This window comes from Streptomyces sp. NPDC088124 (genome assembly GCF_040685895.1).
GTDB lineage: Bacteria > Actinomycetota > Actinomycetes > Streptomycetales > Streptomycetaceae > Streptomyces.
Genome location: NZ_JBFBJB010000064.1, coordinates 1 through 55,721, shown reverse-complemented (window position 1 = coordinate 55,721; position 55,721 = coordinate 1). Strand labels below are relative to the sequence as shown.

48 protein-coding genes and 5 pseudogenes are annotated in these 55,721 nt (G+C 68.1%); 25 read left to right on the top strand and 28 right to left on the bottom strand.

Annotation, left to right across the window (positions count from 1 at the left end; all coding sequences use genetic code 11):
- Positions 1 to 91: 91 nt before the first annotated feature.
- The 3 genes from AB0P17_RS36150 to AB0P17_RS36140 form a co-directional block, all read right to left on the bottom strand.
- Positions 92 to 682: a TetR/AcrR family transcriptional regulator gene (locus tag AB0P17_RS36150; RefSeq protein ID WP_365817954.1), complete on the bottom strand. Its 591-nt coding sequence runs from the start codon at positions 680 to 682 to the stop codon at positions 92 to 94.
- Positions 683 to 837: 155 nt separating this feature from the next.
- Positions 838 to 1,794 carry a zinc-binding dehydrogenase gene (locus AB0P17_RS36145; protein ID WP_365817952.1) on the bottom strand — a complete coding sequence of 319 codons (957 nt, stop codon included), beginning with the start codon at positions 1,792 to 1,794 and terminating at the stop codon, positions 838 to 840.
- A 153-nt stretch (positions 1,795 to 1,947) separates the two neighbouring features.
- On the bottom strand, positions 1,948 to 2,295 hold the full coding sequence (locus AB0P17_RS36140) for a tetratricopeptide repeat protein (RefSeq protein WP_365817950.1): 348 nt from the start codon (positions 2,293 to 2,295) through the stop codon (positions 1,948 to 1,950).
- A 591-nt stretch (positions 2,296 to 2,886) separates the two neighbouring features.
- Here AB0P17_RS36140 and AB0P17_RS36135 point away from each other — a divergent pair.
- On the top strand, positions 2,887 to 3,207 hold the full coding sequence (locus AB0P17_RS36135) for a hypothetical protein (protein WP_365817948.1): 321 nt from the start codon (positions 2,887 to 2,889) through the stop codon (positions 3,205 to 3,207).
- 23 nt (positions 3,208 to 3,230) lie between these two features.
- Positions 3,231 to 3,986 carry a hypothetical protein gene (locus tag AB0P17_RS36130; RefSeq protein WP_365817946.1) on the top strand — a complete coding sequence of 252 codons (756 nt, stop codon included), beginning with the start codon at positions 3,231 to 3,233 and terminating at the stop codon, positions 3,984 to 3,986.
- 390 nt (positions 3,987 to 4,376) lie between these two features.
- On the opposite strand, the gene AB0P17_RS36125 is transcribed toward AB0P17_RS36130, so the two are convergent.
- Complete coding sequence (locus AB0P17_RS36125) at positions 4,377 to 5,321, bottom strand: transposase family protein (protein ID WP_365817962.1); 945 nt, start codon at positions 5,319 to 5,321, stop codon at positions 4,377 to 4,379.
- 59 nt (positions 5,322 to 5,380) lie between these two features.
- A pseudogene (locus tag AB0P17_RS36120) lies at positions 5,381 to 5,825 on the bottom strand (HDIG domain-containing metalloprotein); the annotation flags it as partial.
- A gap of 89 nt (positions 5,826 to 5,914) precedes the next feature.
- On the opposite strand from AB0P17_RS36120, the pseudogene AB0P17_RS36115 reads away from it, so the two are divergent.
- Positions 5,915 to 6,064: pseudogene (locus AB0P17_RS36115) on the top strand (IS110 family transposase); the annotation flags it as partial.
- Between the two features lie 175 nt (positions 6,065 to 6,239).
- On the opposite strand, the gene AB0P17_RS36110 reads toward AB0P17_RS36115, so the two are convergent.
- Both AB0P17_RS36110 and AB0P17_RS36105 read right to left on the bottom strand, forming a co-directional pair.
- A complete protein-coding gene (locus AB0P17_RS36110) occupies positions 6,240 to 7,283 on the bottom strand; it encodes an IS630 family transposase (protein WP_365817944.1) in 1,044 nt (347 codons plus the stop codon).
- Between the two features lie 92 nt (positions 7,284 to 7,375).
- Positions 7,376 to 8,584: an amidohydrolase family protein gene (locus tag AB0P17_RS36105; protein WP_365817942.1), complete on the bottom strand. Its 1,209-nt coding sequence runs from the start codon at positions 8,582 to 8,584 to the stop codon at positions 7,376 to 7,378.
- 108 nt (positions 8,585 to 8,692) lie between these two features.
- On the opposite strand from AB0P17_RS36105, the gene AB0P17_RS36100 reads away from it, so the two are divergent.
- Positions 8,693 to 9,307 (top strand): TetR/AcrR family transcriptional regulator, encoded by a 615-nt coding sequence (locus AB0P17_RS36100; RefSeq protein ID WP_365817940.1) that lies wholly within the window; start codon positions 8,693 to 8,695, stop codon positions 9,305 to 9,307.
- A 189-nt stretch (positions 9,308 to 9,496) separates the two neighbouring features.
- On the opposite strand, the gene AB0P17_RS36095 is transcribed toward AB0P17_RS36100, so the two are convergent.
- Entirely contained in the window at positions 9,497 to 9,946 is a 450-nt protein-coding gene (locus tag AB0P17_RS36095) for a peptidase inhibitor family I36 protein (RefSeq protein ID WP_365817938.1), read from the bottom strand.
- Between the two features lie 1,905 nt (positions 9,947 to 11,851).
- On the opposite strand from AB0P17_RS36095, the gene AB0P17_RS36090 reads away from it, so the two are divergent.
- From AB0P17_RS36090 to AB0P17_RS36080, 3 genes are all read left to right on the top strand, one after another.
- Complete coding sequence (locus AB0P17_RS36090) at positions 11,852 to 12,190, top strand: hypothetical protein (protein WP_365817936.1); 339 nt, start codon at positions 11,852 to 11,854, stop codon at positions 12,188 to 12,190.
- Positions 12,191 to 12,258: 68 nt separating this feature from the next.
- Positions 12,259 to 12,465, top strand: coding sequence for a hypothetical protein (locus AB0P17_RS36085; RefSeq protein WP_365817934.1), 207 nt, complete (start codon positions 12,259 to 12,261; stop codon positions 12,463 to 12,465).
- 634 nt (positions 12,466 to 13,099) lie between these two features.
- Positions 13,100 to 14,170, top strand: coding sequence for a helix-turn-helix domain-containing protein (locus AB0P17_RS36080; RefSeq protein WP_365817932.1), 1,071 nt, complete (start codon positions 13,100 to 13,102; stop codon positions 14,168 to 14,170).
- Between the two features lie 265 nt (positions 14,171 to 14,435).
- Here AB0P17_RS36080 and AB0P17_RS36075 read toward each other — a convergent pair whose 3' ends face one another.
- Complete coding sequence (locus tag AB0P17_RS36075) at positions 14,436 to 14,780, bottom strand: hypothetical protein (RefSeq protein WP_365817930.1); 345 nt, start codon at positions 14,778 to 14,780, stop codon at positions 14,436 to 14,438.
- 18 nt (positions 14,781 to 14,798) lie between these two features.
- On the opposite strand from AB0P17_RS36075, the gene AB0P17_RS36070 reads away from it, so the two are divergent.
- The 3 genes from AB0P17_RS36070 to AB0P17_RS36060 all read left to right on the top strand — a co-directional run bounded on the left by AB0P17_RS36070 (position 14,799) and on the right by AB0P17_RS36060 (position 16,877).
- Positions 14,799 to 14,969: a hypothetical protein gene (locus AB0P17_RS36070; protein WP_365817928.1), complete on the top strand. Its 171-nt coding sequence runs from the start codon at positions 14,799 to 14,801 to the stop codon at positions 14,967 to 14,969.
- Positions 14,970 to 15,370: 401 nt separating this feature from the next.
- A complete protein-coding gene (locus AB0P17_RS36065; RefSeq protein WP_365817926.1) occupies positions 15,371 to 16,126 on the top strand; it encodes an SDR family oxidoreductase in 756 nt (251 codons plus the stop codon).
- Positions 16,127 to 16,166: 40 nt separating this feature from the next.
- Positions 16,167 to 16,877 carry a TetR/AcrR family transcriptional regulator gene (locus tag AB0P17_RS36060; protein WP_365817924.1) on the top strand — a complete coding sequence of 237 codons (711 nt, stop codon included), beginning with the start codon at positions 16,167 to 16,169 and terminating at the stop codon, positions 16,875 to 16,877.
- A 166-nt stretch (positions 16,878 to 17,043) separates the two neighbouring features.
- Here the strand turns inward: AB0P17_RS36060 and AB0P17_RS36055 are convergent.
- From AB0P17_RS36055 to AB0P17_RS36040, 4 genes and pseudogenes are all read right to left on the bottom strand, one after another.
- Positions 17,044 to 17,264: pseudogene (locus AB0P17_RS36055) on the bottom strand (alpha/beta hydrolase fold domain-containing protein); the annotation flags it as partial.
- Between the two features lie 192 nt (positions 17,265 to 17,456).
- A pseudogene (locus AB0P17_RS36050) lies at positions 17,457 to 19,346 on the bottom strand (AMP-binding protein).
- A gap of 180 nt (positions 19,347 to 19,526) precedes the next feature.
- The gene (locus tag AB0P17_RS36045; protein WP_365817922.1) at positions 19,527 to 20,438 is read right to left on the bottom strand and encodes an alpha/beta hydrolase; all 912 of its coding nucleotides are present in this window, start codon (positions 20,436 to 20,438) and stop codon (positions 19,527 to 19,529) included.
- Positions 20,439 to 20,581: 143 nt separating this feature from the next.
- On the bottom strand, positions 20,582 to 20,836 hold the full coding sequence (locus tag AB0P17_RS36040; protein WP_365817960.1) for a hypothetical protein: 255 nt from the start codon (positions 20,834 to 20,836) through the stop codon (positions 20,582 to 20,584).
- A 184-nt stretch (positions 20,837 to 21,020) separates the two neighbouring features.
- Between AB0P17_RS36040 and AB0P17_RS36035 the strand changes: the two genes are divergently transcribed.
- On the top strand, positions 21,021 to 22,031 hold the full coding sequence (locus AB0P17_RS36035) for an enoyl-CoA hydratase/isomerase family protein (RefSeq protein WP_365817920.1): 1,011 nt from the start codon (positions 21,021 to 21,023) through the stop codon (positions 22,029 to 22,031).
- A gap of 431 nt (positions 22,032 to 22,462) precedes the next feature.
- On the opposite strand, the gene AB0P17_RS36030 is transcribed toward AB0P17_RS36035, so the two are convergent.
- Positions 22,463 to 23,476 (bottom strand): NADP-dependent oxidoreductase, encoded by a 1,014-nt coding sequence (locus AB0P17_RS36030; protein ID WP_365817918.1) that lies wholly within the window; start codon positions 23,474 to 23,476, stop codon positions 22,463 to 22,465.
- A gap of 159 nt (positions 23,477 to 23,635) precedes the next feature.
- Between AB0P17_RS36030 and AB0P17_RS36025 the strand changes: the two genes are divergently transcribed.
- Positions 23,636 to 24,145, top strand: a complete 510-nt coding sequence (locus AB0P17_RS36025; protein ID WP_365817916.1) for a helix-turn-helix domain-containing protein — start codon at positions 23,636 to 23,638, stop codon at positions 24,143 to 24,145.
- Between the two features lie 250 nt (positions 24,146 to 24,395).
- Positions 24,396 to 25,253, top strand: coding sequence for an alpha/beta hydrolase (locus AB0P17_RS36020; protein ID WP_365817914.1), 858 nt, complete (start codon positions 24,396 to 24,398; stop codon positions 25,251 to 25,253).
- A 401-nt stretch (positions 25,254 to 25,654) separates the two neighbouring features.
- Here AB0P17_RS36020 and AB0P17_RS36015 read toward each other — a convergent pair whose 3' ends face one another.
- The gene (locus tag AB0P17_RS36015; RefSeq protein ID WP_365817912.1) at positions 25,655 to 26,287 is read right to left on the bottom strand and encodes a helix-turn-helix domain-containing protein; all 633 of its coding nucleotides are present in this window, start codon (positions 26,285 to 26,287) and stop codon (positions 25,655 to 25,657) included.
- Between the two features lie 92 nt (positions 26,288 to 26,379).
- On the opposite strand from AB0P17_RS36015, the gene AB0P17_RS36010 reads away from it, so the two are divergent.
- Together AB0P17_RS36010 and lpdA are read left to right on the top strand one after the other, a co-directional pair.
- Positions 26,380 to 27,558 (top strand): saccharopine dehydrogenase NADP-binding domain-containing protein, encoded by a 1,179-nt coding sequence (locus tag AB0P17_RS36010; protein ID WP_365817910.1) that lies wholly within the window; start codon positions 26,380 to 26,382, stop codon positions 27,556 to 27,558.
- A gap of 212 nt (positions 27,559 to 27,770) precedes the next feature.
- Entirely contained in the window at positions 27,771 to 29,183 is a 1,413-nt protein-coding gene (gene lpdA / locus AB0P17_RS36005) for a dihydrolipoyl dehydrogenase (RefSeq protein WP_365817908.1), read from the top strand.
- 461 nt (positions 29,184 to 29,644) lie between these two features.
- Here the strand turns inward: lpdA and AB0P17_RS36000 are convergent, their stop codons facing one another.
- The 3 genes from AB0P17_RS36000 to AB0P17_RS35990 all read right to left on the bottom strand — a co-directional run bounded on the left by AB0P17_RS36000 (position 29,645) and on the right by AB0P17_RS35990 (position 32,487).
- The gene (locus AB0P17_RS36000; protein ID WP_365817907.1) at positions 29,645 to 30,043 is read right to left on the bottom strand and encodes an amidase family protein; all 399 of its coding nucleotides are present in this window, start codon (positions 30,041 to 30,043) and stop codon (positions 29,645 to 29,647) included.
- A 563-nt stretch (positions 30,044 to 30,606) separates the two neighbouring features.
- Entirely contained in the window at positions 30,607 to 31,005 is a 399-nt protein-coding gene (locus AB0P17_RS35995) for a hypothetical protein (protein WP_365817905.1), read from the bottom strand.
- 198 nt (positions 31,006 to 31,203) lie between these two features.
- Positions 31,204 to 32,487, bottom strand: coding sequence for a hypothetical protein (locus tag AB0P17_RS35990; RefSeq protein WP_365817903.1), 1,284 nt, complete (start codon positions 32,485 to 32,487; stop codon positions 31,204 to 31,206).
- Here AB0P17_RS35990 and AB0P17_RS35985 point away from each other — a divergent pair.
- Together AB0P17_RS35985 and AB0P17_RS35980 are read left to right on the top strand one after the other, a co-directional pair.
- Positions 32,486 to 32,851, top strand: coding sequence for a DUF6193 family natural product biosynthesis protein (locus tag AB0P17_RS35985; protein ID WP_365817901.1), 366 nt, complete (start codon positions 32,486 to 32,488; stop codon positions 32,849 to 32,851). The genes AB0P17_RS35990 and AB0P17_RS35985 overlap by 2 nt on opposite strands.
- A gap of 120 nt (positions 32,852 to 32,971) precedes the next feature.
- The gene (locus AB0P17_RS35980) at positions 32,972 to 33,679 is read left to right on the top strand and encodes a hypothetical protein (protein ID WP_365817899.1); all 708 of its coding nucleotides are present in this window, start codon (positions 32,972 to 32,974) and stop codon (positions 33,677 to 33,679) included.
- A 119-nt stretch (positions 33,680 to 33,798) separates the two neighbouring features.
- Here the strand turns inward: AB0P17_RS35980 and AB0P17_RS35975 are convergent, their stop codons facing one another.
- The 4 genes from AB0P17_RS35975 to AB0P17_RS35960 form a co-directional block, all read right to left on the bottom strand.
- On the bottom strand, positions 33,799 to 34,461 hold the full coding sequence (locus tag AB0P17_RS35975; protein ID WP_365817897.1) for a hypothetical protein: 663 nt from the start codon (positions 34,459 to 34,461) through the stop codon (positions 33,799 to 33,801).
- Positions 34,461 to 34,925 carry a DUF2199 domain-containing protein gene (locus tag AB0P17_RS35970; RefSeq protein ID WP_365817958.1) on the bottom strand — a complete coding sequence of 155 codons (465 nt, stop codon included), beginning with the start codon at positions 34,923 to 34,925 and terminating at the stop codon, positions 34,461 to 34,463. The genes AB0P17_RS35975 and AB0P17_RS35970 overlap by 1 nt, the downstream gene beginning before the upstream one ends.
- Before the next feature lie 257 nt (positions 34,926 to 35,182).
- On the bottom strand, positions 35,183 to 35,740 hold the full coding sequence (locus AB0P17_RS35965; protein WP_365817895.1) for an XRE family transcriptional regulator: 558 nt from the start codon (positions 35,738 to 35,740) through the stop codon (positions 35,183 to 35,185).
- A 15-nt stretch (positions 35,741 to 35,755) separates the two neighbouring features.
- Positions 35,756 to 38,005 (bottom strand): helix-turn-helix transcriptional regulator, encoded by a 2,250-nt coding sequence (locus AB0P17_RS35960; protein ID WP_365817893.1) that lies wholly within the window; start codon positions 38,003 to 38,005, stop codon positions 35,756 to 35,758.
- Between the two features lie 166 nt (positions 38,006 to 38,171).
- Between AB0P17_RS35960 and AB0P17_RS35955 the strand changes: the two genes are divergently transcribed.
- From AB0P17_RS35955 to AB0P17_RS35940, 4 genes are all read left to right on the top strand, one after another.
- Positions 38,172 to 40,613 carry a Helicase associated domain protein gene (locus AB0P17_RS35955; RefSeq protein WP_365817891.1) on the top strand — a complete coding sequence of 814 codons (2,442 nt, stop codon included), beginning with the start codon at positions 38,172 to 38,174 and terminating at the stop codon, positions 40,611 to 40,613.
- A gap of 353 nt (positions 40,614 to 40,966) precedes the next feature.
- Positions 40,967 to 41,368 carry a hypothetical protein gene (locus AB0P17_RS35950; RefSeq protein ID WP_365817889.1) on the top strand — a complete coding sequence of 134 codons (402 nt, stop codon included), beginning with the start codon at positions 40,967 to 40,969 and terminating at the stop codon, positions 41,366 to 41,368.
- Positions 41,344 to 41,994, top strand: coding sequence for a hypothetical protein (locus AB0P17_RS35945; protein ID WP_365817887.1), 651 nt, complete (start codon positions 41,344 to 41,346; stop codon positions 41,992 to 41,994). Before AB0P17_RS35950 ends, AB0P17_RS35945 begins: the two co-directional genes overlap by 25 nt.
- A gap of 311 nt (positions 41,995 to 42,305) precedes the next feature.
- Complete coding sequence (locus AB0P17_RS35940) at positions 42,306 to 43,604, top strand: pyroglutamyl peptidase (RefSeq protein WP_365817885.1); 1,299 nt, start codon at positions 42,306 to 42,308, stop codon at positions 43,602 to 43,604.
- A 196-nt stretch (positions 43,605 to 43,800) separates the two neighbouring features.
- On the opposite strand, the gene AB0P17_RS35935 is transcribed toward AB0P17_RS35940, so the two are convergent.
- Together AB0P17_RS35935 and AB0P17_RS35930 are read right to left on the bottom strand one after the other, a co-directional pair.
- A protein-coding gene (locus AB0P17_RS35935) for an IS5 family transposase (RefSeq protein WP_365817956.1) occupies positions 43,801 to 44,591 on the bottom strand; the annotation gives its coding sequence in 2 pieces (ribosomal slippage) (positions 43,801 to 44,253 and positions 44,256 to 44,591; 789 coding nt in all).
- Positions 44,592 to 44,961: 370 nt separating this feature from the next.
- Positions 44,962 to 45,516, bottom strand: a complete 555-nt coding sequence (locus AB0P17_RS35930; protein ID WP_365817883.1) for a hypothetical protein — start codon at positions 45,514 to 45,516, stop codon at positions 44,962 to 44,964.
- A 98-nt stretch (positions 45,517 to 45,614) separates the two neighbouring features.
- Between AB0P17_RS35930 and AB0P17_RS35925 the strand changes: the two genes are divergently transcribed.
- Positions 45,615 to 45,989: a transposase family protein gene (locus AB0P17_RS35925; RefSeq protein ID WP_365817881.1), complete on the top strand. Its 375-nt coding sequence runs from the start codon at positions 45,615 to 45,617 to the stop codon at positions 45,987 to 45,989.
- 46 nt (positions 45,990 to 46,035) lie between these two features.
- On the opposite strand, the gene AB0P17_RS35920 is transcribed toward AB0P17_RS35925, so the two are convergent.
- Both AB0P17_RS35920 and AB0P17_RS35915 read right to left on the bottom strand, forming a co-directional pair.
- Complete coding sequence (locus AB0P17_RS35920; RefSeq protein ID WP_365817879.1) at positions 46,036 to 47,232, bottom strand: serine/threonine-protein kinase; 1,197 nt, start codon at positions 47,230 to 47,232, stop codon at positions 46,036 to 46,038.
- Positions 47,229 to 49,043 carry a hypothetical protein gene (locus AB0P17_RS35915; protein WP_365817877.1) on the bottom strand — a complete coding sequence of 605 codons (1,815 nt, stop codon included), beginning with the start codon at positions 49,041 to 49,043 and terminating at the stop codon, positions 47,229 to 47,231. Before AB0P17_RS35915 ends, AB0P17_RS35920 begins: the two co-directional genes overlap by 4 nt.
- Positions 49,044 to 49,182: 139 nt before the next feature.
- Between AB0P17_RS35915 and AB0P17_RS35910 the strand changes: the two genes are divergently transcribed.
- The 3 genes from AB0P17_RS35910 (at position 49,183) to AB0P17_RS35900 (ending at position 53,854) form a co-directional block, all read left to right on the top strand.
- A complete protein-coding gene (locus tag AB0P17_RS35910; protein WP_365817875.1) occupies positions 49,183 to 51,135 on the top strand; it encodes a hypothetical protein in 1,953 nt (650 codons plus the stop codon).
- 49 nt (positions 51,136 to 51,184) lie between these two features.
- Positions 51,185 to 51,529: a reverse transcriptase domain-containing protein gene (locus AB0P17_RS35905; RefSeq protein ID WP_365817873.1), complete on the top strand. Its 345-nt coding sequence runs from the start codon at positions 51,185 to 51,187 to the stop codon at positions 51,527 to 51,529.
- Positions 51,530 to 51,802: 273 nt separating this feature from the next.
- Entirely contained in the window at positions 51,803 to 53,854 is a 2,052-nt protein-coding gene (locus tag AB0P17_RS35900) for an NPCBM/NEW2 domain-containing protein (RefSeq protein WP_365817871.1), read from the top strand.
- A 426-nt stretch (positions 53,855 to 54,280) separates the two neighbouring features.
- On the opposite strand, the pseudogene AB0P17_RS35895 reads toward AB0P17_RS35900, so the two are convergent.
- A pseudogene (locus AB0P17_RS35895) lies at positions 54,281 to 55,086 on the bottom strand (HAD family acid phosphatase).
- Positions 55,087 to 55,361: 275 nt separating this feature from the next.
- A partial coding sequence (locus tag AB0P17_RS35890; protein WP_365817869.1) for a tetratricopeptide repeat-containing protein occupies positions 55,362 to 55,721 on the bottom strand: 360 nt, incomplete at its 5' end.

Sequence of the window (55,721 nt, the reverse complement as noted above, 5' to 3'; positions counted from 1 at the left end):
CCAACCACTGCTCATCAGAAAGATCCCCACGCCCCACACGGTGATCATCACAGCGCGAGGCGTGAACAAGAAACCCGACCTAAAACACGGCCTAGGTGCGGTCGTCCGGCTCGCGGTACCCGTGGGCGATGAGCGAGCGCAGCCGGTCGACCGATTCCGTGGTGGCGCCGGCGCCCTTGATCCAGGCGACCGAGCAGGCCGTGAGGAACAGGTCGTAGCCCGTTGCCGACGGGCGCACGTGCCCTGCGCGCTGCGCGGCTCGCACGTGCTCGTCGGTCGTGGCGATGAGCTCGTCGCAAGGTACGGTGAGCGGATTGTCCGGGTCCTGTGCCCGGGTCGCCGCCATGAGTGGTTCCGGCAGTCCGCTGTAGGCGCTGAGGTAGTCCTCCATCGCCCGCAGCCACTGCGTCAGCGCCGTGCCGGCGTCGTCGATGCCGGCGATGTCCTCACGGCGGGCCTCCAGTTCCGCGGTGCGGGACTGAAGTACGGCCGCCAGCAGAGCCTCGCGGGTGGGGAAGTGCCGGTACAGCGTTCCCGGCCCGACGCCCGCCTCCTTGGCGACCGCCTCCAGTGACGTGCCGACCCCGTCCCGCAGGAAGTGGCGCTGGGCGGCCTCCAGGAGGGCTGCGCGATTGCGCTGGACGTCGGCGCGGGGCTTGCGCCCCTGTTCTTTGGCGTTCATTCGCCCTCCTGCACTCTTCCGGTACGGTGGCCCGAGTGAAAACGGAGGCTATCTCCGCACTGTCTCCACGGTAAATCGGAGGCACCCTCCGGTCAAATCGGGCGCCGCTGACCCGCTGGTGGAGCACAGTGGGCGCTCTCGCGGCGCCCGCCGTCTCAGTCTTCGTACAGGGCGATGATGCGGCCCGTGACCTCGCCCTTGCGCAGTCGGTCCAGTCCCTCCGGGATGTCCTCCGGCGTGATCCGGTTGATCGGCGGGTTGAGGTGTCCGCCGCGCATGAGCTCGTAGAGCTCGGTGAGGTCCTGTTTCGAGCCCGACAGTGAGCCGAGGATCTGCAGCTGCTTCATCACGATCGTGAAGGTGTTCACGGTCGACTCGGTGCGGCCCAGGCCCACCTGCACCAGCGTCCCGGACTGGCCGAGTGCCTCCACCGCCTGGGCGGTGGTGGTGCCGAACCCGGCGTAGTCCACGATCAGTTCCAGGTCCCTGTCCGCGAACTCGGTGATGGACTCCGCCGCACCGGCCAGCCCGATCTCGGCGGCCCGCGCGCGGGTTTCCGGGTTCAGCTCGGCGGCGTAGACCTCGGCCCCCTTGAGCACGGCGATGCGTGCGCCGATGTAGCCGAGACCGCCGAGGCCGATGACCCCGACCCGCATGTCCTTCTTCGCTCCGCCGCGCGCGACCATCGCGTGGTAGGAGGTCAGGCCCGCGTCGGTCGCCATCGCCCCCATCGCGAAGGAGATTTCGTCCGGCAGTCGCACCAGGTTCGCGTCGGTGGCGCGTACCTTGGGGCCGTAGCCGCCGTCCCAGGCGCCGTAGCCGATGGCGTCGGCGTCGGGCATCGCCGGTGCCAGCCCCACCCGGTCGCCCACCTTCCAGTGGTCCATTCCGGGGCCGACCTCGCTGATCACGCCGGCGTTCTCGTGGCCGAGCGTCATCGGCAGGCGCGGGAACGACGTCATCCATCCCGGGTCGTCGAGCGCGCTCACGTCCGAGTGGCACAGGCCGGCGGCCTTGACGTCGACGACGGCCTCGCCCTCACCGGCGTGCGGCGGGTCCACCTCATCCAGTGTCAAAGGCTTGCCGGTTCCGTGGAATCGCCAGGATTTCATGGGTCTCGCATGTCCTTTCCCATGGCGCCGGCGACTGCTCGCCGGCCCGTGTAACCCCCCCTGTTGTGTGACGGATCTTTCCTGCCCCTCCCGGTGGCCGGAGGATCCGCCGAAGCGGCCACCGGCTCACCGGGGGAGGGAGGGGAGGAGTGCTCAGGCTCCGCCGAAGTCACCTGCGAGCGCAGCTGCCATCCGCAGCTGCGGTGCCGCTTCGGCGCCGCGGTTCTGCCGCTCCAGCGTGCGGCCCAGCATCAGCCGGGCGTACTGCTCGACGGGGTCGAGCTCGATGACCTTGCGCAGCTCCGCCTCCGCGCGCCGCAGCTGTGCCGAGTGGTAGTAGGCGCGGGCGAGCAGCAGACGCGGGGCCACCTGCTGCGGCGCCTCGTCGGCCAGCGGGGCGAGAATCTGCGCCGCTGCGGCGTACTCCTTGACGTCGAAGAACTGCTGCGCGCGCTCCCAGCGCTCCGCTGCGGTCCCGTGGCTGTAGTAGGCCGTCTCCACGGTCTCTACCTCCTTCTCGCCCCCGAGCCGATAAAACGGAGAACCCCTCCGCTCCTCTCTGAGAGTAAAGCGGAGGCACCATCCGGTCAAGTGGTGCCAGCCCCCGCGCCGCCGGGCCGGACGGCCGGGGATCCTCCTGGCGGGATTCCCGCGAACCCCGGCCGTCACCGGGGGATGGCGCCTGCGCGGTGGGGGTGGGCGGTGTGCACGTACTTCATCGCCGTCGATATGGAGATGCCGAAGACGCGGACGAGGCGGACGGGGTCGGCAGTGTCGCGAGCCTCGTCGAGGATGTGGCCGATGAGGGCGAGCGGGTCGTGGTGCGGGCACGGACTCCGAAGGGGCCGAGTTCTGTTTCCGCATGCGTCATGCTGGTGACCTCCGGAGTGGTGCTGGCCTCGCCGGCGCAGGCTTATTCGCATCTCTGCGGGAAATTCTGGGGCGTAGGCGAGGGGGGTGCGATTTCGTATCGCTACTACAGCATTACATCGACGTATCAGACCGCCTTCTTGTAATGCTCAGGGGCGATGGGATGCTACGAATCCCAATTCTCCCGGCCACTTCAGCAAGCAGCAGAGCAACGGTGATCCGATGGTGGAGGTCCGTGACGGTAACTACAGTTGGGGCGACTGGGCCCGAATGACGAGTCAGGGATGCCTGGCATCCAATTGGCTCTACAACGAAACCTGCATCGGTTTCAATTACCGGACCGTGTCCGGGTTGAGTGCCCGTCAGAAGAAGATCGTCGCTACGCACGAAGCAGGCCACGCGTACGGTCTGGGGCATACGAGTCTCGGTGGTGGCGGTTCGGGGCCCTCGATCATGCGGCGGGGAGAAGTGAAATTCTCGTGCGGCAGTGATGGTCCCTGGCCAGACGACATCAAAGGCGTTCGCGCCAAGTACACGCCATGAGGCTACTGGGAGGTGAGGGGCCGATGAAGAAGATTCCAGCCCTTGTGGTAGGAGCTGTGACTTGTTTCGCCGCGGTTGCCTGCACGTCGGAACAATCGAGTGGCAAGCATCAAATCGATGCCGATTACGCGACATACGCGTCGGTCGAAGAGCTGACGGAGGGCTCGGCGGGAGCATTCTCGGTCAAGATCGATAAGATTGTGAGCCGTGAGTGCGACGACGGCGGCGATGCCGAGGGGCACGGCGGCGAACCCACGAACTCCTCCGAAGAGGATACCGAGACCGATACGGAACCGAGTCCGAACAACCCGGGAACCCCTCCGGAAGGGATCGAGGGAGGAGATTCCCCTTACGCCGACTGCTTGCCCATGCGTTTCTATGAGGCGACGGTCGAGGCGGTCATTCTCCAGCCGGAGGCTCCTGTAACCCGGGGGCCCGATCCAGTACCTCTCGGCAAGCTGATCGTCGGCAACGTCGACACGGAGGCTGTCGACATGGAGGGCGCCTCTCCCCTGACCATCGGATCTCACATGGTCGTTTACGCGGAGAAACTTGCTGAGGCAGACCACCCCGGGATCGATTCCGTCAAGGGCGATCTGTGGATGCCGCTCGGAGGGGAACAGGGGCTCTTCGACGTTGACGGGAACACCGCCACGGCAAGGTCCTCCGTCGTCACGAGCCTGTACGCGGGTGGATCCGAAAGCGATCCCGCGAAGAGAGACGGCAAGTTCACAACTGATCTCGAAGCACTCAAGCAGGTGGCACAGAACCGGTCGTGACTGAACCGGAGAAGCAGTGTCGGTGACGGGTAAATCGTGACTCTCTGACTGCGGATCAAAACAGACCTGTCTCGTGCTCTTTTGACCGATCCCGATCTGGATCGAAGGTCAGGAGAATTAGGCGATTTCAGAGATCTATAGACTACACTGGGCCGAGCAGGACGATTTCCCGGCACCTGGGCATCCCGAAGAAAAGCGCGCGCGGGCCCGTTCCGGCCTCCCCGCAGAGGCACGCCGGAGTGGCCTGGCTGTGGCTAGACGGATGCGCGAGAGCGACCCTGGCATCCTGTTCTGCGACGGCGCCCGGTGCCGCAACGTCACCCTGACCGGCTGACGAGCTCGTGCATGATTGCTGGTGGCGCGTCGAAGGCCGCGGAATCACCGCCGTGTTCACATTCGCGCATCGCGGTACATCGTGGCGGTCTGCTGGTGAGAGAGCAGCCCGGCGACGGCTTGGACGATGTCGCTCATGTGCTCGCGTCGGCCGTGGTGGCGTGCGAGAGCCCGCCAGTTCTTGAGGTGGCCGATGCCGTGCTCGACCCGAATGCGGCGTGAAGAGTGGGCCTTGCGCTGGTGCTCGTGCATTTCCTCGTACCACTCGGGCGGGTTTTTCTTGAACTTCCGGTGCGGCGGTGTCACCACGCGCCCGCCCGTCTGGGCGCCCAGACCTTGGTAGCCGGCGTCGGCGAGGATCTCCACGGCTGGTCCGTCGGCCAGCAGTTTGACCAGGCCCAACTTCCGGGCGTGAGTGATGGCCGCGCAGCTCGCGGGCTCGGCCGGGCTGCAGAACAGCAGGCGTCCCTTGGAGTCCGTGACCACCATCGACTTCACCGCGTTCTGCTTGTTCTTGCCGGAGATGAACTTCTCCCGGTCCTTGCGTCCGGCGGCCGGCCGTCGCACCCGAACCTCGGTTCCGTCGATGATCCCGGTCAGCCCGTCGGCACCAAGGTGGTCGATGACTTCGGTGAGCGTGCGTAGCCGGAGGCCCGGCGCGACGGTGCAGCCCCGCTCTGCCAGCAAGGGCCGCACTTCACCGATCGCACGCGTAATGGTGGAGCGGTCGACGCCGAACCAGCAGGCCAGCACATTGTGCGTCGCACCGTGGCGGAGGCTGACCAGCGTGGCCAACAGCCGGTCCACGAAGACCAGTCTGTGTTTCGCCCCAGCACCCACGGCCCGGCGACGCGGCCGCGAGGCCAGTCCTGCCTGGTGCCGTTCATGCCACAATGGCCCGACTTCAGCGACGAGTTCAGCGTTCACCTCGGACGTCAGTCCGGTGATTCGCTGGCTTCGGATGATTGCCGCACGCGCTCGGTTCCCCGCCACACAGAGCATGATCAACGCTCAAGGTCCTGACGCGCCACCAGCAATCATGCACGAGCTCGTTAGGTAGGGGGTGTGGTCTTACTGTGGAACTTGTCCGCGGACATGACCAGTTGCTCTTCGATGGTCTCGGCCAGATAGTCGGCCTCGGGTACGGCGAGCTTCTGTTCGCGGATGTCGTGCCGGGTAAGACCAACTCCCGTGTGGCAGGAGCAGAAGCGGCGCAGGCGCTCCGGGAAGCCCTCCCCTTGGAGGATCTCGTGGCCGAGGACGCCATGGCGGATGTAGTTGCGGTGATCGAGCCGACCGGCCTGGTCGTATAGCCGGTAGACGCCGATGTCGTGGAGCAGGGCGCCAACACGGACGAGGTCGGTGTCGAGGGGGAGGTCTGTCTGTGCCACAAGCTGTTCGGCGATGCCGCAGACGATTTCGCAGTGGGTGAAGACGAAGTCCAGCGCCTCATGGCGCGTACCGCTCATGCAGCGCGTGTACCTCATTGGCCGTCGGAAGGATCACTCCGGCAGCGTACCTTCCCACCCGCAAGCGATCTGCTGCCCGCACAGCCAGCCGGGCGCCACGCAGGGCGTACCCCCCCCGGCGGTGACCGTAGCTACTACGACCGCTGCCGGGCCCGCGGCAAGACCCACACACAGGCCCTCCTCCGCCGGGCCCGGCAACGCGTCAGCGTCCTGTTCGCCATGCTCCGCGACGGAACCTTCTACGAGCCACACCGTCCTGGGACGATCGCTGCATGAGCAGGTCGCGCTTGACGAAAGACGTAGGCGTACCCTCTCGGCGAACGGATCACAGAGAGGGCGGGCCCTTTGCTGTTGCTCGGCCAGCTTTTCGGGTGCTTCGGTGCCGGCACCGGCGGGGCGATCAGTAGTCTGCGCGCGATGCCGTGCTTATTGATCCGAAACTCAATCGGTTCTATTCGAGGGTGTAGCGGACGTGGGATCCGCCGAAGTATCCGCGGACGATGTGTGGCTGCCGTTGGCGGCGGTGGAAGAACCGGCGGGTTTCGGCTGCGAGTTGGGCCTGGTCGCGGGCCCTGCTGTGCATGGGCAGGCTCCGTTTGAGGTCGGCGTTGACCAGTTCGTCGGGGTTCAGCTCCGGCGAGTACGACGGCAGGAAGTGCAGCTTGATGCGGTCCGGGTGATCGGCCAGCCAGGCGCGGACCTTTCGGGAGCGGTGCGCGGAGTGGCCGTCCACGACGAGGTGCACCTTGCGGTCGAAGTGGCCTGCGAGCCGGTCCAGGAAGCGGCACATGACGTCGGCGTCGAAGGTCTCGGTGAAGACCATGAAGTGCATACGGCCCTTGGTGCTGATCGCGGACATCGCGTTGACCGAGAACCGGTTGCCCGTGCGGCGCACGATCGGGGTGCGTCCCTTGGCGCCCCAGGTGCGGCCGGTGACCTGGTCGGAACGGATGCCGACCTGGTCGGCGAAGAGGACCTCCCCGTCTTCGGCCTTCGCGCTGGCCCGAATCGCCGGCCAGGTCTCCTCCCGCCAGACACGCACCGCTTCCGCGTCCTGCTCGACGGCCCGCTTGTCCGGGCGCTGGAAGGACAGGCCCCACCGGCGCAGGTACTTGCCCACCCCCTGGTCGGTCAGCCGTACCCGGTACAGCTTCGCGATCAGATCCCTGACTGCGGCGCGCGTCCACAGCTGCCCCGCCAGACCCAGGTCGCAGGGACGGTGATCCAGCACGGCCTGCCGGACCGCCTGCTGCTCGACCGCGTCGAGCAGCTGATGCTCGCCGACCCGGCGCCCGCGCGGCTGGGCCACCAGCGCTTCGCGCCCGCCGGCCCGCCACTTCGCCCACCACTTGTCCACCGCCTTGAGCGAGACCTGGAACACCGCCGAGACATCCTCGCGAGTCCGGCCCGCCACCAACGCGGCTACCGCCCGCAGCCGAAGGGCCTCCTGCGCCGACGGCGACAACTGCCGTGCGTCCCCCACCAGTTCACTCACGCAGGGATCAACGAACCAGAATACCTACCGTTTCAGATCAATAGATGTAGTGCGAGGTGGTGAATCGGGCGTGGACGTCAACCAGCGAGCGCTCAGGCATCATGCTCTCCCGTCACGCCGGCCGGTGCCAGGCGGTGCCCCCGACGCCACACCGCGCGGGTGTTGAGCGTCGCGGAGATCTGCGAGGTCGGGTCACCGTCCACGAGCACCAGGTCCGCCGAGGCGCCGGGCTCGATTCGCCCGCGGTCGGTAAGGCCGAACCGGTCAGCGGTACGCCGTGTCGCCGCAGTGAGCGCCTCGACCGGACTCAGCCCGCCGGCCTCGAGCAGGCGTAGCTCGTCGTGCAGGCTGGCGCCGTGAGCGAGGCCCGGGGCACCGAGGTGGGCCGCATCGGTACCGGCCAGGACCTCGACGCCGGCGGCGTGGAGCAGCCCGACCGAGCGCAGGGCGTTGGGCAAGTGGGCGTTCCAGGCGAACTCGCGCCCCAGGTTGTCGCGCCATGCCGCGTTCAGGCGGGATGCCACACGCAGGTCGGCGGCCAGGCGTGGGCCAGCGCCGTCGGAGGCGCCGGAGGCAGTGACGGCCAGGGTGGTGATGACGAACATGCCCTGTTCGCGCATCCGGAGGATCAGGTCGTCGCTGATGACCTCGTCATAGTGCAGGTGGGTCACGCCGTCCGCGCCCGCCTCGACAGCCACCCGTGTAGCCGTGGCGCTGAGGGCGTGGACCAGGGCCATCGCCCCGCGCTCGTGAGCCGCCTCGACAGCCGCGGCGACGACCTCGGGCGGCACCACGGGCAGCGACGTGCCGAACGCGGTGCCGTCCTCGACCATGATCTTGATGTAGTCCGCGCCCTCGGACAGGCGTCCCTCAACGAAGGCAGGCGCCTGGCTCGGGACGGTGGCGGTGGGCCACACCGGGTCGTCCAGGTCGCGCCGCAGTTGGTGAGGATGTCCGTCGGGGTGGGCGAGGCCCCACGAGGCGGTGCGGACATCGGCCAGATCGAACTCGGTCTGCACCTTCTTCCGTACCGGGTTCATCACGTCCGGTACCGACATCATGTCCAGCTCGGTTGTCACGCCGAAGCGCAGGGCCGTGCGCAGACCGTCCTCGTCTGTATGGGTGTGGGCGTCGATCAGACCCGGCAGCAGGGTCCCGCCCCCGCCGTCGAGCTCTTCCACACCCTCGGGGACCTCGTGGCCGACAGCGGCGATCGTCCCGTCCTCGACGACGACCACCGAGGCATCGGCTATGTGCGTCCCGGTGAAAACTCGTGTGTTCGTAACCGCGAACCGACTCACAGCTCCTCCTCGCAGACTGTATTGCTCAGTACAGAGCGGCCTGCGTCAGACTGTATCGGAAAGTACAAAGTCTCTGTACCGTGAGGCACAGAACACGGAGGAGGGGGCATGGGACACACACCGACCACCGCGCGGGGTCGCGCGACCCGAGAGCGCATCCTCGATTCGGCAGCAGACCTCATCCAGCAGCGCGGCGTCGCGGCGGTCACGCTGGACGATGTCGAACGCGCCGCGGGGGTCGGCCGCAGCCAGCTCTACCACTACTTCGACGACCGGGACGATCTCATCCGCTCCGTGGTTCATTCCACCGTGGACATGGTGCTGGCCGCACAGGAACCGCTGCTCCTGGACGTCGACTCACTGGCTGGCATCGACCGCTGGTTCGACGCGATCGTGGCCAACGGGACGCGGCAGGACGCGGTGGACGGCTGCGCGATCGGCTCGTTGGCCAGCCAGCTCAGCGGCCGGGACGACCTCACCCGACAAGCGTTCGTGGACGCCTTCGCACGCTGGGAAGCACCCCTCATCGCGGGCCTGCGCCGTATGCAGGAGTCGGGCGAGCTACGCCCGGACGCGGACGTGACGGAGCTGGCCGACCTCACCATGGCCGCAATCCAGGGCGGCCTCCTGCTGGCCCAGATCCGCCGTACACCGGACCAGCTCCGTCTCGCCCTGCGCGGCGCGCGGGCGGCGCTGGAGGACGCACTCACCCCGCTGCCCTGAACGCGGTCCACCTCCCGCTCAACGCGGGCGACGCACCACACCGTCCCGGGTCTCAGCGGTCGGCGCCGACCCCGCCCAAGCCTCCTCGACGATTCGGGTCACGGCCCCGAGGTCGACGGGACGCGGATTCGCGTACGGCGCGGCACACACCTCCGTTACGCCCTGAACGAGAACCCCATGAGTTTCTGATCAATACTGGACTCGGATGATGTAGTCCAGCTTGTTGTTCCATGTTCCGCCGTCGGAACATGCGAATTCCGTCATGACCCTGGCGTATCCCCCCTGGCCAACGGCCAGATATCCGTCACACTCGTTCGCGTAGAGGTGGTAGCGCTTGGTGTTGCTGTTGTTGAAGAAGCTGGAGACCTTGCCCCGGATATTGGCCGGGACGGGCCACCGTTCGCCGACGGGCAGGTCCACTGCCGAGGAGGCCGCGCCCGTGAACTGCTCCCACTCCCAGAAACAGGCCCAGCCCGCGTCGCAGTCCGAGAGGTCCTGAGGGCCCGGTGTGGTGACCGGGGCGGCACTGGCGGTGCCGACCGTGAGCGTTCCGGCTGTCAGGAGCGCGCTTGCGAAGAGCAGAAGCGTACGGCGTGGGCGCCATGCGGTCGATATGGACGGGACTCTTTTCTTTCGCACAGTGCTGGACCTCCCATGAGTCGTTCCGGCGGATGTCGACGTGCAGTTTCCAGAATTCTTCGCGCCCGCACGACACGACTGATCAGCCTTGAACAGGCCAACGCAATCACTCATCGGTTTTGCGGACCTTTACCATGTTGGGCCGTAGAGCACCGTGCTGTCATTGACCCTGGGCGGCGCCCTTTTGACGATGCGTCGCATATGGCGTGACGGCGCAGAGAGCTGCCCGACGGTGGCCCCGACTGCGAACTGGGAAGACGTGCACGACTGAGGCGAAATGGCTGCCCACCGTTCGCGCAGCGTCGCGCCGGCTGCCGGGAGCTCCCACGCGTGCTTGGTGATCAGCGCTGCGCGGAGTGCTCGCCGTACCGGGCGATGGGGGGCGTGGACGATTTGGTGGTCGTGCGCGGCGCGGGTGCGCCAGTCCAGCACCTGCCCGCGGGGCAGGCCCCTGAAGACCAACTCCTGGTCGTCGGCAGGCTCCGGGGCCGGGGGCGTCGTCCTCGGGCTGCGCGTCTTCGGCACAGGCATGAGCTGCGGCGGTCCGCCTCGCCCGGTACTGGTCCTACTCGGCCGGTCAGGTGGGACGGGCAGGGCGATCGCAACCGCCCCAATACGGTCCCGATGACCGGCTCCCCGAGCACAATGAAAGGGCATTGGGCGACCTCCGCCTCTGGGAGCGGTGGGTATCCAGGCCGGTCGAGTACGACGCCACCGTCCGCTTCAAGCGCCAGGGCGGCTTCGTCCGTACGCGGGGTGCGGTGGCGACGTCCAGGCAGTCGGTGCTCGCGCCGAAGCCCCGGCCTGGAACGCACGGTCGAGTGCGAAAAGGCAACGCCTTCTTCCCGTCTGCATAAGCCCTGCCCACGGAGGGATCGGCGCCTATCTCTCTGGTGATCAGTCCACCTTGATGGTGTGCTGGTGGAATCCGGCGCTGGAGGGGGAGAGGGATGCTTGAGACGGTGTTCCATACCGACGATGTACCAGAGGGCATGAGAGCCGACGCGTTCGTGGAGCGAGTGGCCACGTCGCATGCGCCGCTAGGCTGTTCAGCGGGCCGGACGAGGAGTTCCGTGCGCACCAGCGGTCGTTCGAAGTGGGCGCGGTGTCCGTGTACACCTCGGGGTCGGATCCGCTGACGATACGCAGGACGCCGAGGCTGATCCGGCAGTCGGACCCGGCCGCGCCTTCCGCGCCGCCTACGGCCTCCCACCCCGCGACTACCGACACCAGGCTTTAATCTCCCAGCCATAGAGGGCACTCCGCCTCACCGGAACGGATGAACTCTGTGAGAACGGCCATCGCGGGCTGCCGCCACGACGTCGTTACAACCGCCCCTGCCGAGCCCGCCGGGCGGGTGTCCGCGACCTGCGGGCATCAAGCCACCGCCTGTGCCCGCCGACGGTCCGCCCGGGCCCGGTGCAGCGTCGATGTGTGGCTGATGTCGGCCCGGCGGCGGTGCTCGGCGTGGTGCCCTTGATCGGGGTCGGAGGACTGTCCGGGACGGTTCACTCAGGGCCTTCTGCGCCGCTCACGGAAGCCAGGCCGAAAGCGTCACCGACGGGAACGGAAGCCCTGTGGGCGGGGCCGCGCGCGAGAGGTGAGCCGTCATCTTCCCGCGGACGCCGAACGGCGCACGGTCGGCCGGCGTGCGCATCGCCCTCCTCTGGAGGCCCGGGCCGCGAGCACTCCCGCACCCCCTCGGCTGACGGATCTCACTGACCTGCTGGGCGCGCGGCGGGTAGCGCCCGGCGCCGATACTCCCGACGTGACCCGCTTGAGTCGACGGGGCACCCGCGACGGAAAACTGACAAGGATCACCCAAATGGTGAGTCTTCGCCGCTTCCGCCTCATTGCATCCATGTGCTGTCGAATGATGACGGTCCAGCCGCACCCAGGGGGACCATGCACACCCGCACCGCCATGGTCGCTGTCGTCGGTGCCGTACTGCTCGCCGGAATCGTCGGCTGCACCCCTGAGGGCGCCGAAACCGTCTCGAAGCCAGCCATCGACACACCCGCGTACAAGATCGACAGACGGGACGGCAGTGGCAGCGGCCGGACCATCGAAATCGAGGTCGACAGCACCGAGGAGCTACGTGCGGTCTTCCACGCCCTTTCCAAGGTCATCGGCGACGCCGCGTACTTCGTCACGATCAACCGCTCCAGCGGCGGTACCCCGACCATGGACAACCACGTCGCGGACGGCCGCTACGCCCGAGGCACCGCAGCCAGACCTGCCTGAGCATGGGTCTTTCACCGACGGCGAGCAGTGCGTTCCTGCGTCCCACTCCGGAGCAGGGGAAGGCTCTCGTGGAAGAGCTGACGGCCATCGATCCGGCCCTCACGGTCATGGCGAGCCGCGCGATCAGCCGCTCGGTATCCGTCTGTGACGACATCCGCAAAGGTGAGGACAAGGGGCTCGTGATCAAGAACGCCGCGTACCGGTACCGCGACATCACCCCGGTCGACGGGCCGGAGGCCGCAAAGATCGTAGCCGTCATCAAGGACACGTACTGAACCTCCTGACCACCCGGAGGCTCCAGGCCCGGTACAGCACGCCCGCGGCCAAGAGGCGTTCGACGGCTTCCCTTCCGCCGACGGAATCGGAGTCGCGGCTGAAGCCTCGGCGGCCAGCAGGGCCCGGCGACCCACGCAGCCCGATCCGGCGATGGCCGACGGGCTGTCCAAGCACACAGGGCGCCGCCTCCCCTCACCGATTACGCCGGGGCGGCGGCGACGCCGGGACCTTGAAGCGGCACCGAACTTCTCCTTGATACAGACGATATTCTCGATCATTCGTTCGGCATCGTGTCGTTCCCGGCCATAGCCCCCCGAGGTTGCCGTGCACGTCGCCGCCGTGTCGTACGACCGGACTCCGGCCGGCTCACCGTGTGCCCGGAGTCGTCGGGCTGGGCGACGAATGCCTGCCTGAAGCAGACCGGTACCCGGTCATCGAGGCCGCCAAGCGGCGGATCAGCAGTTCGGCGCGGATCAGCGCGGCAATGGTTGTGCAGAGCTCTCACGGACGACACGTCGACGTCGAGCGTCCTGCCTTGGAGGTCGCAGGAGCCACCATTGCTGCCGCGTAGGCTTCCCCGTCATACAACACGGCCTTTGCTCTTTCTTGGGTGTCCCCTCAAGATGTACATGGATGACAGCCGGACGGCATGACCTGCCGCCCCTGATGCGCGACAGGGGAAACCAAGTGATCGAAACTGTGTGCCGCACAGAGGATTTACCGTCTTCCGACCGCTTCGACGCGTGGCGCAAGGGGGCAGCCCAGAGCCATGCGCCTATGGAGATGGGCAGTGTCCACTCCGCTGACTATCGCGGCGTGCACCAGGCGGTACAGCTGAATACCGTGTTGGCTTACGCGTCGCAGTGGCAGCCCGTGATCCTGCGCAGGACGCCGAGGCTGATCCGGCAGTGTGACCCCGAGCGGTACCACCTCTCGTTCATTCAAAGCGGCACTGTCGGATTCACTCTCAACGGCCAGGAAACCGCGTACGGCCCGTGCGACCTGCGCAGCCACATCTCCTCAGTCCCCTTTGACCTGCACATGGGCACCCGCGAGGACAATGTCAGAGCCGTCAGTGTCGAAGTGCCGCGCACGGTGCTGCCGCTGTCTGCGGCACAGGCCGACCGGATGCTCGGCCGCCGCATGAACGGACGGGACGGCATCGGCGCCCTGCTTGCCTCATTCCTCACCACGCTCACTGCCGGTGCGGGCTCCTACACCACCGCCGATGCCGCCCGGTTGGAGACGGTCCTGCTGGACTTGGTCGCTGCGGTATTCGCCCACGAGCTTGACGCCCTGAACCATCTGCCACCGGAAACCCACCGGCGCACCCTGATCTTGCGCATCCGTGCGTTCATCCGGCGGCACCTGCATGACCCCGGCCTGGCACCGGCCGTGATTGCTGCCGCGCACCACATATCGGTCGGCCATCTGCACCGTCTGTTCCAGCCCGAGCAGGACACCGTCGCGACGTACATCCGGCAGCAGCGGCTGGAGCACATCCGCCGCGACCTGGCTGACCCCGCCCAGCACACGGTGCCGGTCTATCGCGTCGCCGCCCGCTGGGGTTTTACCCACCACGCCACGTTCACGCGGATGTTCGGCGCGACGTACGGCACGACACCCAGAGACTACCGCGAGCACAGTCTGCGTGCCCACCGGCACAGGACCGCCGGATGGCAGTCAGGTGCAGGCGGCGGTTGAGCAGCGTGTGACCGGCCCCGAGCCCTCTGCCAGCGTCGCTGGTGGCGCACTTCTCCATCTCGCTCGGGTCCTTCTTCATCAGGGCGTCGCGGCGGTACTGCGTGTCGTCCTGTCAATCGCGGAGGAGGTGGAACGGCAGACCTGTGCCCGGCTTCACCGCGGGTTTCGTGACCGTCCCTCCCAGGTCCTCTCACCAGGCGGGGCGGCGGGGCGGGGACGGCCTCGAAGACTGAGGCGGAACCTTGTGGTTCAGCGGGTGCCGTGCTCAGAATTGGTCGTAGTTCCAGTACTTGTCGAACTGTGGGGTCCAAACCTGGGGCCCTGGGGTTGTGGTGCTGCCGCAGGTGCCCAGTACGGCCTGGGAGCGCCGTCCGGTGTCCGGGGTGCACTGCCCGGTGCTCGTCTCCACGATTTCCCAGTGGTTCGGTTGTTCCGGGGTGCCGCGGTGGTTCCAGGTGAAGGTGGAGCAGCCCGAGCCGGTGGTCAGGATGACCGGGGCGCCGGGTGTGGGGCTGCCGCCCTGCGGGCCGAGGCAGTAGCCAACTCGCTGTGGCCGCGAACCCTGATCGACACCGCCGCCGTACGCAACGTGGTCGGCGGCGCCGGACAAGCCCGTAGTCCGCAGATCATGGCTGACGCCGCGTACGCCGTCCTCACGCGTGACGCGCGCACGTGCACCGCCAACCTGTTCATCGACGACGGGGTCCTGCTTGACGAAGGCGTCACCGACCTGTCCGTCTGCAGCCCTGCCGGATTCGAGGGTGATCTCGCGCTCGACATATTCGTCGACGCTGCCTGATCCCGCTCGGTTTCGAGGCGGGGCGGGCCTCACCCCGCTCGCACAGCGACGATCCATGCCGCCGGTGCGCAAGGCATTGCGCAACTCGAATGCCAGTCGCGGCCGTCGGTGGGGAGTCCGGAGATGGTGGTCTTTACGACCCGGGCGGCCCCGCACAAATCTCGCGGCGCTCATCGGGCTCTGGGCATACCGGCGGGGCGCTAAAACAGCGTCCCGCGGCGTGGATCTCAGGAGCTTCGGTCGCCGGAAGCGGCCCGCTCGCTCGCCACCTTCCCGGCTCAGCAGAACCACCCCAGGCCGCCGATGGTAAGTGGATCGACTTGCCTTAAGCGTGGCGCGGGAGCTACCTTCAAGTGGTGAGTCGATCGACTTACCTTACTTCTCGGTGAGGAACAGCGAACATGAATCGTCTTGCGGGCAAGCGCGCCCTCATCACCGGCGGCACGAGCGGCATCGGCCTGGAGACCGCGCAGCGTTTTATCGCGGAGGGCGCCGACGTGCTGGTCACGGGCGTCACCCCGGCCAGCATCGACAGGGCCCGGCAGATCCTCGGGGACAAGGTGCCGGTGGTGCGGGCCGATGCGCGCGATCTCGATGCGCAGCGCGCCCTGGCCAAGCAGGTGGGTGAGCACTTCGGGAAGCTCGACGTGGTGTTCCTGAACGCCGGCGTCTCGGACTGGCGGCCGTTCGAGGACCACACGGAGGACAGTTTCGACCGGCTCTTCGACATCAACGTCAAGAGCGTCTTCTTCCTCACCCAGGCCCTGGTGCCGGTGCTGGCCAACCCGTCCTCGGTCATCCTCAACGCGTCCGCCAGCGCGCACGGCGGCTACGGGCATTCGAACGCCTACGCCGCGACGAAGGCGGCTCTCGGCTCCCTGATGCGGTCGTGGAACGCGGACCTGCTCAGGTCGCACGGCATCCGGTTCAACGCGGTCAGCCCCGGCCCGGTGGACACCCCGCTGTACGCCAAGCTCGGGATCGAGGACCCCGCGGTGCAGGCGGCGGTCCTGGAGGGGATCAGCGCCGGCATCCCGCTGGGCCGCATGGGTCTGCCGGAGGAGGTCGCGGAGGCCGTCGTGTACCTGGCCTCCGACGCCTCCGCCTTCGCGGTGGGCCAGGACCTTATCCTGGACGGCGGCCAGACCGTCCTCTGACAGCGGGGACGCGGCCGGGAGATTGGCGAGGGGCGTGGGTATGCCGGTGACGGACCGAGCGGAGACCGGTGGCGATATGTGCCGGGCCGGGGATGACGCGCAGACCAGAGCCGGCTATCACGCGCAGATCAAAGAGGAGAACCGCGCGCGCATCATCCGCGCCGCCCGCGACCTCTTCCTCGCCCGGGGATACGACAAGACCTCCTTGGTCCAGATCGCCAAGGAGGCCGGCGTCTCCACCGGCACCCTCTTCAAGCGCTACCCCTCCAAGGCCGCGCTGTTCGCGGCCGTCACCTCCGAACAGTGGCAGCTGGACGTGGAGTACGCCGAACCGCCCCCGCCCGGCGACCCCCGGTACGGTCTGGACCACATCGGCCGTGACTACGCCTGCCTGGTCGCGCGGCCGGGCACGGCGGCGCTGTGCCGCCTCATCATCACCGAGCTGCCCCAGATGCCGGAACTCGCCGACATCGTCGGCACCGGCTTCGCCATCGATCGCGGACCCTTCTTCGACCGGCTCCGCGACTACCTGGACGCCGAGGCACAGGCCGGCACACTCGACTTCCGTTCGGCCGACGGACAGCCACAGTCGGCGGCCGAAGTCGCCGAACAGTTCCTCGGCATGATCTGCAGCCAGTTCCTGTGGCCCCAACTCGTACGGACCGACTTCGTCCCGCTCAACCCCAACGACGCCGCGATCGTGGACGAAGCCGTCGCCCTCATGCTCAGCCGCTACGGCACCGGATCCTGACCCTCGGACCACCTGTTCACGCTGCCACAACGCCAAGACGTCATCCCTGCCAGGACAGCCGCGGGTAGGGGTGACTCGACCGGCAACGAACACGGGCGAGCGCGACCGGTCATTCCAGCAACCAACAGCGGCAGTCGGCCGAGCCGGGTCGGCACTCCGCACCGTCGAGTCCGCCGGCCTGCCACAGGCGGGTGGCGTAGGTGACGACCTCGTCGCGGAACGTCTCGGCCGAGCCGACGTCGAGGAAGGCCGGGGCAGCCCGGACAGATCCTCCGCGCGGGCCGGGGCGGTGTACGGGGAGACGTCCGGGCCGCCGCGCCGCTCGCCGAGCAACGCGGTCCACCCGGTCTCGTTGGCCGTGCGGTCCCACACGCCGAGGCCCGCCATCGCGTGGCGTACACCTCGCTGGACTTGACGGTGATTTCCTTGGGCGGATCACCGTGGACACGGGCACGGTGCGGGCGAGCGGCACGGTTGTCAGCCAGAGTTGTCAAACTGTCCAGCGCGTGCGAGGTGATCGGCACCGACGTCCGTCGGTGTGGAACGTGCTCCCCGTGGCTCATGTCCCGGGGCAGCCGTTCACGGGGTGCGATCGGCGCGGCGGAGAACCGGGCGCAGGGTTTCGATGACGCCGGGGTCCTCGACGGTGGAGGGGATGGGTTCGTCGTGGCCGTCGGCGATGCCGCGCATGGTCTTGCGCAGGATCTTGCCCGAGCGGGTCTTTGGCAGGGCGGCCACGACCGTGACGTCCTTGAGGGAGGCGACGGCGCCGATGCGTGTCCGTACGAGCTGGACGAGTTCGGCCTCGACCTCGCCCGGTTCTCGGTCGCTGCCTGTCTTGAGGACGACGAAGCCGCGCGGGATCTGTCCCTTGAGTTCGTCGGCGACGCCGATGACGGCACATTCGGCGACGTCGGGGTGGGCGGCCAGAGCCTCTTCCATGCTGCCGGTGGACAGCCGGTGTCCGGCGACGTTGATGACGTCGTCGGTGCGGCCCATGACGAAGACGTAGCCGTCGTCGTCGATGTGGCCGCTGTCGCCGGTGAGGTAGTAGCCGTCGTGGGCGGAGAGGTAGGAGGCGACGAAGCGGTCGTCGTCGTTTCAGAGGGTGGGGAGCGCGCCGGGCGGCAGGGGGAGCTTCACCACGATCGCGCCGTCGACGCCCGCCGGTACCGGCTCGCCCGAGGCATCGAGGACGCGGACGTCCCAGCCCGGCAGCGGGCGGGTGGGGGACCCGGGCTTGAGGGGAGCGGCTTCGATGCCGACCGGGTTGGCGACGATGGGCCGGCCGGTCTCGGTCTGCCACCAGTGGTCGATCACCGGGATGCCCAGGAGGGCGCTCGCCCAGTGGTAGGTCTCGGGGTCGAGGCGCTCGCCGGCGAGGAACAGGTGGCGCAGGCCGCTCAGGTCGTGATCCGCAGTGAGTGTTCCCTTCGGGTCCTCCTTGCGGATGGCCCGGAATGCGGTGGGCGCCGTGAACATGGTCTTGACCCGGTGGTCGGCGGCCACGCGCCAGAACTGGCCCGCGTCCGGGGTGCCGACCGGCTTGCCCTCGTAAAGGACCGTGGTGGCTCCGGCCAGCAGGGGCCCGTAGACGATGTAGGAGTGCCCGACGACCCAGCCGACGTCGGAGCCGGTGAACATGGTCTCGCCGGGGCCCACATCGTAGACGGCGCCCATCGACCACTGGAGCGCGACCGCGTATCCGCCGCAGTCACGCACGATTCCCTTGGGTTTTCCGGTCGTTCCGGACGTGTAGAGGATGTAGAGGGGATCGGTGGCGGCGACTGGAAGGCAGTCGGCCGGCGTTGCGCCCGCGACCGCGTCGGCCCAGTCGAGATCGTCGGGCCCCAACTCGGCCCGCTCCTGCGGGCGTTGCAGGAGCACGCTCTTCTCCGGCTTGTGGGCCGCGAGTTCGATCGCCTGGTCGAGAAGGGGCTTGTACGCGATGACCCGCTTGCCCTCGATGCCGCAGGAGGCGGAGACCACGACCTTGGGGGCCGCGTCGTCGATGCGCAGGGCGAGTTCGCGCGGGGCGAACCCGCCGAAGACGACCGAGTGCACTGCGCCGATCCACGCGCAGGCCAGCATCGCGACGACAGCCTCGGGGACCATCGGCATGTAGATCACCACTCGGTCGCCGTGCCCCACGCCGAGCCCTGCCAGAGCTCCGGCGAAGGCCGCCACCTCGTTCCTCAACTGCGCGTAGGTGTAGGTGCGCCGGATGTCGGTCACGGGGGAGTCGTAGACGAGCGCGGGCTGTTCACCTCGGCCGGCCTCGACGTGCCGGTCGAGTGCGTTGAAACAGACGTTGAGCCGTCCGTCGGGAAACCAGCGGTAGAAGGGCGCGCCCGAGGAGTCCAGGGCTCGGTGCGGGGCGGCATCCCAGTCGATGCCTTCCGCCGCCTTCAGCCAGAAGCTCTCCGGGTCCTCGGTACTGGCGCGGAAGACATCCTCGTACGTTCCCATCGCGCACTCCTTTGTGGCATCGGGGCGGTGGTGTGGTTGCGTGCGGAACGGTGTCGGACACACGTACCGCATGGCGCCCGGCGTGGTCGAGCAGGATGCCGCTGACTGGTGGGCCGGTCACCGGCATCGCGGTGGTGCGGCGGCCTGAGGGGCAGACCTGACGTCAGGCGCGGCTTTCGCTCACGCGCCGAGGTGCTTGCGGAGCCACTGGCCCATCTGCCCGATGGCCTGGTCCACCTCGGGTACGCGCCCCGCGCCGAGGACGAACGAGTGCTGCCCCTCGGGCATCGCGTGGACCTCGGAGGTCACCTTGAAGTCGGAGAGTCGGCGGCCGAGCTCGGCGCCGTCGTCGGCGAGGGTCTCGTACTCGCCGTAGTAGACGATCGTGGGCGGCAGGCCCGTCAGGTCGGCGTTCGCGATGCTGATCTCGGGGGCGGCGAAGTCCACCGAAGAGTCCTGCAGCCAGGCTCCCCGGAAGAGTTCGAGGGTGGTGCGGCTGAGCATCTTGTCGTTGTCCTCGTTCTCGTCGACCGACGCGTGCTGGATGGTCAGGTCGGTCCACGGCGAGACGCTGACGATCGCACCGGGGGTCGCCTCGCCCTTGGCGAGGAGGCGGAGCGGCAGCATCACCGCGAGGGTGCCGCCGATCGAGTGGCCCGTGCTGCCGATGTTCTGCGGCTGGTAGCCCTGGGAGAGCAGCCACCGGTAGGCGGTCTCGGCGTCGTCGAGCTGCGCCGGGTGGGGGTGCTCGGGCGCCAGACGGAAGTCCACGACGAGCGACCGTGCGCCGGCCGCCTTCGCGATATGGCCGGCGGCCTTGCGGTCGGAGTGCATGGAGGCGGTGACGGATCCGCCGAAGTGGAAGTGGAGCAGCGCCCGGTCGGGGTTGGCGCCCTCGGGGATGGCCCACAGGGCGGGGACGCCGCCCGCGTCCACTTCGGCGTAGGTGACGCCTTCCGGCTCGCTCGACGCCTTGTGGTTGGAGTCGACGATGTCACGGATGACGGCCAGGTCGAGGCCCGGTGTCGCCGACTTCGCGCTCACGCTCGCGAGGAACTCCGCGAACTCGTGTGCTTGTGGGCTTACTCCCATGGTGGTGCTCCTTCTCGGGCGGGTGCCGTGCCGGGTTCCCCTGCGGCAGCCGGGTCGATGTGCCGGTCATGACGCTACCGGCTGAGTATAGAAAAGTAAACTCAGATGGGGTGATATCAGCCTCATGGATGCGAGGAGGCCCTTCAGGGCATCGGAGATGGGCCCCATCTCGACCGGGGACGTCCAACGGCGCAATCGCCCCGGGCCCTGGAGGCCGGGGCCGCTCTGATCCAGTGCGAGGTCGTGCAGTCGGTGAGGTGCTCGGTCACAAGGCGGCTGCTGGAGGGAACGCCGATGACGAGAGCAGGATCGAAACCGGACGGGCGCAGGGCGAGCTGCCGTGTCGCGGTGATGAGTTCGACCTGGAGCCTGGGGTACCGGCGGCGAACGCGTCCCAGGGCGGGGGGCGAAGGCGGTGCCGCAGCCCCGCCGTGGCCGCCGGTAAGCTCGTCGAGGCGCTCCGCGCCTTGTGCAAGGATCTTGAGGTGCCTGGTGCCTACCCCTCAAGCCCGCGGCGCCGACAGCGAGTCAAGGAACGTGATGGCCACGACAGCCAGGTCCGCGGGGACGAGATGACGAGCCATGCCTGACACCGCTGCGGCCGAGATTCTCGCCGACGTCCACCGGGGCGTCGGCCGCGTCCTGTTGAACCGGCCCGGGGCGCTCAACGCCCTGACCACGGACATGGTCTCCGCCATCGACCGTGCGCTCGCCTCATGGGAGCACGCACCGCTGTCCGCCGTGGTGCTCGCCAGTACCAGCACGAAGGCGTTCTGCGCCGGTGGGGACATCCGTACGATCCGCGAGCACAGCCTCGCCGGCGATGTCGAGGCCAGTGAGCGGTTCTTCGCCTCCGAGTACCGGCTCAACGCCCGGATCGCCAAGTATCCCGTGCCGGTCGTGTCGCTCATCGGCGGTCTGTGCATGGGCGGCGGTCTGGGGCTGTCCGTGCACGGTGGCTTCCGTGTCGTCACCGAACGCGCGGTGCTGGCGATGCCCGAGACCGGGATCGGGTTCTTCCCGGACATCGGGGCGAGCTACTTTCTGCCGAGGCTGCCCGGCGCGATCGGCATGTACCTGGGGCTGACGGGGCAGCGGATCGACGCGGCCGATGCCTTGTACACGGGGCTGGCCACGCATTTCGTTCCCGCGGACCTGCTGGACACGGTGGGGGACGCCCTGGCCGACAGCCCCGATGAGCCGGTGGACGTCGTCCTGAACCGTCTCGTCGGCCGTTCCCCGGTGGCGGAGAGCAGGCTGGCGGAGGTTCGCGGGGACGTGGACTGGGCTTTCGGCGCGCCGACCCTCGGCGAGATCGACAAACGCCTGCGTCACCTGGACACCCCTTGGGCGGCAGCCGCGTTGGGCGCCCTGGAGTCCGCCTCACCGCAGAGCCTGGAGATCACCCACGCCCTGCTGGCCCGAGGCGGACAGCGCACGTTGCGCGAGTGCCTGGAGGCCGAACTCGCCCGCACGCGCACGACCATCCGCACGCCGGACTTCCTGGAGGGCGTCCGGGCCGCCCTGGTCGACAAGGACCGCACTCCCACCTGGCAACGTGCGTCGCTCGGCGGGCGGACGATGCCGTCCTGAGCATGTCCGCCGTGAGCAGGACACAGCCTTGCGCGAGGGGGGGGCAGGAGGGCCGCGCGTCAACGAAAGGGGAACGCATGCGGCAGCCGTACCGATCATGACAACCGGTAGGCCGCTGATGCGAGCGGTCTGACCGCGTCCGTACAGCCGGATCTCATCGACCACGGCGACAGCGTGCCACCGTTGTCGCGGTTGCGCGCGTTCTGGGCCGAGTAGTGGCGAGGAAGGATCTACCGGGATGTGGGGCGGCAGGGCACACTTCGCGCGGGCATCTGAAGCCGCGCGCCGCACTGTGCCGCGGGCATACGGCGTGCCGAATGACCCGAACCCCTGCAACTGCAGCTCTCCGCGACATAGTCGCGATGTGGACCGCCAACGGGGTCGTCCTCTGATGACCGTGCCGGAACGGAGGGGCTGTTGCCGGCCGCGTCTCAGTCGTTGCCGGGAACCATTGAGACCACGACCTTGCCGGCCTTGGTGCGGCCCTGCTCGACATATGCCATCGCCTCGAGCGTCTGGTCGAAGGGGAAGGCGCTGTCGATGACCGGGCGGAGCTTCCCGCTGTCGTAGAGGGCGCCGAGTTTGCGCAGCTGGGAGCCGTTGGCCTCCATGAAGAAGAACTCGTAGCGCACGCCCAGCGCCTTGGCCCGCTTGCGGATCTTGCGGCTGAGGGTGTTCATGACCAGTGCCAGGACGGAGGGGGCGCCGAGCTGCTTGGCGAAGGCGGCGTCGGGTGGGCCGACGACACTGATGGCCAGGCCGCCGGGCTTCAGCACGGTCAGCGACTTCTCGAGGTTCGCCCCGCCCACGGAGTCCAGCACCAGGTCGTAGCCGGAGAGCACCTTCGAGAAATCCTCCTTGGTGTAGTCGACGACGAGGTCGGCGCCGAGGTTCTTGACCAGCTCCTCGGTCTCGCTGTTCGTGGTGGTCGCCACCGTGGCGCCGAGGTGCTTGGCGAGCTGGATGACCGTCGACCCGAGCCCCCCGGCTCCGGCGTGGATGAGCACCTTCTGCCCCGGCTTCACGTGCGCGCGCTCGACGAGGACCTGCCAGGCGGCCAGGGCCACCAGCGGCACCGCGGCTGCCTCCTCCAGGGAGAGAGAGGCCGGCTTGGGCGCGACATCGTCCACGTCGATCGCGATGAACTCCGCGAAGCCCCCCACCCGCAGGTCGCGCGGGCGGGCGTAGACCTCGTCGCCGACTTCGATGCCGCGTACGGCGGAACCGACCCGCGTCACCACGCCCGCCACGTCGTGGCCGAGCACGAACGGGGTCTTGTACTTCAGGAGCTGCTTGAACTCTCCGTTGCGGACCATCTTGTCCAGCGGGTTGATGCTGGCGGCGCTCACTCTGACCAGGACGTCGCGGTCCCCGACGGCGGGCTCGGGTACCTCCGCGGCGCGTACGCCGTCCTTGCCGTACTTCTCGACGACGAACGCCTTCATGCCGGCGGCCTTTCTGTGTGGGTGTTCCGGTGCTCGATGTGATTCTTCGGGCAGGTCCCCTTGTGCGCCCGTTTCTCGCGTGCGGCCGGGGGAGCTGCTGGTCATGACGCTACTGGCTGAGTATAGAAAAGTAAACTCAAGAGAGGTTAGTATCACTGCATGGATGCGAGGACCGAAACTCTTCAGGACGCCGGCAGGGACCCCCGTTTGGATCGGGACACGTCGAACTGCTCGATCGCCCGGACTCTTGAGGTCGTGGGTGAGAAGTGGACGATCCTGATCCTGCGCGAGGTCTGGTATGGATCATCCCGTTTCGGCGAGTTCGAACGTGTTCTGGGCTGTCCTCGCAACCTCCTCGCGGCGCGGCTCAAGATGCTGGTGGAGGAAGGGATCCTGGCCACCGAGGCCTACAAGGAGCCGGGCTCGCGGAGCCGGCCGAAGTATGTGATCACGCCCAAGGGTATGGACCTGGTCCCGGCCGTGATGGGGCTCCTGCAGTGGGGTGACCGCTACCGCGCCGACCCCGAGGGCCCGGCCATGCTGGCGCGGCACCGTGGATGCGGGGCGCACGTCGACGCCCAGATCCGCTGCGAACTGGGCCACGCCGTAGAGCCGGAAGACATCGAGAGCATCCCAGGCCCCGCCTTTCGTCTGAGGCCCGCCGAGTGACCTGAGCGCGGTGGCACCAGGAGCTCGAGAGGGTCAGTCTGCCGGGGTGTACTCACTCCGCCTGGCCCGGCCTGGTGGAGGCGGATCTTTGTGCGGTTGCCGCAGCGGGACATGGGGCACCAGTGGCGGTTGCGGGCAGGGGGAGCGGTCCACGAAGCGCAGGGCGCATTCGTCCGCGCCGCAGACGCGTACTCGCCGGATATGGGACGGTTTGTCGTGCCGAAGAGGCGCATTGATGGGACAGCCGACAGTGACGACCGGAGTCAAGCAGGCGGACGGGGTCCGCCTGCACTACGTCCGAGCGGGATCCGGCCCCCTGCTCGTGCTGCTCCACGGCTGGCCGCAGACCTCCGACTGCTGGCGGCCGGTGCTGGCGGATCTCGCGGCCGACCACACTGTTGTGGCGACCGACCTGCGCGGCTACGGCCTGAGTGACAAGCCCACGGCGGGTTACGACAAGCGGCGGATGGCTGCCGACATCGCCGGTCTCGTTGAAGCGCTCGGCTTCGACAAGGCTGCGGCCGTGGGGCACGACCGCGGCGCCCGTGTGGCGCACCGTTGGGCGCTGGATCGCCCCGAGCAGGTGGAGCGGCTGGCCGTACTCGACATCGTGCCCACCCGGGAGATGTTCCGTCGTTTGGATGCCTCCCTCGCCTCCGGATACTGGCACTGGCTGTTCCAGATGCAACCCGACCTTCCAGAGCGCCTCGTGGGACGCGACATCCGCGGATATCTCGAGTACTTCTTCGAGCGCTGGACCTACAACCGCCACGGCCTGACACCCGAAGCGGTCGACGCCTACGTCCGGGCGTTCTCCCGTCCGGGTGCCCTGCGCGCGAGTTTCGACGACTACCGCGCCATGGAGCAGGACGTCGCCCTCGACGACATCGACGCCGCCGAGGGCCGGCGCCTCACCATGCCGGTACTGGCGCTGTGGGGTTCCGTGGGGCTGCCCTCCCGCCTGCCGACGCTGGAAATCTGGCGCGAGTACGCGGACGACGTCACCGGTGCCGAGATCCCGGAGTGCGGCCATTTCATCCCGGAGGAGCAGCCGACAGCGCTGCTGGCGCATCTGCGGCCATCCCTGGCTGACGCAAGGGCTGTTTAGCGCGGGTTTCCGTCCATGAGCGCATCGGCGATCTCCTTGGAGGGCACCCACGATCAAGAGCGGCGGAACGGATGTGTGCGAAGTCGGGAGTTGAACACAGTGGTCAGCGCTTGGCGTGTCGGGTTCCCTGTGTGAGGTCTCGGGGAGGACGGCGATGCCGTAAGAGCTTCCTGCGCACAAGCCGATGCTTGCGCCCATGCCGAGACTGCCGCTGGGGAAGCCGACGAATACCGGGAATGCCGGCGCGACGATGCGGCACCTCGCCGCGAAGAACGTGCTGTCCCTCCGGCGGCCCCTGCGGTCGGCCAGGGTTCGAGGACGAGGCGGCACGCTGACGACAGGCCACCGCGGCCGAGGCGGGTCGTCATACGCCGACGCCGCCCGTCAGGCCCCGGTTCAGCTCAACCGCGGGCACTGACGGTGTCGGCCGCCAGGCCCGACATCAGCAGGGTGAGCGCATGGAACGTCCTGGTCAGGGAGTCCTCCCGGTCCGCCGAGGCCGCGATGATCTGGTTGCCCTCGCACAGGCCGGCCAGCAGCAACCGGGCGACAGTGGCGACGGGAACGTCTGGTTGCAGTTCACCGCGTTCGGCCATCACGGTCAGCAGCCGTTCGATCGGCGGCTGGGCGACGGTGTCGTTGATGTGCCGGTACTGCCCTCCCAGGACCGAGGGTGCCTGGGCCATCAGCTCCCGGTGCAGGGGGTCGTCGATGGTCCGCCGCAGGAAGGCGTGCGTGAGGTCGGCGACCGCGGTCATGGCGGGCTGGTCCGGCCCTGTCGCACGGATCGCCTCGCACGTCGCGTCGCTCAGGGCGCCGACCTGCTGTAGCAGTTCGGTGTAGAGCTCGGCGAACATCGCCTTCTTGTCCGGGAAGTGGCTGTAGAAGGTGCCCTTGCTCACCCGCGCCGCCCCGGTGATGGCCTCGACCGACGTATCCGCGAACCCGTTGTCCACGAACAGCTTCCGTGCGGCCGTCACCAGGTCCGCCCGGGTCTGCTCCGCATACATCTGTCGTCGGTTTGGGCCTCGCATGCGCACCATCGTATATTCAATGACCTGAGGTCAGTGAATGACTCACGGTCATTCGATGTCGTGACAGTGCCCTCCGGAAGGCAGGCGGAGCCGTGGAAAAGCGCAGGATCGTGTTGCTGGGTGCGACGGGGTACACCGGGCAGCGCGTGCTCCGGGAACTGCTCGCACGAGGAGAGAAGCCGACCTTGGTCGGGCGGAGCCGCGCCAGGATGCTGACCCTGGCGGACCGCTTCGAGGCGGACCTGCCGGTGGCCGAGGTCGACGTCACCTCGACGGCCGACCTCACGCGCCTCCTGGAGCCCAGCGATGTCGTCGTCTCCACGATCGGCCCGTTCATGCGGCTCGGTATGGCCGTGGTCACGGCTGCCGCCCGGGCGGGGGCCCACTACTTCGACTCGACGGGGGAGGGGACCTTCGCCCGCCGCGTCCTGCTTGAGCTGGACGCCGTCGCGGCCGTCCGGGGAGCGACCCTCGTGCCCGAGTTCGGCTACGACTACGTGCCGGGCAACCTCGCCGGCGCGCTCGCCCTGACGCGGGCGGGCGAGCGGGCACGCCACGTGGAGGCCGGCTACTTCATCACCCGTGCCGGGCAGGGCGACGAGCTGCTCTACCGGAGCACCCTGCGCGACGCCTACACCTTGACCACGGGAGGCACCCGTCAGACGCTGGTCGCTGCGGCGGCCGGGGACGGGTTCGCCCACCGCAGCCCGCGTCCCTGGGCCACCGCCCGTGTGGTCGACGAGCGCGTCGGCAAGCGGGTGCGTACCTTCCACTACGGCGGCGTGAAACGTGCGGCCATGACCGTCCCGGGCACGGAGCATCTCGGACTGCCGGAGGTCTTCCCCCAGTTGGAGAGCGTCGAGGTGGGCCTCGGGTGGTTCGGACGGTGGACGCGCCCGGTGCAGATCGCCGCCACGATCCAGGCACCCTTGCTGCGCTCGGCGAAGGTGCGGGCCGCCCTGGAGCGGTGGTCCGAGCGGCTCCCGGGATCGCAGCGCGAGCCGGATCCCGACGGCCGTTCCCTGGTGATCGCCGTCGCCCGCGACAGTCGGGGCCGACCGTTGGCCACGTCGGCGCTCACCGGACCCGATCCGTACGAGATGACGGGCTCCCTGCTGGCGTGGGGTGCCGTCCACGCGGCTCAGCCGGATGCCGTCCTCAAGCCCGGTGCGCACGGCCCGGTCGCCGCCTTCGGCCTCGACACTCTCAGGCTCGGTGCCGCCGAGGCCGGAGTACACGAAGCCGACGGGGCGTCGGCCCGCCGTCGATGAGGACTGGGCGGGCATAGATCACCGCGCCGCTGCGCTGAAGCTGACGTCGGGAAGCCGCTGCCGAGATGGCGGACCATACGGTCGCCTCCACCGTTTCCCCGCTGCGGGAGGTGGCGGATGCCGCCGTCGGCGTGTTGATGAACAGATCGTTCGATCGGGAGTGCGTCCGCCCCTCGCGGGGGCGGGCCGTCCCAGCGGAAAGGAAGCCGTCCATGGACGAGCAGGGTGAGCGCTTCGACGTCGTCGTACTCGGCGCGGGCCCCGGCGGGTACGTTGCCGCCATCCGGGCCGCCCAACTGGGCAAGAGTGTCGCGGTCGTCGAGGAGAAGTACTGGGGCGGCGTCTGCCTGAACGTGGGCTGTATCCCCACCAAGGCCCTGCTGCGCAACGCCGAGCTCGCGCACATCTTCACGCGTGAGGCGAAGACCTTCGGCATCAAGGTCGAGGGTGAGGTCTCCTTCGACTACGGGGAGGCCTTCCGCCGCAGCCGGAAGGTCGCGGACGGCCGGGTCAAGGGCGTCCACTACCTGATGAAGAAGAACAAGATCACGGAGATCGGCGGCCGCGGCACGTTCCTCGACCCGCACACGCTCCAGGTGGCCGACTTCGACGGCAGCACCCGCACCATCGGCTTCGATCACTGCATCATCGCCGCCGGGGCGAGCCCCAGGCTGCTGCCCGGCACCCGCCGCACGTCGCGCGTGGTGACGTTCGAGGAGCAGATCCTGGCCGAGGACCTGCCGCAGTCGATCGTGATCGCCGGTGCCGGCGCGATCGGCGTCGAGTTCGCGTATGTCCTGCACAACTACGGTGTGCAGGTCACGATCGTGGAGTTCCTGGACCGGATCGCCCCGCTGGAGGACGTCGAGGTCTCCGCTGAACTCGCCAAGCAGTACCGGAAGTTGGGGATCCAGGTGCTGACCTCGACGCGTGTCGAGTCGATCGACGAGTCGGGCGCGCAGGTCCGGGTCACGGTCACCGGCAAGGACGGCGCGCAGCAGGTCCTGGAGGCGGACAAGGTGTTGCAGGCGATCGGCTTCGCGCCGAACGTCACCGGCTACGGCCTGGAGAACACCGGCGTGCGGGTCACCGAGCGCGGCGCGATCGATGTCGACGGCCGTTGCCGCACCTCGGTTCCGCACATCTACGCCATTGGCGACGTCACCGCGAAGCTGATGCTCGCGCACGCCGCCGAGGCGATGGGAGTGGTCGCGGCCGAGACGATCGCGGGCGCGGAGACCATGGAGCTGGACTACGTGATGATCCCTCGGTCCACCTTCTGCCAGCCGCAGATCGCCAGTTTCGGCTACACCGAGGCGCAGGCACGGGAGAAGGGCTTCGACGTCCAGGTGGCCAAGTTCCCGTTCACCGCGAACGCCAAGGCCCATGGCCTGGGCGACGCGAGCGGGTTCGTGAAGCTGATCAGCGACGCCAAGTACGGCGAGCTCCTCGGCGGTCACCTCATCGGCCCCGACGTCACCGAACTCCTGCCCGAGCTGACCCTGGCCCAGCAGTGGGACCTCACGGTCCACGAGGTCGCCCGCAACGTCCATGCCCACCCCACCCTCGGTGAAGCGGTCAAGGAAGCCGTCCACGGCCTCGCCGGCCACATGATCAACATGTAGCGGGATGTGCTCGTCACGCGGCAACAGGGCCCGTGGGTGCTCGGACGGCTTCGCGCCCTCGAGCTTCCGAGGGCCCTGATCCTTTGGTGCGGGGCGATCCGGGGCGGGGGTTCTCGGAGGCATGTGAGAAGCTCAACGCCGAGATGTCCTTGGTCCAGGCGTCTACAAGAACGCGGGCCGTCAGTGTCGCCCCCAGCGTGACCACAAGCAGGTGGGTATCCGGGCTTCCCCGAACAGGAGGGCCCGGCAGGATCGCCCTGTACGAGATCTACGACCTGGCCACGACCTTGGCTGGGTCGCGATCCGGCTGGCTGCGGCGCCGAAGACGTCGTGTGCGATGCGGTCGTCGCTGACGAGGTCGCGGTGTGCTCTGGAGAAGTGGCAGGCGGAATCCGGCGGCGGCCGTGACACGTGCGGGTCGGGTGGTGTGCGTCGTTTTCCTGGTTCCCCGGGTTGGGCGGTCAGATCTGGACGAGGGCCGGAGGCGGCACGAACCCGTCTACTTCCCGGCCGAGCAGCGCGGCGAATTCGATGGTGGTGAGATCGCCTCCGCTCGGGCCCATGGCCTGCAGCCCGATGGGCAGTCCGCTTCTGCCCTTGCGCACGGGGATGGTCGTTGCCGGCCCTCCGGAGACGTTGGCGACGGCGCTCCACTTGACCCGGTCCCAGTAAGGGCGTCGTACACCGTCGACCTCGAAGGGCCGCCCGAACCAGTCGATCAGTTTGTTGTGATGAGCGGGGGCAGCCGTCGGCGTGACCGGCATGAGCACGATGTCGAAGTCCTGGAAGAACTCGAACCAGCGCTGCCGGATCTCGTTGCGCACCATGTGGGCCTGCAGCCAGTGTGTCGCGTCCAGCAAGAGATGATGTGATCTCCATGCAGATGATGCTCTTGAACTGCGATGCTTCAAATAGAACTGGACAGTCTTCAAGGGTAGATGACCTGCATTTTCTCCACTAAATGTCGCGTTGACCTGGGACGCCGCAGGTAGTTCCGGACGGCGACTCAAGTACTCCAGGACGTGTTATTGCGTGGCTGGGCCCGTGCGAACGCCTTCGGGGAGTTCCTGGTGATCACAGTGCCGTTGGCGAAGTGATTGTTCAATCCGTTGGCGACGGCTCCGTAGTCCGGGCAGGTGGAGCGGGCTTTGTGCGCACCGGTTGGGCCTGAGCGGCCCGCCCCCGGCAACGGGTGAAGTCTGAGACGGGCGTGCCGGTGCAAGTGTGCGCCGGTCAGAAGAGGCGCCCGGTCTCCTCGCTGATGCTGGAATCCTCGGGCGGTCCAGGGTAGTCGGTCATGGTGGAGGTGACCGCTGCGTTGGAGTCCTCGCGGAGTTCGGGCAGGGAGCGGTCGCGTAGGGCGACGGTTTCGGTCCGGACAGGCTCGGCAGTACGGTTGCTCAGCCGGCGGTGGTCTTGGCGATCAGGTCTGCGAGTGGCTGCTGGGCAGGTAGCGGACGGCGGAGTGCGGTTCGCCGACGCCGTTGCGGACAGCTTCGTCGTGTACGTCGGGTGCGACGTGGGCCAGGCCGCGTGACTGGGCGACGACGTTGCCGGCTGCGTGGAGCTTGAGCCACTCGATTCCCTGCGGGATCCGAAGCAGCCCGTCATAGCCCAGGGAGCGGTGAATGGTCGGCCAGGCCAGCGGCGAGCCGCAGGTGACCTGGTACTGCAGGCCATCCGGGCCGGGGCCGATGTCCTTGCGCGTCAGCATGTCGAACACGATGACGCTGCCCAGGGAGTGGGCAATGACTACACGCGGGCCTGGTCGGTGCAGTTCCTCGGCGACCAGATCCCGGATGGGGGGAGCCGTAGACGTCATCGTCGTGGAGGTAGCGGTAGACCTGCTGGATGATCCGCAGCAGCCACTGCCCTGTGCTGCCCCGCCCCGCTTTGTGGTCGACGGCCACCAGCGCGTGGGCGAGTTGGCGTGGGACGTAGGGGACGCGTGGGCGGCGATGGCGTCCGGCTCGCTGAGGGGGAGATCCGCAGCGGCCGCCTGGGCTCTCGGCGCAGATGGTCAGAGTTCGGCGCAGAGCTCACTGATGATCTGCTGGCCGCGCGGGTCGCCCAGATTGGTCAGGATTTTTGCGGCATCCTTGCACCAGTCGAGCCAGTCCGGGTCGCCCCGGTAGTGTCCGATTAGTTGGTGCAGCGCGCGAACTGCCGCCTCAGGGTCCAGGGTTGTGAGCCGGGTGGCCGCGTCGAGACGGTCGTCGAAAAGGATGTCCGCTTCGGCAAGGTAGGTGAAGGCGGAGCAGGCCCGTTCGTCCCCGGCAGCCAGGAGCACGTCAGCGGCGCGTACCCGGACGGAGTCGTACAGGTAGGAGTCGTGGACGAGCCGGTGGCAGGCGTCTTTTCCCCGCTGCAGGTGCAGTTCCAGCAAGGCCCTGGCAGCGAGGAGACGGTCGCTGAAATCCGGGCTGTGCGGGTCTTCGTTGAATTCCCCGTCCAGGAGCCGGTCGTCCGCCAGCGTCTCGAGCGCGGTGGTGCCCTCGTCGAGGTTCAGTTCCGCCAGCACGATCGCCGCCCAGACACGTGAGGTGGCGTCGTTGCCGGGATCCGCGCTCGCTGTTGCCATGGCCTGCACGGCCGCCTGGACCAGTGGTTTCCACTGGTCGGCGAGCAGGGTGCCCAGGGACAGCTGGGTGGCGATCAACAGGCACCCGCGGATGTTGCCGGGCACCGCCAGGGCCCTGAGAGAGCTGAAGGGATCGGTTGGCGAGGCGGTCCCGGGGTCGATGAGGAACCCGATGTAGGAGGCGGCGTCCAACGGCGCACCCCACGGGTTTGTCCCCCCATCCTCCTTCCAGAGGCCGAGCAGCCGGTCGAGCTCATAGGCATGGGAAGAGGGGATTCGCGCGATGTGGCGTGCAGCGCAGTACTCCTGAAGGGTCTGGTGGAGGAAGGTGAAACCGTCTCCGGAGCGAGTGAGCAGCCCGCTGCGCCCAAGGACGGAGGCCAGGAAACCGTTCCAGTCGTCTTCCGGAACGGCGCGGGGGCGCCGGGCGCTGTCCAGGGCGGCCAGAGCGTTCAACCAGGATGTTTCGCTGCCGCTGTGATGGTTGAATGCCAGGCTGTCGATCGTGTCGGGCAGTTGGTCGATCAGGTCGTGGGCCCGCGACAAGGCTGCGGGGCCGAAGCGCGCCATGGTGGCCTCGGCCTGGTTCCGGATGCCTGACTGGTCCCTGCTGCTCATACGACGGTGGAGCAGGCCGGTGAACTTCGCGTACAGAGCTCCGCGCGTGGCTGGCAGCGACTGCTTGGGATCTGCGGCATAGAGCTGGCACAACATCGTCGCCATGAGTGGATCCCGCAGTCCGCCTGAACCAATCAAGATCGGACTCTACGAAACTCGGGGCAGCTCAATCCGGCTCGGTGACCTGGACGTGGCCGAAGCCGCCTCCGCCCAGCCACGCCTGCGCGCGCTGTTCCCCAGCCACGGCACACTGGCGTTCCGCCGAGCGACCCGCGGTACCTGGCCACTCCACAACCTCCCATCCATCGCCACCGGCGACCCCGGCTACAACGTCTACGCTTCCGACTACGAGCTGATCGGCAAGACGAACACACCACAGGAGGCCGCAGCACTTGTCGTCGCGCACTTACCAGAGAACTGCGGCCCCGCCCTCGAGGGGCTATGGCCCGGTGCGGACACGGACCAGTAGTACTTAACCCCGAAGCCGCTCGTGACAGCACGCCTGCCTCTGTGACACCTATCGCCCTTCGGCTCAATGGCCTGGCCAAGGCGATCGACCACCTTCAGTGACGGCATGCACAATGCGTTCATGAGCCACGACTACAGGCCCGGTGACGTGCTGTTGTTGGAGTGCCCGTTCACTGAGACTGCCGTCACCGGGGTCACCCGTTGCTACGTATCCGTGCGGTGGCCGTGGTTGGAAGTGGACCCGCAGGCCGCGAACATCAGGTGGAACGGCCAGAGGGCGCTTCCAACGCCGTCGGCCCGCGAGTGGGAGATCTTCCGAACGGAACCGGCGGAGACCGCACTAAAGCCGGGGGATACCTGCCTGGTGGGTATCCCCGAGACTGTGGTGCACGTCCAGGCGGTTCACCGCTTCGATCCACCCCTGGTCACCGGCATGCTGCCCCGGCCCGTGTCCTACCTCGAGGTCCTACAGCAGGGTGAGACCCATGATCCTTCCCTTGAGGACCAGGGCTACACGATCGATCCGGCCGGCGGGGAACCAATACGCATCGAGCTGTTCTTCCGTCCGTACGCCTTCCTCGAACTGGGTGATGAGGTTGCTGACCGGAACGGAGGCGCCTGGCGGTTCGATGCGGCCTGGGACTGGCACCCCTTCGACGGCGAGCAGTCGGGCACTCCGACCTGGCCGCTGACGTTGATCACCCGCCATGGTGAGCCGAGACCGAAGGAAGCCGAAGAGGTCGCCCGGGCAACAGCAGTCGGCAGCCACGCAGACGAACTGGAGCGGTGGAACGGACTCACTCGCGCGCGACCAGCCGCCCAGCAGTAGTAGCCTCGCGGGACTCTACTGGCTGAGCTTCGACAGGACGGTCGAGAAGCAGCATGTGTGAATGAGCACGATAGTTGGCGCTTCGGGCCAGGTGGGTGCTCAGATCCGTTGCCCGCGGGTCAGTCACCGTGGAGGGCCCACTCGTCGAGGCCGCCGTAGATGTGCGCTTCGAGGCATTGCGGGGCGTGAAGGCCCACGGCCTCACCTCGGTACACGGCGATGAGGGAGTCCCTGCCCCGCCACCACGAGTCGGTCACGCCCTGCACTTCGGGCACCGGCTCGAATTCGCCGAGATCAAGTGCATCGACGGCCTTGCGCGTGATCCGTGTGACGGTAGTGGCCCAGCGGCGGGCATGAGCGGCGAGCGCCAGGGATTCCACCCATCCGTCAGTGCTGGCATGCAGGGGCGTCCAGCGGTGGGCGTCGAGACCGAACGTACCGTCGGGGCCGATCATGAAGCTGTAGGCCATGGACGCCCGGCAGTCTCCTGCCGGGAACGACCAGCCTTCTGCGGGTATCTCCTCGGGGCGGTCGGCGTCCAGGATGCGCGGACCGCCCTCGTAGAACGGGGCCGGCGGGAGGGCGAGGCCGCCCCAGCGGTCCTGGAAAGCAGCGGCCCGTTCGATCTCCGCAGCAGGGATCCCGTGCTCGACCCACGCGTCGCTCTGTCGCCTGATGTCCTGCCGGTGAACGCGGATGCCCTCCGTCTCGATGAACCGCTGGGCCCTGCGGCTCAGACCGGCAGGCGCGACCGGGACGGACGATACGGGCTGGTCAGCCATTACTGCTGCTCGCCGTCTCCGGCGTGGATCACGGCCGACGCAATCTCTCGCACGCGTTCCAGGCTGATTCCTGTGTGCTGCTCGACGGTGAGGGGATGGCCGGTGGGCTCCAGCTCGATGAAGGGGCGTTCGCCGATCGGGCGGGTATGGACGTGCGTCTTCAGGTTGAGCGTCGTCGTCGGGTACACCGGAAGATCGGTGGTGAGCCAGCCGAAGTACGGTTTCTCGGCCTCGCGGCCGGGCCTGTCCCACAGATCTGAGGCCCGGGAGAAGCTCTCTCGGCTGAGCGAGACCCAGACGCCCCAGGAGAACACCTCGTCACTGCCGATGACCGGTATCTCGATCAGGCCCTTGACGAAGTAGTGCTGACCGCGGACCACGCACTGATCCGTAGAGAGCAGGCAGTCGTCGGCGTCGGCGAAGGCCGGATCCCACACGGCGGGGGCCTCGGCCGTGTAGTTCATCGGCAGCTCGGGGTGCTGGCCCCCGCAGCACGCGCAGGTGAACCCGGGATCACTGGTCATGGTGCCGAAGCCTAGCGACGGACTCCGGTAGTTCCTCGGTCGGGCGTCCGGCGTGCCTGAGGTGCGGGGCCAGCTAGCGTGTGAGGCCAACTATCGCGTTTCAGTCACGACATGCGGCCAACGGCAAGCCTCGTAGGTGACAACAAGCCTGCTTCGGCTCACCGGTAAACGAGTTGCCCCAACTCGACGACGACCGCCTACAGCTCGAACTGGAGGTCGACGATGTCCTTGAGTTCCACTTCGAGGCCGTGGGCACGGCGGCCGCCGTCGCGGAAGTACACCTCCCCCAACGCCTGGGCAGCGATCTCGCGGAGGTCGTTCTCGTCGACCCCGGTTTCCTGGGCTTGAAGGAGGCGGGCGGCGTGCCGGGGTGGCAGGGCGAGGGTGAGGTGGCGCACGCGGGCCTGGTCGGTGCTGCCGGGGGCGGCGGTGTAGCCGAACCGGGCCTGGACATCGATCATGATGCCGCTCGTGGTGGCCGCGGCCTTCTTCGCCTTCGCCCGGATCTGCGGCTGCCAGCGTGCGCGGACCTCATGGTGCAGCCGGTCGGAGAGCTCCGGCCGGGGCGTTCTGATCTGATTCCTCACATACCGTTCCACCGTGCGCTGGCTGATGCCGAGCAGTTCGGCGACGAGCCGGGTACTGCGCTGGTGCTGCCGGACCAGATAACGCATCTGCGCCCCGGCGGACTTGGGGACGGGACGTGTGAACGCGCCCTGTACCGCCCTGTCGAGTTCTTCCCCGACCGTGACCATCGCCTGCAACGCTCCCTATTCTCCGGTGTCCTTGGCGGTAACCTCGCCGGTCTTGATGTAGCGGGCCAGGTTGGCGGTCTTGCCGTCGGCACCGAGCTGCTCGAGCACGTCCGCGCCCCACAGCACGCTCTGGGTGCCCTCGTGCTTGACCATCCCCGGCGAGACGCCGAGCCGGAAGCTGCCCGGCACGGTCTTGCCGTCGGCGCCGTAGGGCAGGACATCCAGCGGGCTGGGGCCGTCGGCGGCGTATACGGCGCAGTCCGACAGGACCGCGACCGGATACTGCCCGGTGGCCGCGGCCAGGGCGGCCATCTTGCGGTGCATGTTGATCCGGGCCCGGGAGATGACGGTCGCGCGGATGTCCGGGCGCCAGGTGGGCCGGGCGAGGGCGGGCCAGGCCTGGCCCGGCCTCCAGCCGCCGCCGCGCGCCTTCTCCTGCAGCTTGCCGATGCCGCCCTTCACGGTCATCTTGACCGCGTCCACGACGATTCCCAGCTCGGGGTCACGCTGCTTGCAGCTGTCCATCGTCTCCAGGAACTCGGCCGGGGGCATCTTCTCCGTGACGCCCAGATCCGCCATGGTCGCGACGTAGGCGTTGCGCAGCCGCTTGTACCAGCCGTCCAGGAACCGGCCGCTCTCGCGTCGCACCCATGCCTCCAGCGGGGCGACGTCGTAGCCGAGCTCGACGGCGTACGCCACGGTTGGGGTGGCGTACCAGGCCGGACCGGTCGGGCGTTCGCCGGTAGGCGTGAACGGGCTGGGCAGCAGGTGGCCCTCCAACTGGCGCCATTGCTTGGCGACCTTTACCCGGGACAGGTCGACGTGGGAGAGATCGACCAGCCAGGAGCCGGGCACCGCCGGGTCGAAGACCGGGTTGGTGACACGCACAGGCGGCGACGCAAGACCGACGACCGCGCCGTTGGCGGCAGCACCGAAGGCGAGGTTCACGTCGATGGCGACCAAGTGGCGCTGCATGCACTCGGCGTCGGTCATGTCCCGTGCCCAGTCGTAGGCCTCCTCGAACAGCTTCTCGCCGGGCCCGCGTACGTGGAACCTCGGCAGGCCGGCCAGGACGGGGTGCCCGTCGGTCGCCTCGCACGGCGCCGGGTCCACCGGCTCCGTACCCAGCGAGCCGGGCCGGTGCGCGGAATGCCGATGGCCGTCGGCGTCCGGCTCGCTCGCGCGGGTCGGCGGGCTGAGCGCGGTCATCAGCTCCAGCCCCGTCACGGCGGTGGAGCCGACCGGCGTCATCACCCGCTGCGCGTACACGCCCAGCGTCCGGGCGAGTCCGGCCGGATCCAGGCGGGCGGCATGGCCCCAGGCACGGTCGTCGAGGGCACGCCAGGCAGGGACGCACAGCTGCACGCACTGCCGGCGGCCGCCCTGGGCGGGGCGGTAGATGCGTGCCCACGGCCCCAGCCCGCGCCTGGTGAGCTGCCAGTCGGCGCGCTGGAGCTGCTTGATGACCTTGTGCCCCTCCGGGAGCCGACCGGCGAGCCGCTCGGCCTCGGACAGGACGGCGGGCAGGCCGTAGCGCTCGCACGCAGCCTCGGTGAGCACCAGCAGCGGGTCGCCGTCCTTCCCCGAGCCGTGCAGCTTCTGCGAGCCCAGTCGTGCCTCGGTGAGTGTCCACTCCACCAGCGCGGGCAGCGTCTTGGCGGGCACGTCCATGATCAGCCCGCCGACGCCGTAGCCCGTCACATTCCGCTCCGTGCCGGAGTCGAGGACGAGCAGCGGACCGTGCGCGTACGCCCCGCCGGGCGCGGGAGTGTTCGCCGGGGCGGGCTTCTTCGCGGCGGGGCGCCGCGAACCGGGGGCCCGTTCGGCACGCGGCAGCGACACGGCGGCCGGCGCGCCGACCGCTGCCGGGGCAGTGACCGGGGGCGGGGACTCCTCGGCCACAGGTGCGGCAGCAGCTTCCGGCGCCCCGTCCGTGGGCCGAGACCGCGGGCGGGGCGCCGCGGGGGTGACGGCCTGCGCCGCCGCGGCGTCCGTGTCCTCCTGCGGGGCGCCGGTGCTCCCGGGCGCGGGGTAGAGCTTGGTGAGCTGCTGGAGCAGGCGCGCGTACGCCTCCCGCTCCGGCGGGCGGGGCTCGGTCCGGCCCGACTCCCAGCCGCCGACGGTCGCCCGCCGCACATCCAGGGCAGCAGCCACCTCGTCCAGGGTGAGCGCGTGCGCCTGGCGCAGCCGCCTGCGCTCGGCCGGTGGCGGCAGCGGGGAACGGGACGCGACCAGTGCATCGACCGCGTCGAACAACTCGGACATGAGACACCTCCACCCCCACCATACCTTGAAACGTCCTTATCGCGTACCAAATGCGTACGATAGAAGTGCCTTTTGCGTACGGAAAGTGTTCGGAGTGATACAGTCCAGTCACTGAAACTGGACTGTGTGCCAGCGGCCCGGGAAGCGGAAGCGGGAAAAAGCTGTCATGACTGTGGTGGAACTGCCGCGCCCCGGCCGCCCCAAACGTGCGCGGCTCTTTCCCGACCAGGCCGAGGCCGTTCAGCGGCTGGTACGGCATCTGCGGCGCGCGGGAACGCGGGGCCTGTTCGTATCGGCGACGGGCACCGGCAAGACACTGGTGTCGATCCGGGTGGCGGACGAACTCGGCGCACGGCTGGTGCTGTTCGTGGTCCCCACCCTCGACCTGGCGGCCCAGACGGCACTGGCCTGGCGCCGCGACGGTCACCTGGAACACATGGTGATCGTCTCCTCCCTGGACACCAGCGGCCGCGACGACCTGGTCGCAGCCCGCGTCATGTCGACCACCGACCCGCACGCCCTGGGCGGGCTGATGTCAGTGGTGGGGGAGCGGGCGGACCAGATCCCGGCACTCACCGTGATCTGCACCTACGACTCCCTGAACAAGATCGCGGAAACCCGGAACACGGGATACGCGGTCCCCCCGTTCGACCTCGCGGTCATGGACGAGGCCCACCGGATCGCCGGCCGCGCCGACAAGAAGTGGGCGATCGTCAACGACGCGGCACGCATCCACGCCGACCGCCGCCTCTACATGACCGCCACCCCCAGGATCGTCGGCGCGCCGGAACTGGCGGAGTCTGCCGATACCACCCGCCCGCGCCGCCGGCACGCCGCCGGACCGGACACCGATGCGGACGCGTTCGCCAACTCCATGGACAACGAGGCCGTCTACGGCAAGAAGGTCCACGAATACCCCCTCGCACAAGCAGTCACCGACGGCCGGGCCGCGGACTACCGCATCGTGGTACCCACCCTCACCGACACCGACCTGCGCCGCCGCCTCAACCTCACCGCCCCCACCACCGCCCCTCCCGGCGCAGACAGCGGCGAAGAGGCGGACAGCGCACTGCGCACCACCGCCCTGCACCTGTCCGTCCTGCGCGCCATGACCGAACACCGCCTGAACAAGGTGCTGGTCTACTTCAACCTCGTCTCCGACGCCCGCCGCTTCGCCCGCGAACTCCCCCACACCCTGCGCCTGCTGGCCCGCACCGACCCCGGCCTCGTCCCGGACATCACCCCCAAGCTGTTCTTCGCCCACGGCGAGCACACCCCCGCCCAGCGCGCCGACACCTTCACGGCCTTCGCCGCCGCCGACCGCGCGATCCTCGCCAACTCCCGCCTGATCGCCGAGGGCGTCGACATCCCCAGCGTGGATGCGATCGTCTTCGCCGACCCCACCCGCAGCGTCATCCGCTGCGTCCAGGCCCTCGGCCGCGCCCTGCGCCTTGACGTGTCCGGCAAGACAGCCAGCCTGATCGTCCCCGTCTACGTCCCTCCCAGCGCCGACCCCGAGAACATTCTGGGCACCGCCTACGAACCCGTCTGGGCGATCGCCTGCGCGCTGGCCAGCCACGACCACCGCATCCTGGAGCGCCTGCCCGACAAGGCCAACCGCCTCCCCAGAGAGACCAGCGACGTCATCCAGCGCCGCTGGCACTTCGACTTCACCGTCCACCCCGAACGCATCGCCCAAGCGATGGACCTGGCCTCCTTCGACCCCCGCGAGGCGGCCGTCTCCCGCTCCCGCCGCCTCGGCCTCGCCGCCGCCCAGTCCTACCGCGACCAGTACGGCCACCTCGACGTCCCCGCCGACTACACCGACCCCACCGGCTACCGGCTGGGCACCTTCATCACCACCATGCGCGACGCCGCGAAAGCCGGCCGCCTCGAAGCCGACTGGAGGGCCGAACTCGATGCGCTCGGCATGATCTGGGACAAGCACGACGCCGCATGGCGCGCCCGCCTCACCGAGGCCACCGACTACCTGCACCTCCACGGCCACCTCGCCGCGCCCGCCACCACACGCGTCGGCGCTTGGCTGGCCGAACAGCGCCACCTCGCCGCCACGGCCACGCTCGCCGCGGACCGCGCCGAGGCCCTCACCGCCCTGGCCCCCGACTGGCGCCTGCCCCACGGAGCGGACTGGCACCGCAAATACCACCTGCTGCGCACCCACCTCGCCGACGGCGCCGACCCCGCGACGCTCACCCGCGACACCGTCCTGGCCGGGGTGAAGGCCGGCTCCTGGCTGCACCGCCAGCTCACTACCTGGCACCGCCTCGCCCCCGGCCAGCAGCAGCTGATGACCGCCCTCGGCCTCACCCCCGACACCAACCCGCTCGCCCCCGCCCGCCGCACCCGCCGCACCTTCGAACAGACCGCCCAGCTCCTGGAACTCTTCCTCCACCGCGAAGGCCGCGCCCCCGCCGCCCGCGAGACGATCCGCGTCGACGGCGACACCGTCAGAATCGGCGCTTGGCTCGCCAAAGCCCGCACCAGACACCGCGCCGGCCAACTCCCCGACGAACACCTACGCCTGGTCGCCGCGCTGTTCGACGGCGACTGGACGACAGAAGACGCTGTCCCGGCCGCCCTGGTGTAGGCCCCCGCCCGTCGCGGCCTTTCACACCTGTCTCGGTTCGTGCCGGGGGGAGTGGCTGCAGGGCGAGCGCGGCGATGAGCTTGCCGGCTCTCGTCGGCGGGTAACGCCTCGGAGCAGGGGCGGCACTCAGAAGTACGAGGAGACGACCGAGCGGGCTGTCGCCTGTGGGCATGGGCCCTCCGGTCGGGATCGACGGCGCACCCGCTGGTACGTCTGGGTTCCGTCGATGGTCAACGGTGACCCGTCTTGTGAGGTGATGGCTTGCCGTGGGGCGTGACCCGTCCGGGGGCCGGAGGAACGAATCTGCCGACGGGGGAGGGATACTGGCAGCGGCCCGGTGGCAGGGTCCGTTCATGAAGGTGATCAAGACGCTGACGGCGGTGGTCATCAGCACCTGTCTCCTGGCCGCGCCCGTGAGTGCGGCAGCGGCGGCGCCGTACTGGAACACGAGGGCGAAGTGTGAGCAGACCGACCCCGAGGGCCGGGTGATCCCCACGCGTTACGGCAACGGAGATCTCGGCTGGAACCACTTCTCCGGCAAGCACAACGTCAAGAAGTGCCGGGTGGTGAACGCGGCCCTGGCCGGGAAGGTGGACAAGAAGGACGGAGGAAGGCTCGAGTACTACGGGGTCATCGTGCAGTACGCCCGCCGTACGGCCGACGGTGAGTACGACGCGGGCAGGGGAAATAAGTTCGGTGTCATCACGGCCTACTGCAAGGGCATGAACAAGTGCCCGAACTGGATCAACGAGTGAGCGGCCCCGGCGACGAGACGGTCGGACAGCACGCCTACCTCACGCGCTTCCTCCTCGACTACACCGCGGTGCCGCTGACCGGGGCCGTCTTCCTGCGTGGCATCCTCCCGGCCCAGGACACGGTCCGGGTCGTCACCGGGGCCGCCGACGCGGCGGCGCACGAGTTGACCGTCTTCGAGATCCCGCTGTCGGACGAGGACGGCGAGCCGGTCACCGCCCCGCTGCTGCTGGGATGGACCCGCACTCTGCTATCGGGCGCCCGCCCCCGCACCGACGTGTCCGTGATGGGCATGCCGCTGATCGCGGTGGACACCTCCGCCCTCGATCCCGCCGCCCCGAACGATACGGACCGGGCGCTGCGCGTACTGCGCACGCTGGCCTGGCCGTTCGTGGAGACCGCGCCGGAGCCTGCCCTGTGCGGGTTCCTCTTCACCGGGCAGGACCGCATGCGGCTCTACCTCGCCACTGAGAAGTCCGACGGCCGGGTCGCGGCCGACGTACGGCTCACCGGCGCACTGACCGCCCTCCTGGCCGCCCTGCCCGCGCTCATCGGCGAGGAGGAACGCTGGGCGGCAGACCGCCTGGACCCCCACTGCGCCCGGGCGGTCGACCTGACCGCGTGGTGACGCCCCGCCCCGGAGGCCTCGTCATCCGCCGGCAGTTCGCCGCACGGAAGCGGTACCGACGCCTCCCTCTCTCCTGCCGTACGGCCGGCCCCGCCGCTGCGCGCCGTACGCGGGGGACGAGCGGCGCGCGGCCGCTGTGCGAGAGGAGAGGAGTGAGCGCCGGATACCTCCCCGGTGTTCGCTGACCGGGAATGTCGTCCGGAGGCCGACCTGAATGTCGCCTCCGGCCGTGATCACTGTCACCAATCTCAGGACTGTAGTGGTTGCCCGTTTTCATGGCGATACTTCTGACACCTGACGGAAGGATTGTCATGTACTTCATCAGACCGCTCCTGCGTGGACAGCCGAGGCAGCGATGCGCATGGGTCCTGACCCTGCTCGTTGGCGCCGCGCTGATATGCACCGGCGGTCCTCTGCCGGCCGTTGCCGCTCCGCAGGGAGGCCCATCCGACTTAACCGTCGAGGAACTGCGCCTGGTCCAGCAGGCGGTGCCGCAGGACATACTGCGTCGTAGCGGGTACGGCGATGCGGGGCCGGCTTTCGACACGGCCCTGCGGCAGGCACAGTCGGTGGCGGCGGCCGAGGCGGTCGTCGCTCAGCATGGTCTCCAGTTGTGGAAGCGTGCCGTGGATCAAGCACGTGGACTGACCCCGGTAGTTGGGGACCTGAGTAAGGAGGACGACCGCCCGCTGTACTGGGCGCGGCTCGCCATGTCCAAGGTTCTGCGTCAGTGGCAGCCGGGTTTCGGCCTCTCCGACGCCTCCAGGACAGCATTGCTCAACAAACTGGAGACTTCCTCGCGAGGCCAGGACTCCGTGTCCTGGGAGTCGCTTCCCTGGGACCAGCCGTGGAAGTTGAACAAGATCGTGTTGACCGGGTTCGACCCGTTTGGTCTGGACGGCGACATCCGCAACAGCAATCCGTCCGGTGCTGCGGCGCTGGCACTGGACGGAGAGCTAGTGATCAGCGACAACGGCCGTTTCTTCCGTATTGAGACCGTCATGCTCCCGGTCCGCTGGAGAGACTTCACCGAAGGCACCGTCGAACGTGCCCTGCGTGAGCCCATGGCGCAGGCCGACATGTTCTTCACGGTGAGTCAGGGCCGGCCCGGCCGATTCGACCTGGAAAACTACAACGGGGCCTGGCGGGGAGGAGCGTCGGACAATGAAAATGCATCCAGCACGGGGCTTATCCCGGTGAGTGATCCCGCCACGCAGCCGCAGTGGACCGCGAGCACCCACTCCCATCCGTTCATCCTGACCGTGAATACCGGTCGGTTTCCCGTCTACAACAACACACAGGTGACGGAGATCCCTGTCCTCTCTCCCCCCGGAACCACCCCTGTTGTGCGGCCCAACGGCCCCAGCAGTGTTTGGTCGACGGCCCGGGCAGGTAGCGGCGGGGACTTTCTGTCGAACGAGGTCGCCTATCGGGCCACTTTGCTCCGTGATCGGATGGGGAAATCCGGCATTCCGGGAGGTCATGTTCACACGCCGGTACTGCAGTTCGGATCCGGGGCTGTAACCGACGCTCAGCTGGTCCGTAATCGGCAGGACATCGTGGCCCAGCTCCACCGGATCATCAGGGTTGCCGGCGTCATGGCGCAGTGAGCCCCAACGGTTCCACCGACTCGGGCCACAGCTACCGCCGCACCCTGCTCGTACGGGTCCTGGCGGTGCGAGGGCGAGGCGGGGGATGTAGTCGGCGCGGCCACCACCACAGAAGAGTTGCTGGCCCGCTTCGTGCGGGTGCTGTGCCCAGGGCACCTCAACACCCTGGCCACCCGGAGCTCGCTAAGAAGTCATCTCATTTGGTGAGTCGGCGGTAGCAGATGAGGGTGCAGGCGATGACTGCGAAGTGTTCGGCTTTGCGTTCGTAGCGGCGGTGGAGTCTGCGGCAGCCGGCGAGCCAGGCCACGGACCGCTCTACGACCCAGCGGTGACGGCCCAGGCGGGTGGAGGAGTCGATGCCGCGTCGGGCCAGGCGGTGCGTGATACCCCGCGCACGGAGCCATTGCCGCAGGTGGCGGTAGTCGTACCCTTTGTCGCCGTGCAGCTTGCCGGGCTTGCGGCGGCGCGGTCCGCGTCGCGAGCGGATCGGCGGGATACCCCGCACGAGCGGCTCCAGGCCCTGACTGTCGTGCATGTTCGCACCCGATATACCGACTGACAATGGCAGACCGGTGCGCTCGGTGATCAAGTGGATCTTCGACCCGTACTTACCCCGGTCTACAGGATTCGGACCTGTCAGCTCCCCCTTTTCATCGCCCTCATGTTCACCGAGTCGATCGCGCACCGTGACCAGTCCAACTCGCCACGGGATCCGGGTTCGTCGAGCACCAGGCGGTGGAGCTTGGCCCACACCCGGGCCTTCGACCACTCGGTGAAACGCCGGTGAGCCGTCGCGCCGGACGGCCCGAACGACGCAGTCGGCAACTGCTGCCACGTGCAGCCCGAGGTCGCCACGAAGACGATCGCGGCCAGCACTTCGCGGTCACCGTGCCGACGCCGGCCCCCGCCCTGAGGCCGCGTTGGCGCCTCCGGAACCAACCGCTGGAACAGCTCCCACAGCTCATCCGGCACCAGCCGCTCAACAATCCTCGCCACGACTGACAGCCTACCCAGCCAAATGAGATGACTTCTAAGCAGGATGATCTCCTCGTACGGGACGCTGGAGAGCTCGCCAGCGTCCTGGGCCGCGCCCTGCAGATGTGGATCGCGGCCCGCCTGATGGTCTGCATGAGGTTGTCAGCGGAGATTCGTCATCTGGATGTCAGTGGTATAGCCAGACTGACCTGCTAGTTCTCACTGTCGGGTGGTGACGGACTGGAACTGAAAGCAGTGACGAAAGGCCAGGTCAATCTCGTGCTGACTCCTATGACAGCCCGATGTTTGCACAGGTCAGAGGCGTGCGGTTGCCTGCCGATTGCCATGTTGTAGGCATGGTGAGCTGTCATTGGTGCTTGATCTACAGGCTGCAGTGGACGGCGAATGTGCCTCCGGTGAGGGCTTTGACGTAGGAGTGGGCGCCGGCGAGGAGGTGCTGCTGTTCGCTGCTGCACGCTGCTGCTGACAGTCCGGGTTGGGCGATGACGGTGTTGATGTGCGGGCGCAGGTGGGGTGCGCGTTCGCGGATGCGGTACAGCTCGTGGATGCTGCCGATCAGGTACGGCGTCTTGCCGGGGTGGCGGGTGGCGTACTTGCCCGCGCGGCGGTCCAGTGTCCGCAGCAGTGCATCGATTCCGTACTCGCGCCATTTCGCGCCGCGGGCTGCTTGGCCGCAGACCTCGTACAGATCGCCGACGCGAGCGCCGGGCGATGGTTCGGACGAGTACTTGCAGTGCACGAGTGTGACTGTGATGTCGGTGTCGTTGGCGGTGATGCCGACGAGGTCGGCGACTTCGCCGGCGCCGTCGTCGAGGAGGATGTCGAAGTCTTCTTGTCTGCTGAGGTGGAGGGACATGTAGTGCTGGATCGAGTGGGGAAGTCTGTCGGGCCCCATGGACTCGACCTTGATGTCCACGCCCTTCCAGTCCAGTGGGCTCAGGAGTGAGAGGTCGAAGGGCGGCAGGTCGGTGCGGGGTTCGAGGAGTTGGTCGTTCGGGGTGAGCAGGCGGTGGGATGACCCGCCGACAGCTCAAAGAACTCATCAACTCGTTGACTCCAGCGATGGAGGTTCAACGCGAGCGAGTCCTCCGCACACGTCGGGGCCACGAGCGGCTGGTGGCCCCTGGCGCAGGTGCCAAAGCCAAGCTCACCTCAGCCGACCGGGTCCTGGTCACCGTGCTCCACCTGCGAAAACTCGCGACCATGGACCTCCTGGGCCACCTCTTCAACACCACCGCCATGACCATCAGCCGCGCGGCGAAAGACGTCCGCCCGCTCCTGGAAGCCCACGGTGTCCACATCCCTGCCTCGACCGCCCGTTTCCGCAGGCGGGAAGACGTCGCCAGGTTCCTCAACCCCGACAAAACCAAGATCAAACCGACGTGTTGATTCCCGGCACGCCCTTAAGCGATGCCCGCGGGAACCTCCGTCGCGATCACCTTTCGTACCCGCCCTCGATCCACCGGGTCATCTTCTCGAACGCGTCCAGGGCTCTGTGGTCGTGGGGGCCGTAGCGCCGCTGGCAGTCACGGCCCATCTGCTCGTACAGTTCCATCGCGCCTCGCTCGTCGCCGGATTCCCCTGTCAGCTCCGCAAGTTCGGAGCGGGCAGCGAGGGTCTCCCCGTGTGCGGGCCCGAATTGCAGCGTCAGTCGTCGGACGCGCTTCTCGGTGACCCTGATGCGCTCCGTGAATCCCGCGTCGACTTGGGGCGCGGTGTGTCCCGATACGAGGCGTCGCTTCGCTGCCATCGCTTCGAGGGTCCGCTCCACCTCCTGGAGTGCCCGGACCACCGCGTGTGCGTTCTGGGGGCGGTCAGCCGGATTCTTGGCCAATAGCGCCATGATTAGGCCATCCAGGGCGTCGGGCACATCTGGCACCTGCCGCGCGGGCCGGACGGGAGACCGGTGCTGGTGCTCCTTGGCCAGTGCGGCGGCGTCCGAGTGTCGGTCGCCGAACGGGGGCCAGCCAGTCACCATTTCGTACATCACGCAGCCGAGGGAGTACAGATCACTGCGCTCGTCGCCTGACTCGAAGCGGCAACGCTCTGGTGATCTGTACAGCGGAGTTCCCATGTCGGTGTGTGATTCCGTGGCGTCGGCGAAGCGGGCGAGGCCGAAGTCGATGATGCGCACCTCGCTGTTGTCGTGGGTGATGAGGATGTTGGCGGGCTTGATGTCGCGGTGCATCACGCCCTCTCGGTGTGCGGCGGCGAGGCCCTCGGCGATCTGCCCACTCCACCGGACCGTCTGCTCCAGCAGCAGAGGATCACCGCCCACGTACTCCGTTAGGGGACGGCCGTCCACGTGTTCCATGACGAGGAATGGATCGGCGCCGCCGACGTCGCAGTCGTAGATCGTGGCCACGTACGTGTGGTCGACGCGGGCCATCGTGTGGCCTTCCCTCACGAACAACTCAAGTGCACGGATGTGGCGTTCACTTCCAGGAGTCGCTCCCGTGAGGCGTGCGGCGCCGAGGAACTTGAGCGCCACACGACGGTCGAGACGGACGTCCCTGGCCGCCACCACGTCCCCCATGCCGCCACTGCCGAGGTGACGGATCAGCTCGTAGCGGCCGTCGCCGACGAAGACGGGACCATCCTCTGAGCTTCCCGCGCTCCCCAGTTCTCTCACGTCCCGTCCTCCACAGGCCACGTCTCGGCACCCCAGGTCCGTAGCGCGTCGCTGGCCTGCAGATGGGCCGTCCAGGTATCGAAGAACTCCTCCCGCTGCTCCAGGCCCAGACGCAGCATCCGTGCACGCCGCCGCGCAAGCCCGGAACCTTCGGTGCGCAACTCCCGCCTACGGACCGGAACCCGACGCCATTCGTGCGTCGCCCAACCCGCGAACCCGAGGCTGAGACAGGCGCAGACCGCGCGGGCGGTCCCGGCCTCGGTGATGAAGGCGAGGACGACGGCCACCAACGTCAGCACCCCGGCGCCCCACAGCCGGACCCGGTTGAGTTGCACCGCGTCGACCTGCCGGTCGGTGCGCTCCTCTATGGCACCGGTCAGTTCCGCGACGAGGGGTTCGGCGTCGATGTCGGCGCACGGATCGGCGGGGACGACGGCACTCCACTCGGCCGTCCCGATGGCGAGTTCCCTGGGCAGCAGGTGCTGGGCTCGGTCCGCGCACTCCTGCGCGGCCTCCAGCATGCGGGGCCACAGGGTGCGCAGGACAAGCCGACGGGCCTCGTCGCTGAGGAGGACTGACCGTGGTACGAAGACGGCGTTGACAAGGAGGGTGCGGAGGTCGGCGGGCTCGCGCGCGTCGTCGTCGGCTCCGACGGAACGTCTGGCTGCGTCTACGTCTCCGCCGTGGTCGATGACGCGGCGCAAGTACTCCATGCGTCGGTCCAGCGCCCGCTCCTCAGGGCCGTACCGGTCAATCAGGGCTCCCAGGGCCCCCTCTGTGTAGGTGCCCGACTCGGTCCAGGTCACCGGTTCGGGCGGGAACTGCTCCTGGAGGTACTCCAAGGCGGCTGCGGGGACGCTCGCGAGCTCCAGGCCCCTCCTGAGCTGGTTCCACTCCTTCGCGCACAGCCGGCCCAGCTCGGAGAACGCCTCCTCCGGCACACGGTGCCGCAGCTTCCACAAGTGGCCTGTAACCAGGTCGGGTCCTGCGTCGCTCCTGGCCAGATCCAGTTGACCTGCCCAGCGTTTCATAGCCAGTTGGGCATAGGTGTGTGCGTCATCGCCCAGTTCCCGGCAGGCCACCGCATCCAGCACGATCTGGAAGTCCTCGTCCAGGGCGTAGGAGTCGATGGAGCGGAGGTATTGGTCCATGCGGCGGGCGGCTTCTTTGAACTCGCCCAGGCGCGAACAGGTCAGCGCGAAGAACAAGTTGGACTTGGCCGGGTCGAGAGAGTAGGCATGGCTCACGGCTCGCCGAGCCTTCTCTGCCTCACCCCGGTGGCGGGCGGCGAGCGCCACCACAGCCGGAGCGAGCCAGTAGGACGGCTCCATGAGCAGGCGTTCCGCGGCGCAGGTCTCGACGGCGGCCGCGTCGACGACTCCGCGCTTTACGGCGTCACGGGTGAGTTCGTGCACCAGGCCATGGGCGAGGGCACGGGTACGGCGACGCTGCTCGAATCGGCTCTGCCAGTCGAGGGTGAGCTGCGCCAGCTCGGCTTCGGCGGCGGCGCGGGCCTGGTCCTTCACGTAACGTTCGGTGAAATCAGCGAATGTGTCCCGCAACTGGGTGACCGAGCTGTCGACGACTTGCACGGCGTGCGCCACGTTGCGCAGGTTGTCAGTGACCTCGGCGATTTCACTGCGCACTCCGGCGATCTCCGCGTGGAGCATGGAGATCGTGGTGTGGAGCGAGCCGACGTCCCGCACCACGGTTCCCAATGCCTCGTCCTGGTGCTCCTGTCCAGCAGCCAAGGCGCGGAAGACGTCCCCTAACTCGCCGTCCAGCGAGTCGATCTCGAACCGTTCGCTCAAGGTGTCCCCCGTATCAGGCTGCTATCTGGCCCCACCCGTAAGCGAACCCGCGTCTGCCCACCATTATCCGTACGCGACGGTGAGGGCGGCCCCGAACGGCTAATCTGAGCGGCTCAGCCGCAACCGCGCAGGGGGAGCCGTGGAGCAGCCGTACTGGCCCGTGAAGAAGCTCTTCTTCGGACGTGACGACGCGGAGTCCGACTTCGTCGACGGTCTGCTGCGCGACGGCTTTCAGTCCACGTACGCTTCGGAGACCGTGCTCGCGGGACGCAAGTCGCTGGTCGTCGGACGCAAGGGCTCCGGCAAGAGCGCGATCTGTGCGCACCTCATGAGCGGCCGGTATCCGGGGCGCGCTGCTCTGATCACCCCGGACGACGCGGCCGGTGACGAGATCCGGCGCTTCGAGCTGCAGGGGCTGACCGCCGACACCGCCAAGTCCCTGATCTGGCGCTACGTCTTCGCAGTACACGCTGCCAAACACATCACCGAACACGCCGGCACCCACAAGAAGTGGCGTATTCCCGCCTCCGTACGGGCTCTCAAGGACTTCCTCCAAGCCAACGGCGAGGGCGACGACGGGCGGCTCACCGACCGGTTGCGGCGGGGCACGCGCCTGCTGCAGTCGGCGACGCTGGCGGTCAAGATGTTCGGCTTCGAAGCGAGCGTCAGCGCCGGGGGCGGTGAACCCGGTGCAGGTGGCGGCTCGGAGGGCGCGCGGGCCATGCGGCAGCTCGACGCACTCGAGGTGGGCGTACGGGCCGCCTTCGAGGACCTTGGCTGCGCTGCGGCGAAGGAAAGACCGTTCCTGATCCTGGTCGACCAGCTGGAACAGGTGTGGCAGGGCGACCCGGACAGCCACGCGCTGGTCACAGGGCTCCTGCTGAGCGCCAAGCACGCCGCCGCGGCATACGGCCATGCCGTGCGCTGTGTGCTTTTTGTACGGGCCGACATCTACGACGTGCTGAACTTCGCCGACGGAGACAAGTTCCGCAGCGACGAAGTCCGCATCACGTGGAGCCCGGCCGCCTTGCGCGAGCTGGCCCGCGCCCGAGCCGCCCTGTCTCTCGAACGGCCGGTGACGGACGACGAATTGTGGGACGGCATCTTCCCCCGCCGGGTTGCCGGCCAATGGACCCCGGAATACCTTGTGCGGCGATCCCTCGCCCGGCCCCGTGACATCATCCAGTTCCTCACGCTGTGCCGCGATGCTGCCGATCGCTCGGGACATCCGACGATCCACGAGGACGACGTCCTTGAGGCCGCCGAGCAGTTCTCCCGATGGAAGCTCGACGATCTCGCCAAGGAGTACAACGTCGGATTCCCGTTCCTGCGGCCGGTGTTCGCCCAGTTCGAGAATGCCGGGTACGCCGTGGACCGAAACGACTTCACCGCACGGTTCCACGAGGTCCGCGACGACCTCCACGAGAGGTACTCCGCGTACGCCGAGCAGTTGACGGCTACCTCCGTCATCGACGCCTTGTACGGCATCGGCTTCCTGGGCGTGCGCCGTGGTGACGGCGTCGTGTACGCGGGCGACTCGCAGTGGCCCCTCCAGCCGTACGAGGACGACCTGCGCGTACATCCCTGCTTCCGGCCGGCCCTCGGTTGCCGGACGCCAACGAGCTCGGGCGACAGCTGGCTGATCGTCGGCGATCAGGCCGCGGTGACGCTTGCAGGGGCGCAGAGTCACGCCGCGTTCTTGCGAAACGTCTCTACAACCGACGCCGGGTTCCAGGCGGACCGCCATGTGCGGTTGCTAGAAGAGACCACACTCGCGCTGTCGCGGCTGCAACGCCAGCTCGGACGTTCGGGGCTACCCGCAGAGTCCCTCACCCAGGTGCAGGAAGGTATCGACCTGCTGAACGAACAGATCGACGCCTTGCCTCTTCCGGGGGCCGGTTTGACCCCCGACATGGTGGAAGACCAGATTGGCGACGTCACCGAGCGCCTGACCGCGCTCCACACCAGGATGAACGATCGCGGTCTCCGCGACGAGCCAATCACCCGGCGCCTTGTTGACGAGGCGCGGGCGCTGAGACGGGCCCTCGGTGGAGCTGTCGGCGGCGGAGGCGGTTCGGACTCCTCCGGCTGAATCGCCCCGGGTTTGATGGAGACATCGAAGACCCGGAAGGATCCCGATCATGGCTGCTCCCCGTAAGTACTCCGACGACCGGGAGTTCCCGTCCGTCTGGTTCGAACGGTATGCGGACGACGCGGTGCTGCACTGCGTCACCGAGCGCCAGGCCCGCGAGGTGCTGGCCGCGCTCACGGACAGGATGGTCGAAGTCGGGTTGCAGCTGCACCCGGACAAGACCCGGATCGTCTACTGCAAGGATGGCCACCGCCGAGGCTCGGGATTCGTCCACGAACCGAGGAGCGCCACCGCCAAGGCGTCCCCAGCCCGAGTTCGGGTGGCTCACGGACCTGATCGCATACTTGGCTGGATCCGTGATCCGCGCGTAGCCGTCGGCGCCCATAGCCTTTGAAGACATCGGCGACGGAGGTCCTCATGCTTGCCATCGGTACCGGCTCGCCCGTCAGTCGCGCCTGGCGGTCTCGGCCGGACCTGCCGTCGGCAACATGTCTCCCAGAACTGGTTGCGCTCAACCACCGCCGAATTCCCGGTTGTCGGCACTGGTTCTGTCCGGCCGTCCCGGCGAGGAGTACCTGATTGTCTCGACCGTGGTAGCACGTCCCGAGACGAATGCACTCAAGAGCATGGGCATGTGCCTCTTCCACTTTCGCGGAGGAACATAGTGATGCGTCACCTTCACACCCGCACAGTCCGTAGAAGATCGGCCGAAGTTATCGCCGCAGGCCTGTTGTGCGTGGTCGGCGCCACCCTGCCGGCCTTTGCCGCCGCCGCGCCGCCGTCTCCCGCACAGAAATCCTCCCCGGGCGTACCCGCCGCATCAGCGCCGGCCGACGGTCTCGCACTCACCCCGCCGATGGGTTTCAACAACTGGAACTCCACGCACTGCCGTGCCGAGTTCAACGAGGACATGGTCAAGGGGATCGCGGACATCTTCGTGGAGAAGGGGCTCAAGGACTCCGGGTATCAGTACGTCAATCTGGATGACTGTTGGGCCCTGCCGTCCCGTGACACGAACGACAAGCTGGTGCCCGACCCCACGCGATTCCCCGGCGGAATCAAGGCGGTCGCCGACTACGTGCACGCCAAGGGACTCAAACTCGGTATCTACACCAGCGCCGGCACGAAGACGTGTGACAGCGTGGGATTCCCGGGCGCCCTCGGTCATGAGTACAGCGACGCCCAGCAGTTCGCGGACTGGGGTGTCGACTACCTCAAGTACGACAACTGCAACAACCAGGGGGTGGACGCGAAGGCGCGGTACACCACCATGCGTGACGCCCTCAGGGCAACCGGGCGCCCCATCGTCTACAGCATCTGCGAGTGGGGTCAGAACAAACCGTGGGAATGGGCTTCGGAGGTCGGTCACCTGTGGCGCACCACCGGTGACATCAGCGACAACTGGGGCTCGATGCTGTCGATCCTCAAGCAGAATCTGCCCCTCGCGTCGTCCGCCGGTCCCGGACACTGGAACGACCCGGACATGCTGGAGGTCGGCAACGGCGGCATGACCGACACCGAGTACCGTTCGCACTTCTCGATGTGGTCGATCATGGCCGCGCCGCTGCTCATCGGCTCCGACCTGCGCACGGCCTCCGAGGCGACCTTCGACATCCTCGACAACAAGGAAGTCATCGCGGTCGACCAGGACCCCCTGGGACGTCAGGGCAGAGTGCTCTCCGCCGAGGGCGGCCGCTGGGTCGTCGCCAAGGAGATGCAGGACGGCAGCAGGGCGGTGGCCCTGTTCAACGAGACCGGCAGTCCGCAGCGGATCGCCACGAGTGCTCAGGCTGTCGGACTGCCCACCGCGGACGCCTACGCCCTGCGCGATCTGTGGCAGCACAAGAGCTACAACACCGCGGGCACGATCTCCGCGACCGTACCCGCGCACGGCACCGTGCTCGTCCGCGCCTCGGTGGACGCGAGGTGGGCCGAGAAGCCTCCGGCCGTCGAACTCGGTGTCGACGAGGGCCTGCTGGTCGAGGCGGGAAAGGCGACCACGTTGACGTCGACGGTCACCGACCTCGGGCGGACACCGGCGACCCGTGTCTCGGTCGCGCTGAGCGGACCAGAGGGCTGGACGGTGCGAGCGGCATCACCGACCACCACGGGCACGCTGCCGACGGGCCGAGCGCTGCGTACGAAGTGGCGGCTCAGCGTACCCGTCGACGCGGCGACGGGCTCGTACGACCTGACGCTGCGGGTTGCCTACCGCTCACCCGCCGGCGTACGCGCCGAAAGCGTGCTCCCGCTGAAGGCGTCCGTGGTCGTGGCGCCGCCGACGGGAGTCTCCTCGCTCGGCGACCTGCCCTGGCTGTCGACGACCAACGGCTGGGGGCCCGTTGAACGCAACACGAGTAACGGGGAGAGCAAACCGGGAGACGGCCGACCGATCACCATTGGCGGAGTCGTGTACGCCAAAGGACTGGGTGCGCATGCCGAGAGCAGCATCGAGTACTACACGGGCAAGGCTTGCGAGACAGTCACCGCGGAGGTCGGTGTCGACGACGAGAAGGATGCCAAGGGTACCGTCGCCTTCGAAATCTGGGCAGATGATGTCAAGGTCGCAGAGACCGGGGTCTTGACCACCGCGATGCCGGCGCAGTCGATAGCGGCTGACGTGAGCGGAGCCCTGACGGTTCGCCTTGTCGTCACGGATGGCGGCGACGGCATCGACTCGGACCACGCGGACTGGGCGGACGCGAAGCTCGGCTGCTGAGCTGAGGAACCCGCCGACAATCGTCCGGTAGAACACCTCCATGCCGAACGCGACGTAGGCGACCCCGGACCGCGTGGCGACACAGCTGAGGTCGGCCACCCACCGCTCGTTGGGAAGCGATGCGGTGGCGTCGCGTCTGAGCAGGTCAGCGGCCCTCCCTTGCCCACTCCCCGGACAGTGGTGCGGATCTTCTCCCCGACGAAATCCAGCGCCTGGTCAACGACCCGGCCGAACGCCAGGAACCCGCACCACGAACCTCATAGCGTCACGAAGGTCTCACCGGACTTGCAATCTCCAGCAAGGCCGACGTACGTCTGTTTGACGCCGCATGGCCTGATGCCCACCGGTGGCCGCACGGATCACCCCCACCCGGAAACGGATGACACTCAACCGATGGGGGGTCTTGCGGTGCTTCCGAGCCGGGGATCAGCCGACGAAGTAGGCCGGGTTGGGGAGCTGTACGTCTTGTTCGCGTAGCCGCCGTCGAGGTCGGAGTACTGGTCGCCGAAGTTGGCGATGATGTCGTATCCGAGGGACTCGATGTGCTTGCGGGTGCCGGACTTGTACTGCACGGTCGTGCACTTCCAGGCGCCCGAGGTGGCGCAGCCCTTCAGGTAGGACGGCGGGTTGACCGTGTCCTTGAGGAACATGTGGTCGGCGTCGAGGTTGATGTCGACACCGATCTTCTTCAGGTTCTGGACCGCGGAGGAGCGCTGCGCCTCTGTCAGCCCCGAGTTGTAGAAGACCTCGACGCCCTTGGCCTTGGCGTACTTGACCAGTTCGGGGGTGCCGAAGACGGCCGGTCGGTCGGCCTGCGCCACGTACTGCGCCCAGGTCGTGGAGTTGTACGTGTAGTTGGTCCTGCGCTCGTAGTCGAAGCTGAGCAGCAGCGTGTCGTCGATGTCGAAGACGACAGCGGGCTTGGCGTGCTTCTGCTGCGCCGTGCGCGCGGTCTTGTCGATGTACTTCTTGGCGTCGGCCTCGATGCGGGAGAGGTCCTTGGCGTATGGGCCGTCCGGGGAGGCCTGGTACACACCGTTCGCGTCCGGCTTCGCACCGTAGTACACGTCGATCTGCTGGACCAGGAGGCCGATGTTCTGGGGCTCCGCCATGGACTTCGCGGAGGTCTGTCCGGCGCTGGCCACGCCGGTGCCGTAGAGGGCGATACCCGCGAGGGCGACGCCGGTGATACCGGTCGCGGCGAGGGCCGTGACGCGCTTCTGGTTGTGCATGACTGGCTTTCTACGCGATCATCCGGACATTGGCCGGCGTCGTCACTTCCGCAACGCCGTCATTGCGGTCGCCACGGTTCGTACGGTTGGAAATACGGCCGCTCTGCATTGTGACGCCGCGAACGAATCGTTTCGTAACGGTCAGATCAGTGGCGGGGACTTGCGCCTGCCCCGAGCGAAAGGCCAGTTGCTGTAGGGAGGCGATGGCCTTGGCCAGTTGCGGAGCTGGCGTACAAGGCTGGAGAAGGACGGCAACATGGTCACCCGCGAAGCGTTCAATCCTCGTTGACCGCCCGCTGCCGTAATGCTGCGACCCGTTCGTATAACTCGACTGCCTCCTGCTCGCTTCCGAGTTGTTCCAGGCAGTGGGCCTCGTCGTTGCGGCTGGCGAGGGCGTCGGGGTGGGTGGCGCCGAGGACCCGGTCGCGGGTGTCCGCGACCTGGCGGTAGGCGGACAGGGCGTCGGACCAGCGGCCGAGCCAGCCCAGGCCGACGGCGATCTCGCGGCGGCTGACCAGGGTGTCGGGATGGTCGGCGCCAAGGACGCGCTCCCGGGCCGCGCAGACGTCGCGGGACTCCGCGAGCGCCTCCTCCCAGCGGGAGAGCCTGCCGAGGTTGACACCGAGGCCGTGCCG

Bases quoted from the DNA above. Each gene is read 5' to 3' on its own strand.
- AB0P17_RS36015 (WP_365817912.1), bottom strand. From the start codon at position 26,287: ATGCGAGGCCCAAACCGACGACAGATGTATGCGGAGCAGACCCGGGCG.
- AB0P17_RS36025 (WP_365817916.1), top strand. From the start codon at position 23,636: ATGGATGCGAGGACCGAAACTCTTCAGGACGCCGGCAGGGACCCCCGT.
- AB0P17_RS35925 (WP_365817881.1), top strand. From the start codon at position 45,615: ATGACCCGCCGACAGCTCAAAGAACTCATCAACTCGTTGACTCCAGCG.
- AB0P17_RS36080 (WP_365817932.1), top strand. From the start codon at position 13,100: ATGACAGCCGGACGGCATGACCTGCCGCCCCTGATGCGCGACAGGGGA.
- AB0P17_RS36045 (WP_365817922.1), bottom strand. From the start codon at position 20,438: ATGGGAGTAAGCCCACAAGCACACGAGTTCGCGGAGTTCCTCGCGAGC.
- AB0P17_RS36135 (WP_365817948.1), top strand. From the start codon at position 2,887: ATGGTGGAGGTCCGTGACGGTAACTACAGTTGGGGCGACTGGGCCCGA.
- AB0P17_RS36060 (WP_365817924.1), top strand. From the start codon at position 16,167: ATGCCGGTGACGGACCGAGCGGAGACCGGTGGCGATATGTGCCGGGCC.
- AB0P17_RS36150 (WP_365817954.1), bottom strand. From the start codon at position 682: ATGAACGCCAAAGAACAGGGGCGCAAGCCCCGCGCCGACGTCCAGCGC.
- AB0P17_RS35950 (WP_365817889.1), top strand. From the start codon at position 40,967: ATGAAGGTGATCAAGACGCTGACGGCGGTGGTCATCAGCACCTGTCTC.
- AB0P17_RS35975 (WP_365817897.1), bottom strand. From the start codon at position 34,461: ATGGCTGACCAGCCCGTATCGTCCGTCCCGGTCGCGCCTGCCGGTCTG.
- AB0P17_RS35995 (WP_365817905.1), bottom strand. From the start codon at position 31,005: ATGACGTCTACGGCTCCCCCCATCCGGGATCTGGTCGCCGAGGAACTG.
- AB0P17_RS35990 (WP_365817903.1), bottom strand. From the start codon at position 32,487: ATGGCGACGATGTTGTGCCAGCTCTATGCCGCAGATCCCAAGCAGTCG.
- AB0P17_RS36065 (WP_365817926.1), top strand. From the start codon at position 15,371: ATGAATCGTCTTGCGGGCAAGCGCGCCCTCATCACCGGCGGCACGAGC.
- AB0P17_RS36100 (WP_365817940.1), top strand. From the start codon at position 8,693: ATGGGACACACACCGACCACCGCGCGGGGTCGCGCGACCCGAGAGCGC.
- lpdA (WP_365817908.1), top strand. From the start codon at position 27,771: ATGGACGAGCAGGGTGAGCGCTTCGACGTCGTCGTACTCGGCGCGGGC.
- AB0P17_RS36030 (WP_365817918.1), bottom strand. From the start codon at position 23,476: ATGAAGGCGTTCGTCGTCGAGAAGTACGGCAAGGACGGCGTACGCGCC.
- AB0P17_RS35960 (WP_365817893.1), bottom strand. From the start codon at position 38,005: ATGTCCGAGTTGTTCGACGCGGTCGATGCACTGGTCGCGTCCCGTTCC.
- AB0P17_RS35905 (WP_365817873.1), top strand. From the start codon at position 51,185: ATGGCTGCTCCCCGTAAGTACTCCGACGACCGGGAGTTCCCGTCCGTC.
- AB0P17_RS36125 (WP_365817962.1), bottom strand. From the start codon at position 5,321: ATGCTCTGTGTGGCGGGGAACCGAGCGCGTGCGGCAATCATCCGAAGC.
- AB0P17_RS36035 (WP_365817920.1), top strand. From the start codon at position 21,021: ATGCCTGACACCGCTGCGGCCGAGATTCTCGCCGACGTCCACCGGGGC.
- AB0P17_RS35965 (WP_365817895.1), bottom strand. From the start codon at position 35,740: ATGGTCACGGTCGGGGAAGAACTCGACAGGGCGGTACAGGGCGCGTTC.
- AB0P17_RS36130 (WP_365817946.1), top strand. From the start codon at position 3,231: ATGAAGAAGATTCCAGCCCTTGTGGTAGGAGCTGTGACTTGTTTCGCC.
- AB0P17_RS36145 (WP_365817952.1), bottom strand. From the start codon at position 1,794: ATGAAATCCTGGCGATTCCACGGAACCGGCAAGCCTTTGACACTGGAT.
- AB0P17_RS36090 (WP_365817936.1), top strand. From the start codon at position 11,852: ATGCACACCCGCACCGCCATGGTCGCTGTCGTCGGTGCCGTACTGCTC.
- AB0P17_RS35985 (WP_365817901.1), top strand. From the start codon at position 32,486: ATGAGTGGATCCCGCAGTCCGCCTGAACCAATCAAGATCGGACTCTAC.
- AB0P17_RS35900 (WP_365817871.1), top strand. From the start codon at position 51,803: ATGCGTCACCTTCACACCCGCACAGTCCGTAGAAGATCGGCCGAAGTT.
- AB0P17_RS35955 (WP_365817891.1), top strand. From the start codon at position 38,172: ATGACTGTGGTGGAACTGCCGCGCCCCGGCCGCCCCAAACGTGCGCGG.
- AB0P17_RS35940 (WP_365817885.1), top strand. From the start codon at position 42,306: ATGTACTTCATCAGACCGCTCCTGCGTGGACAGCCGAGGCAGCGATGC.
- AB0P17_RS35970 (WP_365817958.1), bottom strand. From the start codon at position 34,925: ATGAACTACACGGCCGAGGCCCCCGCCGTGTGGGATCCGGCCTTCGCC.
- AB0P17_RS35980 (WP_365817899.1), top strand. From the start codon at position 32,972: ATGAGCCACGACTACAGGCCCGGTGACGTGCTGTTGTTGGAGTGCCCG.
- AB0P17_RS36070 (WP_365817928.1), top strand. From the start codon at position 14,799: ATGGCTGACGCCGCGTACGCCGTCCTCACGCGTGACGCGCGCACGTGC.